Annotated in this window: 45 protein-coding genes; 16 read left to right on the top strand and 29 right to left on the bottom strand. The window is 26.7% G+C overall.

Going from position 1 to position 53247, the window contains the following annotated elements; translation table 11 throughout:
* Positions 1-133: 133 nt before the first annotated feature.
* A complete protein-coding gene (gene hydF, locus R4K56_RS05440; protein WP_335772088.1) occupies positions 134-1318 on the bottom strand; it encodes a [FeFe] hydrogenase H-cluster maturation GTPase HydF in 1185 nt (394 codons plus the stop codon).
* A gap of 427 nt (positions 1319-1745) precedes the next feature.
* Here hydF and R4K56_RS05445 point away from each other — a divergent pair, with 427 nt between their 5' ends.
* Positions 1746-3605 (top strand): tetratricopeptide repeat protein, encoded by a 1860-nt coding sequence (locus R4K56_RS05445; protein ID WP_335772087.1) that lies wholly within the window; start codon positions 1746-1748, stop codon positions 3603-3605.
* A 579-nt stretch (positions 3606-4184) separates the two neighbouring features.
* Here the strand turns inward: R4K56_RS05445 and hydG are convergent.
* The 7 genes from hydG to R4K56_RS05480 form a co-directional block, all read right to left on the bottom strand.
* Positions 4185-5609 carry a [FeFe] hydrogenase H-cluster radical SAM maturase HydG gene (hydG, locus tag R4K56_RS05450; protein WP_335772086.1) on the bottom strand — a complete coding sequence of 475 codons (1425 nt, stop codon included), beginning with the start codon at positions 5607-5609 and terminating at the stop codon, positions 4185-4187.
* A 37-nt stretch (positions 5610-5646) separates the two neighbouring features.
* Positions 5647-5898, bottom strand: coding sequence for a TM1266 family iron-only hydrogenase system putative regulator (locus R4K56_RS05455; protein WP_335759384.1), 252 nt, complete (start codon positions 5896-5898; stop codon positions 5647-5649).
* 126 nt (positions 5899-6024) lie between these two features.
* Positions 6025-7866, bottom strand: a complete 1842-nt coding sequence (locus tag R4K56_RS05460) for a methyl-accepting chemotaxis protein (RefSeq protein WP_335772085.1) — start codon at positions 7864-7866, stop codon at positions 6025-6027.
* A 206-nt stretch (positions 7867-8072) separates the two neighbouring features.
* Positions 8073-9914 carry a methyl-accepting chemotaxis protein gene (locus R4K56_RS05465; protein WP_335769825.1) on the bottom strand — a complete coding sequence of 614 codons (1842 nt, stop codon included), beginning with the start codon at positions 9912-9914 and terminating at the stop codon, positions 8073-8075.
* A gap of 177 nt (positions 9915-10091) precedes the next feature.
* Complete coding sequence (locus R4K56_RS05470) at positions 10092-11930, bottom strand: methyl-accepting chemotaxis protein (RefSeq protein WP_335772084.1); 1839 nt, start codon at positions 11928-11930, stop codon at positions 10092-10094.
* Between the two features lie 226 nt (positions 11931-12156).
* Positions 12157-13032 carry a methyl-accepting chemotaxis protein gene (locus R4K56_RS05475; RefSeq protein WP_335772083.1) on the bottom strand — a complete coding sequence of 292 codons (876 nt, stop codon included), beginning with the start codon at positions 13030-13032 and terminating at the stop codon, positions 12157-12159.
* Positions 13033-13274: 242 nt separating this feature from the next.
* Positions 13275-13961 (bottom strand): cache domain-containing protein, encoded by a 687-nt coding sequence (locus tag R4K56_RS05480; protein WP_335772082.1) that lies wholly within the window; start codon positions 13959-13961, stop codon positions 13275-13277.
* Between the two features lie 255 nt (positions 13962-14216).
* Between R4K56_RS05480 and pbpC the strand changes: the two genes are divergently transcribed.
* The 4 genes from pbpC (at position 14217) to R4K56_RS14750 (ending at position 19873) form a co-directional block, all read left to right on the top strand.
* A complete protein-coding gene (gene pbpC / locus R4K56_RS05485) occupies positions 14217-16760 on the top strand; it encodes a penicillin-binding protein 1C (protein ID WP_335769827.1) in 2544 nt (847 codons plus the stop codon).
* A 75-nt stretch (positions 16761-16835) separates the two neighbouring features.
* Complete coding sequence (locus R4K56_RS05490) at positions 16836-17603, top strand: FecR domain-containing protein (protein WP_335772081.1); 768 nt, start codon at positions 16836-16838, stop codon at positions 17601-17603.
* 104 nt (positions 17604-17707) lie between these two features.
* Positions 17708-18277 (top strand): TetR/AcrR family transcriptional regulator, encoded by a 570-nt coding sequence (locus R4K56_RS05495; RefSeq protein WP_297299187.1) that lies wholly within the window; start codon positions 17708-17710, stop codon positions 18275-18277.
* Positions 18278-18289: 12 nt separating this feature from the next.
* A complete protein-coding gene (locus tag R4K56_RS14750) occupies positions 18290-19873 on the top strand; it encodes a ComEC/Rec2 family competence protein (RefSeq protein ID WP_335772080.1) in 1584 nt (527 codons plus the stop codon).
* A 50-nt stretch (positions 19874-19923) separates the two neighbouring features.
* Here R4K56_RS14750 and R4K56_RS05505 read toward each other — a convergent pair whose 3' ends face one another.
* A complete protein-coding gene (locus R4K56_RS05505) occupies positions 19924-20280 on the bottom strand; it encodes an FMN-binding protein (RefSeq protein WP_297299183.1) in 357 nt (118 codons plus the stop codon).
* 68 nt (positions 20281-20348) lie between these two features.
* On the bottom strand, positions 20349-20771 hold the full coding sequence (locus R4K56_RS05510; protein WP_297299182.1) for a hypothetical protein: 423 nt from the start codon (positions 20769-20771) through the stop codon (positions 20349-20351).
* A 146-nt stretch (positions 20772-20917) separates the two neighbouring features.
* Here R4K56_RS05510 and R4K56_RS05515 point away from each other — a divergent pair, with 146 nt between their 5' ends.
* The 5 genes from R4K56_RS05515 to R4K56_RS05535 all read left to right on the top strand — a co-directional run bounded on the left by R4K56_RS05515 (position 20918) and on the right by R4K56_RS05535 (position 27495).
* Positions 20918-22519 (top strand): TolB-like translocation protein, encoded by a 1602-nt coding sequence (locus R4K56_RS05515; RefSeq protein WP_335772079.1) that lies wholly within the window; start codon positions 20918-20920, stop codon positions 22517-22519.
* A 265-nt stretch (positions 22520-22784) separates the two neighbouring features.
* Positions 22785-24674 (top strand): ribonuclease J, encoded by a 1890-nt coding sequence (locus R4K56_RS05520; protein WP_335772078.1) that lies wholly within the window; start codon positions 22785-22787, stop codon positions 24672-24674.
* Positions 24569-25675 (top strand): signal peptide peptidase SppA, encoded by a 1107-nt coding sequence (gene sppA / locus R4K56_RS05525; RefSeq protein WP_335772077.1) that lies wholly within the window; start codon positions 24569-24571, stop codon positions 25673-25675. Before R4K56_RS05520 ends, sppA begins: the two co-directional genes overlap by 106 nt.
* Complete coding sequence (locus tag R4K56_RS05530) at positions 25675-26241, top strand: hypothetical protein (protein WP_335757670.1); 567 nt, start codon at positions 25675-25677, stop codon at positions 26239-26241. Before sppA ends, R4K56_RS05530 begins: the two co-directional genes overlap by 1 nt.
* Positions 26242-26244: 3 nt before the next feature.
* Positions 26245-27495, top strand: a complete 1251-nt coding sequence (locus R4K56_RS05535; protein ID WP_335772076.1) for an LptF/LptG family permease — start codon at positions 26245-26247, stop codon at positions 27493-27495.
* Between the two features lie 752 nt (positions 27496-28247).
* Here R4K56_RS05535 and R4K56_RS05540 read toward each other — a convergent pair.
* The 3 genes from R4K56_RS05540 to R4K56_RS05550 are packed head-to-tail and all read right to left on the bottom strand — an operon-like array spanning position 28248 to position 31141.
* Complete coding sequence (locus R4K56_RS05540) at positions 28248-28679, bottom strand: flavodoxin domain-containing protein (RefSeq protein WP_335757551.1); 432 nt, start codon at positions 28677-28679, stop codon at positions 28248-28250.
* 14 nt (positions 28680-28693) lie between these two features.
* Positions 28694-29029 carry a hypothetical protein gene (locus tag R4K56_RS05545; protein ID WP_335759396.1) on the bottom strand — a complete coding sequence of 112 codons (336 nt, stop codon included), beginning with the start codon at positions 29027-29029 and terminating at the stop codon, positions 28694-28696.
* 57 nt (positions 29030-29086) lie between these two features.
* Positions 29087-31141 (bottom strand): tetratricopeptide repeat protein, encoded by a 2055-nt coding sequence (locus R4K56_RS05550; RefSeq protein WP_335772075.1) that lies wholly within the window; start codon positions 31139-31141, stop codon positions 29087-29089.
* Between the two features lie 158 nt (positions 31142-31299).
* Between R4K56_RS05550 and trpB the strand changes: the two genes are divergently transcribed.
* Complete coding sequence (trpB, locus tag R4K56_RS05555; RefSeq protein WP_335772074.1) at positions 31300-32553, top strand: tryptophan synthase subunit beta; 1254 nt, start codon at positions 31300-31302, stop codon at positions 32551-32553.
* Between the two features lie 625 nt (positions 32554-33178).
* On the opposite strand, the gene R4K56_RS05560 is transcribed toward trpB, so the two are convergent.
* The 6 genes from R4K56_RS05560 to R4K56_RS05585 all read right to left on the bottom strand — a co-directional run bounded on the left by R4K56_RS05560 (position 33179) and on the right by R4K56_RS05585 (position 38641).
* Positions 33179-34420, bottom strand: coding sequence for an MFS transporter (locus R4K56_RS05560; protein ID WP_335772073.1), 1242 nt, complete (start codon positions 34418-34420; stop codon positions 33179-33181).
* A 39-nt stretch (positions 34421-34459) separates the two neighbouring features.
* On the bottom strand, positions 34460-35191 hold the full coding sequence (lepB, locus tag R4K56_RS05565; RefSeq protein WP_335757556.1) for a signal peptidase I: 732 nt from the start codon (positions 35189-35191) through the stop codon (positions 34460-34462).
* Between the two features lie 35 nt (positions 35192-35226).
* The gene (gatC, locus tag R4K56_RS05570; RefSeq protein WP_297300144.1) at positions 35227-35550 is read right to left on the bottom strand and encodes an Asp-tRNA(Asn)/Glu-tRNA(Gln) amidotransferase subunit GatC; all 324 of its coding nucleotides are present in this window, start codon (positions 35548-35550) and stop codon (positions 35227-35229) included.
* A 191-nt stretch (positions 35551-35741) separates the two neighbouring features.
* Positions 35742-36191: a hypothetical protein gene (locus R4K56_RS05575; RefSeq protein WP_335770183.1), complete on the bottom strand. Its 450-nt coding sequence runs from the start codon at positions 36189-36191 to the stop codon at positions 35742-35744.
* A 4-nt stretch (positions 36192-36195) separates the two neighbouring features.
* Positions 36196-37599 carry an ABC transporter permease gene (locus tag R4K56_RS05580; protein WP_335772072.1) on the bottom strand — a complete coding sequence of 468 codons (1404 nt, stop codon included), beginning with the start codon at positions 37597-37599 and terminating at the stop codon, positions 36196-36198.
* A gap of 1 nt (position 37600) precedes the next feature.
* Positions 37601-38641 carry an ABC transporter permease gene (locus R4K56_RS05585; protein ID WP_335757559.1) on the bottom strand — a complete coding sequence of 347 codons (1041 nt, stop codon included), beginning with the start codon at positions 38639-38641 and terminating at the stop codon, positions 37601-37603.
* Between the two features lie 367 nt (positions 38642-39008).
* Between R4K56_RS05585 and R4K56_RS05590 the strand changes: the two genes are divergently transcribed.
* The gene (locus tag R4K56_RS05590) at positions 39009-39425 is read left to right on the top strand and encodes a DUF2992 family protein (RefSeq protein WP_335772071.1); all 417 of its coding nucleotides are present in this window, start codon (positions 39009-39011) and stop codon (positions 39423-39425) included.
* A gap of 1 nt (position 39426) precedes the next feature.
* Here R4K56_RS05590 and rnhA read toward each other — a convergent pair whose 3' ends face one another.
* The 4 genes from rnhA to R4K56_RS05610 are packed head-to-tail and all read right to left on the bottom strand — an operon-like array spanning position 39427 to position 41860.
* Positions 39427-39918, bottom strand: a complete 492-nt coding sequence (gene rnhA, locus R4K56_RS05595) for a ribonuclease HI (protein ID WP_335772070.1) — start codon at positions 39916-39918, stop codon at positions 39427-39429.
* A gap of 2 nt (positions 39919-39920) precedes the next feature.
* Positions 39921-40949, bottom strand: a complete 1029-nt coding sequence (locus R4K56_RS05600) for a DHH family phosphoesterase (RefSeq protein ID WP_418233499.1) — start codon at positions 40947-40949, stop codon at positions 39921-39923.
* A gap of 56 nt (positions 40950-41005) precedes the next feature.
* Positions 41006-41377: a 30S ribosome-binding factor RbfA gene (gene rbfA / locus R4K56_RS05605; protein WP_297300156.1), complete on the bottom strand. Its 372-nt coding sequence runs from the start codon at positions 41375-41377 to the stop codon at positions 41006-41008.
* Positions 41378-41380: 3 nt separating this feature from the next.
* The gene (locus R4K56_RS05610; protein ID WP_335770188.1) at positions 41381-41860 is read right to left on the bottom strand and encodes a chemotaxis protein CheW; all 480 of its coding nucleotides are present in this window, start codon (positions 41858-41860) and stop codon (positions 41381-41383) included.
* A 779-nt stretch (positions 41861-42639) separates the two neighbouring features.
* Between R4K56_RS05610 and R4K56_RS05615 the strand changes: the two genes are divergently transcribed.
* Entirely contained in the window at positions 42640-43707 is a 1068-nt protein-coding gene (locus R4K56_RS05615; protein ID WP_335772068.1) for a M42 family metallopeptidase, read from the top strand.
* 87 nt (positions 43708-43794) lie between these two features.
* On the opposite strand, the gene R4K56_RS05620 is transcribed toward R4K56_RS05615, so the two are convergent.
* The 4 genes from R4K56_RS05620 to trxA all read right to left on the bottom strand — a co-directional run bounded on the left by R4K56_RS05620 (position 43795) and on the right by trxA (position 48038).
* Complete coding sequence (locus R4K56_RS05620) at positions 43795-44343, bottom strand: hypothetical protein (protein WP_335772067.1); 549 nt, start codon at positions 44341-44343, stop codon at positions 43795-43797.
* 5 nt (positions 44344-44348) lie between these two features.
* The gene (locus R4K56_RS05625; RefSeq protein ID WP_335770190.1) at positions 44349-45890 is read right to left on the bottom strand and encodes an NAD(P)H-hydrate dehydratase; all 1542 of its coding nucleotides are present in this window, start codon (positions 45888-45890) and stop codon (positions 44349-44351) included.
* Positions 45887-47605, bottom strand: coding sequence for a hypothetical protein (locus tag R4K56_RS05630; protein ID WP_335757566.1), 1719 nt, complete (start codon positions 47603-47605; stop codon positions 45887-45889). The genes R4K56_RS05625 and R4K56_RS05630 overlap by 4 nt, the downstream gene beginning before the upstream one ends.
* A gap of 115 nt (positions 47606-47720) precedes the next feature.
* Complete coding sequence (gene trxA / locus R4K56_RS05635) at positions 47721-48038, bottom strand: thioredoxin (protein ID WP_297299752.1); 318 nt, start codon at positions 48036-48038, stop codon at positions 47721-47723.
* Positions 48039-48242: 204 nt separating this feature from the next.
* Here trxA and R4K56_RS05640 point away from each other — a divergent pair, with 204 nt between their 5' ends.
* Together R4K56_RS05640 and R4K56_RS05645 are read left to right on the top strand one after the other, a co-directional pair.
* The gene (locus R4K56_RS05640) at positions 48243-48635 is read left to right on the top strand and encodes a MarR family winged helix-turn-helix transcriptional regulator (RefSeq protein WP_335770191.1); all 393 of its coding nucleotides are present in this window, start codon (positions 48243-48245) and stop codon (positions 48633-48635) included.
* A gap of 14 nt (positions 48636-48649) precedes the next feature.
* Positions 48650-49315 carry a YczE/YyaS/YitT family protein gene (locus R4K56_RS05645; RefSeq protein ID WP_335772066.1) on the top strand — a complete coding sequence of 222 codons (666 nt, stop codon included), beginning with the start codon at positions 48650-48652 and terminating at the stop codon, positions 49313-49315.
* A 511-nt stretch (positions 49316-49826) separates the two neighbouring features.
* Here R4K56_RS05645 and R4K56_RS05650 read toward each other — a convergent pair.
* Complete coding sequence (locus R4K56_RS05650) at positions 49827-50801, bottom strand: ABC transporter substrate-binding protein (protein ID WP_335772065.1); 975 nt, start codon at positions 50799-50801, stop codon at positions 49827-49829.
* A 149-nt stretch (positions 50802-50950) separates the two neighbouring features.
* On the opposite strand from R4K56_RS05650, the gene R4K56_RS05655 reads away from it, so the two are divergent.
* Positions 50951-52003 (top strand): glycosyltransferase family 9 protein, encoded by a 1053-nt coding sequence (locus tag R4K56_RS05655; RefSeq protein ID WP_335772064.1) that lies wholly within the window; start codon positions 50951-50953, stop codon positions 52001-52003.
* A 2-nt stretch (positions 52004-52005) separates the two neighbouring features.
* Here the strand turns inward: R4K56_RS05655 and R4K56_RS05660 are convergent, their stop codons facing one another.
* Positions 52006-53073, bottom strand: coding sequence for a metallophosphoesterase family protein (locus R4K56_RS05660; protein ID WP_335772063.1), 1068 nt, complete (start codon positions 53071-53073; stop codon positions 52006-52008).
* Between the last annotated feature and the right edge of the window lie 174 nt (positions 53074-53247).

The raw sequence follows: 53247 nt of genomic DNA on the forward strand, positions 1-53247 counted from the left end.
TCTGTTTGAAAATTGACAAAATATATTTGTTTAGGTATATACTAAAATAATTATAAATGTAAAGTTATAATAAAAATACAATTATATAAAATATATTATTAATAATTTATTTGTAATACTAAAAAATTATTTTTTATATATATTGTACTCCATTAATCTTTGCTATAGTCATGCCGTAATTAGTTATAGGTACATTCTGTTCTTTGCATATTCTTATTCTATTTAAAATATGTTTCCTAGTACCCATGCAGCCGCCGCAATGTATAACCAAATCATATTTTGACAAATCATCTGGAAAATCATTACCTGCAACATAATCTATATCAAACTCAAAACCGAATTTCTTTTTTAATAAGTTTGGAATTTTTACTCTGCCTATATCTCCTTCCAAAGGAACATGAGTACAGCTTTCTGCTATTAATATTTTACTGTCCTTTGTTAAATTATCTATAAAATCAGCACCTTTTTTGTATACTTCTTCATCTCCTTTATAACGGGCAAAAAGAACAGAGAAAGAAGTTAATAAACTTTCTTTAGGTTTTAATTTTTCTACCTCTTTAAAAACTTGAGAATCTGTTATTATTACTTTAGGAGGATTACTTAATGCTTTCAATGCATTTTCAAATTTATCAAATGTTGAAGCAATAATTATAGCTTTATTGTCCAAAATATCCCTTATAGTTTGAACTTGAGGAAGAATCAATCTGCCTTTAGGAGCTTGAATATCCTGAGGCATAACAAGTATTACTATATCATCTTCTTTTATTATATGCCCTGTTATACTTATTTCTTCTGTTTTTGGAATTGTTAATTTTATAGTTTCTATTAATGAATCTATATTAATATTATTAGAAGCACTTATTGAAACAGTTTCTAAATTAAAAATTTCTTTTATATTTTCTTTTGTTTTTTTATAATCAGTATTTAAATCTATTTTATTTAAAACTGCTATAATAGGTATCTCTAAACTTTCAAGTTCATTTTTCCATTTCAACTCTAATGAATAATCATTATCTTTAAAAGAAGCATCAAAAACAAGCAAAGCTATATCAGAAGATTCCATTATTTTTTTAGTTCTTTCTATTCTTAATGCTCCAAGTTCTCCCTCATCATCAAATCCTGCAGTATCTACTATAACACATGCCCCTATAGTATTTATTTCTATAGCTTTTTTAACTGGATCCGTTGTTGTTCCTGCTATATTGGAAACTATTGCTATATTCTGATTTGAAATAGCATTTATAATACTTGATTTACCTGCATTTCTTCTTCCAAATATTGCAATATGAGTTCTATTTGAATTCGGTGTATTATTCATTTTTATTTCATAATTTCGTAATTTAATTTTTTAATATATTAATAATAACTAACATCTATATTTTATCAAAAACAAATTTTCATTTTTGAATATTTAATTTATATAAATACTTCGTTTAATTATACCAATTCCTAGTACTTTTTCAATATATTTAAATGAAATTATCTGATGTTAAAAAATTTTATTATTATATTGATATTATTGTTTTTAATAAAAAATCCATAATACTGCTTTAGTATTTAATCCTAAATACTAATAACAATTTATATCCTATATTTAAATAGTATTAATATGAATTAATTACATAACTTATCATATCTTATATTGTATATAAATAAAATATTAAAAAAAATAATATTTATAATTGACATATAGTATTAAATTTACTATAATAGTAAATATCAAAATAATATTTAATGGATAAAATATGTATCATAATCTTAGTAAAAATAATAAAAAAATATATGATGATTTATATGCAGCATTATCAGAAAACAATTTATATAAAAAAACAGAAGAAGAAATATTCCAAAATGTTAAAGATAAATATGATATAGATCATACAGAACTAAAAAAAATTATTAATTTAGTCAAAGATTTATTAATTTGTAATATAAAATCTGGTGAATTAGAAGCTAATAAAAGAAATGACTTAGCTATAGAACTATATAAAGAAATGCTAAAAAAGAATGATGATTTTAGAATATATACTAGTTTAGCTTATTTATATAGAGATATGGGTGACAAAGACAAAGCATTTAATATTCTTAACGAATTATTGAAATTGGACCCAGATAATGTTACATATATTAATAAAATAGGTTCTTTTTTTCTAGAAAATGAAGAATATAAAAAAGCAGTAGAAACATTTGAGAAATCTTTAAAAATAGATAATCAATATTTATCTACATATTATGAGATGGCAGATTGTTTTTATAAAATGAAAGAATATGATAAAGTGCTAGAGTATTATAATAAAGCTTTAGAAATAGATGATAAATATTTGAATACTTATTATAATATAGCAAAATATTTTAAGAAGATAGAAGAATATGATAAAGTATTAGAATATTATAATAAAGCTCTAGAAATAGATGATAAAAATATTAATACATATATAGAGATTTCGAAATTTTATACAGATATGGAAGATTATGATAAAGCTTTAGAATATTATGAGAAAGCTTTTGAAATAGATGATACCAATACAGATATTTACTCTAATATGTATGATCTTTTTAATGATAAATTAAAAGATTATGAAACAGCAGAAGAATTATTAAAAAAGATACTTAAATTAAAACCTTATGATGAATATTCATATATCAGAATATCTAATTTCAATCATGATAGAAATAATTATAGAAAAAATGTTAAATTATTTGAAAAAGCAGTAAAAATGATGCCTGATAATGATTATATGTGGAGTTCTTTATCTTCAAGTTATAATATAATAAAAGATTATGATAATGGCCTTATAGCAGCAAAAAAAGCAGTGGAGCTTGATAATACTTCTAGTTATAATTGGACTCAATTGGCTAATAGTTATAAATATAATTATGATTATGAGAATGCTTTAGAAGCTATAAAAAAAGCTTATCAATTAAATCCATATGATTGGCTAGCTATACAATCATTAGCTGAAATATTAACAAAATTAGGTAACTATGAAGAAGCAATAAAAGCGTATGAAGAATGTTATAACATTACTAATGAAACTTATTTTTTATCAGATATCTCTAATATTTATGTTCAGTTAAAAGATTTTAAGAATGCTCTTGAAATAGATCTTAAAATTGCCTCTATTGATCCAGAAGATGGAATATATTCAAGATGTGCATTTTTATTCTCTAAATTATCAAAATATGATGAAGCAGAAGATTATGCTCTTAAAGCATTGAACTTAAATAACAGTAATCCTATGGCATGGTCTTGTTTGGGAAGAGTATATTATTATTTATATAAAGATTATAAAAAATCATTAGATGCTTACAGGTTATCTTTTAAAAATAATTCTCAATCTTTTTTCGATTGGGGTAACTTTGCAAGATTAATTTATAAAATTGAAGAAAACTTTGAGGATGCAGATTTTTGTTTTAAACAAGCTATAAAATTTAAATCAGAACCTTTAGATATTCTATGGAACGATTATGGAATTTTTTTGATAGACTTTGGAAAAAAATATGATGCACTTAATGCTTTTTCAAATGCGGTAAATATTAACCCTAATAATTTGAATGCTAAAAAGAATTTAAATATAGTTATGAAAGAGATATATAATAGATAACATTTTAACAAAACGAAATTTATATCTAAACAACTATATTTTGTCAAAAATAAATTTATATTTTTGTTTTTATATATGGGGCTTTGCCCCATACTCAACTTCTTTTGCCGATTAAGGCACCTACTCGGTGGGCCCCAAAGAGCTTATATCCTCGATAAACTCGGATACGTTTCGCGAAAGGCTTGCATTTAGGCTTTAATTTAATAAATTATCTTACATATAAAATAATTTTAGTATTATTTAGTACTAATTTTATACCTTGCACTTTCACGAAGCGTGCCTGCGGCAGCAACTTTGGCGAAGCCCACCTGCGGTGTGCGGCGGGAAAAGTTGACTAAAAAATGACAAAGTTAAAAATTTTCAGTATATCATAAATAAACTATAGAATTATAAATTACATAGTTAGGTTTTAAATACATTTTTTACTTCAGTCATCTACCTGCTTCTTATACAAAATATCATATGTGAAGAGCATACAAAAGAAGCAGGTTTTATGCTATTATAAGTTGCTAAAGTCTATATATTAAATTTTAATAAATATAATTGTTTAGATACATTCAAAACGAATATAGAATAAGATTAAAACTTAAAATCTCTCCTCCCTTCATCTATGCCTTTTAAAGAATCTACTAATTTTGATTTTACCTTTTCATTAGGCACTTTCTCTATTTCATTTATTATAACTTTATCTATAGATTTTTTTGTTTCTTCTTTGGCATAATCATTCTCATATTCTTTTAAAGTTATTATAGCATTAGCCTGACAGAAGTTTTTTATTTGTCCGCTTTTAGCAAATGACATGAATCTGTCGCCTGTTCTTCCTTCTCTATAGCAAGCAGTACAGAAACTTGGAAGATAATCTATATCAGCAAGCCATTTTATAATATCATCAAGAGAACGGTTATCAGAAATTTCAAACTGTTTAGAATTTTCTTCTTCCTCCTCAACATATCCTCCAACGCTTGTTCTTGATCCTCCGCTTATTTGAGAAACACCAACTTCTAAAGCTTCCTCCCTTGATTTCTGGCTTTCTCTTGTAGAAACGATAATACCAGTATAAGGAACGGCAATTCTTAAAACAGCAACTATTTTTTTGAATAAACTATCAACTATAGCATTAGGGAAACTTTTAACATCAACATCATCGGCAGGTCTTATTCTTGGTACGCTTATAGTATGAGGGCCGCATCCAAAAGTATCTTCTAAATGTTTAGCATGATAAAGCATAGCTGTAAAATCGTATTTATAATCATAAAGTCCGAATAATACACCTATACCAACATCATCAATTCCGCCTTCCATAGCTCTGTCCATTGCCTCTGTATGATATTCATAATTACTTTTTGGGCCGCTTGGGTGAACTTTTTCATAAGTTGGTTTATGATATGTTTCTTGGAATAATACATAAGTACCAATTCCGGCATCTTTTAATTTTTTATAATTTTCTACTGTAGTTGCTGCAATATTAACATTTACTCTTCTAATTGCTCCGTTTTTATGCTTAATGCTGTATATTGTTTTTATTGATTCAAGTAAATATTCCATACTAGCATAATCAGGATCTTCTCCTGTTTCTAATGCCAGTCTTTTATGTCCCATATCTTGTAATGCTATAACTTCAGCTCTAATTTCGTCTTGAGTTAATTGTTTTCTAGCTATATGTTTATTTTTAGCATGATAAGGACAATAAACACAGCCATTAACACAATAATTTGATAAATAAAGAGGAGCAAATAAAACTATTCTTTTACCATATATTTCTAATTTTATTTTCTTTGCTATTGCAAACATTTCATTCTCTACATCTTTGTCATTGCAAAGAAGCAAAGCCAATGCCTCATTAGGTTCAAGACCTTTCATTTCATTAGCTTTATTAAGTATATCTCTTATATTATAATTACCGCTTTCAACTTGAAATATAGTTTTTAAAATTTCTTCATTATTGATAAATTCGTTTGCATTTCTTGATTTTGAATCATATTTAAATAAAGTTTCAGATGACATGAAATAAACTCCTAATAATTAAACTGATATTGATATATTATTTTTTATTGGCGTATAATGCTTTGGCAGAAACACCTTTTAACATACCAAGTTTACCTGTTAAACTATTAATTACATCATTAGGAGCATTTAAGACTATACTGATTATATTTATATTTTCTTCTCTATAAGGAATTCCCATTCTTCCTATAATAAAATTACTGTTATCATGCAAAATTTCATTAACTTTTGCTATACTGTCATTGTCTTCGATTATTATACCTATAAGAGCAATTCTATTATTTTCCATAAATCAGATAAAATATAAAAATTAAAATATTCCTTCATGATAAACATTAACAGTTATTCACTTAGGTAATAATATTATAAAATCATAAATATTTTTGTAAATAGTATTTTATAATTTTTTTAATTTTTATTTTTCTATTTTAAAGAAACTCATAACAGACTGAAGTTCTTTAGCATCATCATATAAAGCAAGCGAAGAAGCTGTGGACTGTTCTACTAAAGCAGCATTCTCTTGAGTTATAGTATCCATTTCCATAACAGCTTTATTTATTTGAGATACTCCTGACTGCTGTTCTAAAGCTGCTGAACTTATATCTCTTATAATATTTGCTGTTTCATCTATTTCAGTTTTGATACTCATAAATAATTCTTCCTGACTGCCTACTATATTATTAGCTTGATTTATTTTTTCATACACTTTATTTACTAATTCTGTTATATCCTTAGCTGAAGCCTGACTGCTCTGTGCTAAACTTCTAACCTCTGAAGCTACTACCGCAAATCCTTTACCTTGATCTCCTGCTCTAGCCGCTTCTACTGCCGCATTTAAAGCTAATATATTAGTTTGAAATGATATGCCTTCTATAACTTTTATTATATCTTTAATCTTTTCACTGTCAGCATTAACTTTATTCATACTTCTAACTGTTTCTGATACTACAGATGTGGCATTATCTATAGACTCTTTACAATGATTCATCATTTCATTGCCTTTTACAGAATTATTTGTAGCCATTGATATTGCTGAAGAAATTTCCTCCATAGATGATGCTGTTTCTTCAAGGTTGGCTGCTGTATCTTCTGATCTTTTTGATAAGTCTTTATTGCCTGCTGCTAAATTATTCGCTGCTAATGACATTTTATTTGCATTATTCAAAGTTGTTTCTATTATTTCTATAAGTTTATATTTCATATCATGAAAAGAAAGTGATAATTGTCCAAGTTCATCTTTTCTATTTAATTTTCTTCTATGCATAATGAGTCTTCCAGATGCTATTTCCTTAGCCTCATCAACTATAATATTAAGAGGTTTTATTATGCTTCTAGTAAATAAGAATACTACTAATGTCATAAAAACCATAGATATTATGCCTATTATTATACTGATAACTATAATAGATTTATTAATTTCATAAATTTCGTCCTCATCCATAGCATAAGCTACCACCCAAGGATGAATTTTCATTTTTTTATAATATCCTAATCTTTTATGATTATTAAAACTATATTCCAAATTACCTTCTACACTTCCGGACTTAAATATATTATCATATTCATTAGGAGCGTCTTCACCTATTTCATTTGGATCAGTATCCATTACAACTTTAAGCTGATCATTAACCGCTACTATTCTTCCGCTTCTTCCCAATTTTATATTGCTGAAATAATTTTCATAGATAATAGAAGATCTAACTATCAATATCAAATAACCTATAACATTATTCTCAAAGTCTAATATTTGAGTACCAATAGATACAGTATATTCTCCAGTATCTGCTGACTTTCTCATATTATTTCCAATGGCATATTCTGATCCGGATTTTAATTTATTCCACATACCGGGTCTAAATTCTGACATATTCTTGCCTGTTAATTCATTTTTTTTATCTAATAATATATTACCATCAACACCTAAAACATAAATATTTTCTAAATACTCATTTCTTTTTATGAATAAATTTAAATCCATTAATCCTAATCTTCTGGAATTTTCATCTCTATTTATAAGATAATTTCTGATATTAGCACTGCTGGAATAGGCAACTGAAACCATAACTTGAGAATTTAATATAGAATTGAATAAATTAGCATATCCTTCTACGGTGTTCTTAAAACCTGTATCCGTACTTTGTGTTATTCCTTTATTTGAAAAAAATACTGATGCAGTTAATAAAAAAGCCAGCATTAATATAGACATTAAACTAATGGTAATAGGCATTTTAAAAGACAGGCTGCTAAATTTACTCATACTTTAAGCTCCTTAGGCATTTAGAATTTGTTTAAGATCAGTACGAAAAAATATAGTAGAATTTACTATATAATATATAGTATAGTAAATTATATTAACACTGTCAATTAAATACCCTACACATGTATATGAAAATTAAATAATAATATTGTTGTATAGAAAAAATGTTAATGTAAAGTTATTCTATACAACAATATCATATAAGATTATTTTTCTATTTTGAAGAAACTTACGAGAGATTGTAATTCTTTTGCATCATTAAACAAAGCAATAGAAGAAGCTGTTGACTCCTCTACTAAAGCAGCATTCTCTTGAGTTATAGAATCCATTTCCATAACTGCTTTATTTACTTGAGATACTCCTGACTGCTGTTCTAAGGCAGCTGAACTAATATCTCTTATAATATTTGCTGTTTCGTCTATCTGATTTTTTATATCTACAAATAATTGTTCCTGACTTTCAACATCTTTATTAGCTTTATTGATTTTTTCATATACCTGATTAATCAACTCTGTAATATCTTTAGCTGAAGTTTGACTGCTCTGTGCTAAACTTCTAACCTCTGAAGCTACTACTGCAAATCCTTTACCTTGATCTCCTGCTCTGGCTGCCTCAACTGCGGCATTTAATGCTAATATATTAGTTTGGAATGCTATTCCTTCTATAACTTTAATAATATCCTTAATTTTTTCACTATCATTATTAACATCATTTATACTTTTTACTGTTTCCGCTACAACAGTAGTAGCATTATCTATAGCCTCTTTACAACTATTCATCATCTCATTACCTTTTACAGAATTATTAGCCGCCATAGTAATTGCTGAAGCTATTTCTTCCATAGATGAAGCTGTTTCTTCAAGATTGGCTGCTGTATTTTCTGCTTTATGAGCCAAATCTTTATTACCTGCTGCAAGACTATTGGCAGAATTAGCCATTTTATCAGTATTATGTAAAGTTGTTTCTATTACCTCTATAAGTTTATATTTCATATCATGGAATGAATGAGATAATTGTCCAAGTTCATCTTTTCTGTCTAATTTTCTTCTGTGCATGATAAGTCTTCCAGATGCAATTTCTTTAGCCTCATCAACTATAATATTAAGAGGTTTTATTATGCTTCTAGTAAATAGGAAAACTACCAATGTCATAAAGATTATGGATATTATACCAATAATAATGCTTGTTATGACTATTGATCGATTAATCTCATAAATTTCCTCAGAATCCATAGCATAAGCAACTATCCAAGGCTGTACTGTCATCTTTTTATAAAAACCTTCTCTTACATGATTGTTAGCACTATAACTAATCTCTCCTGATAGAGAATTGCTTTTTATTATATTATTATATTCACTAGGTGCTTGCTTGTTTATTTCTTTGGGGTCAGTATCCATTAAAACAACCGCATTATTATTTACAATCGCTATTCTTCCGCTTCTTCCTAGTTGTATATTACTGAAATAACTATCATATATAACCATTACCTTTATAATAGAAACTAAATATCCTATTAAAGTATTATCATAATCAAGAATTCTTACTCCTAAAGATATTGTAAGTTCGCCTGTAGCAGCTGATTCTTTAATTTCATTTCCAAAAGCTATATCTTCTCCAGCCAACAATTTCTGCATCATATCCGGTCTTAAATCCATAAAATTTCTGCCTATTAATTTGGCATTTTTATCAAAAACTATAACCCCATTAGTATTCATTATAGAAATATTTTCAATAAAATTATTATTTTCTACAAATGAAGTTATATCCAAAAATACATTATTACTATAAGCATTATTCATATCTCTAAGAAAATTCTTAATATTTGCACTGCTAGTATAAGCCTTATTTACCATTACTTGAGCATCTAATATAGAATCAAATAAATTTGCGTATCCTTCTACTGTATTTTTGAAACCGGTATCAGTACTTTGTGTTATACCTTTATTGGCAAAAAATATGGATGCACTTAATAGAAAACTTAACATTAAAACAGACATTAAAATAATAATAACAGGTAGTTTAAAAGACAGACTATAAATTTTTCTCATACAAAATCTCCCTTAATTTATAATTTCATAGTTAATAATGAAAACAGTGACGGGGTATGTATGAAGTATAGTACAAAAAAATTTGATTGTCAATAAAAAAAAATAACATTTCAACTAAGCTAAAATATTTTATAGCTTAATTGAAATGTTATTTTATACAAATATTACAACAGATAATTATTTTTCTATTTTAAAGAAACTAATAATATCCTGTAAATGTCTAGCATCATCATATAAAGACATAGAAGAAGCTGTAGATTCCTCTACTAAAGCAGCATTTTCCTGAGTTAAGTTATCCATTTCTTCTACAGCTCTATTTACTTGAGATACACCTTCTTTTTGTTCAACTGCAGCCTCAGTTATAGCTCTTATTGTATCAGCAGTTTCTTCTATTTGCTCTTTGATACCAACAAATAACTGTTCCTGACTTCCTACTATATTATTGGCTTTATTAATTTTTTCATATACCTGATTAATTAACTCTGTAATATCTTTAGCTGAATCCTGGCTGCTTTGTGCCAAACTTCTAACCTCAGAAGCTACTACAGCAAAACCTTTACCTTGATCTCCTGCTCTAGCTGCTTCAACTGCTGCGTTAAGTGCTAATATATTAGTTTGAAATGCTATTCCTTCTATAACTTTAATAATATTCTTTATTTTCTCACTATCAGCATTAACTTCGCTTATGCTTTTTACTGTATCTTCTACTACAGAAGCGGCATTTTCTATAGCTACTTTACAATCTTTCATCATATCATTTCCTTTTACAGAATTATTGATAGATATTGTAATTGCAGCTGCTATTTCTTCCATAAATGAACCTGTTTCTTCAAGGTTTCCAGCTGTACTTTCTGCTTTTTCCGCTAAATCTTTATTACCTACTGCCAAATTATTAGCTGCCTGAGACATTCTATCTGCTTGACTTAAAGAAGCTTCCATTATTTCAATAAGTTTATATTTCATATTATGGAAAGAAAGTGATAATTGTCCTATTTCATCTTTTCTATTTACCTTTCTTCCATGCATAACAAGTCTTCCAGACTCTATTTCTTTAGCCTCATCAACTATAATATTAAGAGGTTTAGTGATGCTTTTTGCAAATAAGAACATCATTATTACCAAAGCTATAATAGATAAAAATGCCACAATAATGCTTACAGTAATTGTCATCCTAATCTGGGAATAAATTTCATCTTCATTCATAGCATAAGTTACAATCCAAGGCTTAATATCCATTTTCTTATAACGTCCGACTCTAACAACATTTCCTTTCTTATAAGAATAAGGGCCTGTTTTTGAAGCATCTCTAAATATTTCTTTATATTCTTGAGGTGCCTCTTTATTTATATTGGCAGTATCCATATCCATAGTAACAATATTACTATCATTAACAGCAACTATTCTTCCAGTCTTTCCCAATTTTACATCTTTAAAAAAATTATCATGTATTACTGAACCTTTAACTGTAGTAACTAAATAGCCTATAGTATTATTAGTAAAATCTGTTATTCTTACTCCCATACCCATAGTAATTTCTTTACTTACTGGTGATTCTCTTGTAAGTCCTAAAGCTGCTGTTTCTCCTTCTTTAAATTTTTGCCATAATACTGGTCTTATATCAGCTAAAGTTCTTCCTATTAATCCAGTATCCAAAGTTAAAAGCACATCTCCATTTATATCCGTAAGATAAATATTTTCTACATAAGGGTTCCTATCCATAAAATTTTTTATATCAACTACACAATATCCCCTGTAAGTTTCATCTCTAAATAAAAGATAATTTCTTATATTAGCATCACTAGCATAAGAAGCTGCAAGCATAAATTGTGCTTCTATAACAGAATCCAATAAAGATGCATATCCATCTACTGTATTTTGGAATCCTACATCTATAGCTTCTCTTATACCTCTGCTTGAAAAATATAAAGAAATTGATAAAAGAACTACTATTATAATAACACTTATAAAACTAATAACTAAAGGAAGTTTAAATGCTAAGCTATTTAATTTCTTCATAAAAAGTCCTCTAAAATAATTATTTATGCTACATTTTATAATTATAGTAAAATTTATTATTCTTGTCAAATAATATTAAATAATTAGATTTCTAAAATACATAATCTCGAAATTACGTTAAATATTATAGATTTTTTTTATAAAAATAATATAACTCAAATTACTAATATTGAAATAATTAATAAATATATTTTAACATAAAAAAATAATTTTATCTAATATAAAATCACACATTTTTAAATTTAAAATAGGAAATATTCTCGGCTATATGTTCCGTTTTATTTAATATTTCTTTACTAGATACAGCACTATCATTTGCAAGAGAACTATTTCTTTGAGTAATATCATTAATAGAAGCAACACTTATATTAATTTGTTCAATATTATCTTTTTCTTCTTCGGCTGCATTTGCTATACTTACCAATGAATTGGAAACATCTATTACTAAATTATTTATTTCATTTAATAGTGATGAAGATTCAGCAACAGTTTCATATCCGGAATTTATTTTTTGAATAGTACTTTCTACTATTGCTGTTATATCATCTGCTGCCTTAGAAGAAGTTTGTGCCAAATTCCTTACCTCACTAGCTACAACTGCAAAACCTTTACCTTGATCACCTGCACGTGCTGCTTCAACTGCTGCATTAAGTGCTAATATATTAGTTTGAAATGCTATAGACTGTATCATTTTAATAATTTCTGATATTTGTTTACTAGCATCTGATATTTCATTCATATTTGATGAAGTTTTAGATACCATTTCTACACCTTTAATAGTACATTCCAATGCTTTTTTACTCACTTCTTTAGCATTACTTGTATTATTACAAGTATCTGAAATAGAAGATGAAAGAAATTGTATTGCACTTGCTAATTCATTAATAGATGATGACTGTGAAAGAGTTCTCATTGACAAATCATCATTACCTAAAGATATTTTATCCATTTCACTATTAATAGAATCTATATCCACTTTTAAATTATAAATTACTGAACTAACATTTTTCTGCATTTCATCTATAGAAGATGATAAAGCATTAGCTATATTACGCTGTTTTTTTGAATCCTTTTCTTTAATGTCAAAATTACCTAAAGCCATATTATCTATATGACTTATAGCTTCATTTAAAGTATTGGTAATAGGTATAGTAATAAAAGTTACTAAAATTGTTTCTAAAGCAAGAGATAATAGTATTATAAATACTAAATAAAAAGTTAATGCATTTGTTCTATCTCTTAATTCATTAATATTTCCTTTAGCTACTATATACCAAGGAAAACCTGTTATTTCTTTTATTCCATACCACTGACCTTTTATTATAGAAACAGCACTTCCATTATTTATATTATTTTTATATCTAAAAACTGCGGTATATCAAATGCACTATACTTTTCATTCAATAAATAATCAGCATTACTATGATTGAGATATCTTCCATCTGAAAGAACTACATAAAACTCATAACCTTTATCATTTTTTATTTCATTCATTATACTGTCTATCTTTGAAAAATAAACATCTAATGCCGCAACTCCTTTAATATAAGATGCATTTCTAACAGCTATTGCTAAAGTTATAACTGTAGAAGATGTTGAAACATCGGTATACGGTTCGCTTACATAAACATCATTTGTATTTACAGAATTAATATACCAATCTCTAGTAGTCTGGTCATAATCGCTTGGTATAGTATCTGGAATAGCACTTACAAAAACACCTCCATCAGCATAAGGAATATTGCCCCCAAAATAAATATCAACTAATTCCTTATCTAATGTTTTCATTTTATAAACTGCTGACATCATATCATTTACCGACATATCTGTTTCAAAGAAATTATTAACTGTTTTTAATTGGGTTTTATATTCAGATATCCACCTTGATATATCCAATGAAACATTATCCATTATATCATCTATATTATATAAGAAATTTTCCTTATACTGTTTGTAATAAGTTATATATATTGGAACACAAATCAATACAAAAAATATAAAGTATGGAATAACAAATTTTAATATAATCATGCTTCTGCTGATTCTTTTTTTGTCTTAACCATATTAAGACTCCTAAAACATTTAAAATTGATATACATGATATAAAAGAAAATATTATTGTCAATAAAAATTTGTTTATTATATAATGATATTACTACTTTTTTAATTAATTAATTAATAATTATTATATATATGTTTTTATGTAAAAAAATGACTAACATCATTTAAACACAATAAATTTAATATAATTTGACTAATTCTTTTTTTATTATAGAATACTATAAAATGGAAAAAATCATTAGAAGAACTGCATTAACTATAATATATATAATATTAGCCTCTTTAATAACTGCCTCAGTAATTATTATACCTAAAGCATATAATTTTTATAAATCATGCAAAGAATACGTAAATAAACCATTTTCAAATAATGAATTAAAAATAAACGAAGACCGTGCTTTAAAAATATATGATAGAAACTCAATATTAATATCAACCATATTTCCAAAGCATGGCGGTTTCTTTGAAGAAGTTAAATATGAAGACTTATCAACAAATTTAATAAATGCTGTTGTAAGTGCTGAGGATAAAAATTTCTTTAATCATAATGGAATAGATTATAAAGCAATAATAAGAGCGTTTTTATCAAATCTTATAAGCGGCAGGGTGGTATCCGGAGGAAGTACAATAACTCAGCAATTAGCGAAAAATATTATTCCACGTGAAAGAACATATATAAATAAATTCTATGAAGCATTAGATGCAATAAGATTAGAAAGAAATCTTACAAAAGAACAAATAATAACAGAATATTTAAATAGAGTATTCTTTGGAAATAACTGTTATGGTGTAGGTGCTGCAAGTGATTTATACTTTCATAAAAAAGCAAAAGATTTAAACAACAATGAATCTGCAATGCTTGCTTCTATAATAAAATCAGGTACAAAATTTAATCCATATAAACATGAAGAAAGATTAAAATCAAGAAGAATATATGTACTTGGAGAAATGAAGAATAATAATTTTATAACAGAAGAAAATTATAATATATATACAAATGAAAAATTAAAAATTTATAATGATAAAGATAAATACACTTTTAAAGCCCCTCACTTTACAATGTATGCCAAAGAATCATTAGAGCAATTAAAATATACCGGAGTAACAGAATTAAGAACAACATTAGATTATAATATGCAAAAAGAAGCAGTATTAGTTATAAGCAATTCCAGTCAGTCGCTTCATACATTCAATGTAAGAAATATATCATGCGTAATACTTAATGCTAAAACTGGAGAAGTACTTTCAATGATAGGTTCTATGGATTATTTTGATGCTGAAACTCATGGTGCTGTTAATGGAGCTACAGCATTAAGACAAGCAGGAAGTACTTTAAAACCATTTATGTATGCATATCTATTCGATAAAGGAGAATCTCCTGCTTCAGTTATAGCTGATATAAAAACTCATATCAATTCACCTGGCGGAGATTATATACCAGAAAATTTCGATCATAAATACAGAGGCCCAGTTACTATAAGGGACGCATTAGCTAATTCATTAAATATACCTGCAGTTAAATGGCTTGCAAGATACAGTATAAGAGATTTTCAGAATATACTTTTAAAATCCGGATTAAGTTCTATAGATAAAAATCCTGATCATTATGGATATTCTTTGGTGCTTGGAAGTGCTGAAGTGCGTTTAGTTGATTTAGCTTCAGCATATACTATATTCCCAAATTCCGGAACTTTTATAAATCATTATTCTATAAAATCATTAAAAAAAGCCAATGGAGAAGTTATTACACTTCCTAAGAAAACTACAAGAAAAGTAATATCAGAAGAAAGTGCATATTTAATAACAAGCATATTATCCGATAGAAATGCAAGAATGGGTTCATTCAGAAGTTATAAAGGAATAGTTTATCCATTTTCTGTAGCTATAAAAACTGGAACTTCAAAAGGTTCAAGAGATGCTTGGGCTATAGGATATACAAAAGATTATATAGTTGGAATTTGGCTTGGTGATTTTGCAGGAAGCGAAATGATAAATATAACCGGCGGTAATGGTGCTGTTCCTATACTTTATGATTTATTTACTATGCTTAATAAAAGTCAGAAGGAAACTAAATGGGATAAGCCTGATACTATAGTAAAAAGAGAAATTTGTCTTATAAGCGGAAAACTTAGAAATGAATTCTGTAAAGAAACTAGAATGGAAGTTTTCTCTCATATAAATGTACCTACTGAAGAATGCGATGTTCATAATCTTTATATAAGAAACAACAGTGATGGTTCTGTAAGTGAAAAAGTTTTTGTAAATTTACCAAGTGAATATAATGGCTGGATTAGAGAACAGCAATTAGAACGCCCTACCCCAGAATGGACAAAAGTTAATAATATTTATGCATATAACATGGCTAAACAAAATAATATTAATAATACAGTAAATAGAATGGATAATACTATAAACACTGAAAATAATATAGCTTACAATACAGTTCAGACAACTTCAGAAAATATAATTCAAGTTCCAAGAATAAAAGAAAGACTATCAATAAAAGAACCTACTGATAATTCTGTATATAAAATAGATTCCACATTGCCTTTGGAATATCAAAATATATTCATATCTTCATACATTCCTAAAAATATTGTATCAGCAAAATTATATTGTGATAATGATATAATAGGAAATATTGATGATTTAAAAAAAGATTATATAAGATGGAATTTAAAACAAGGAAGTCATACTTTTTATATAGAAGCTGAAACAGAAAATGGAGAAATTATAAAAAGTTCTACTGTAAAAATATACGTACAGTAAAAAAAAATCGTATTGCCAATTTTTATTAATGTCGATAATATTAATAGTAAGTTATCTATTTTATGGAGTTTATCTATGAATAAAAAAATTATTTTCATACTACTAATGCTTTCTATGGCTTTAACTTTGCAGTCTGCTTATAAAACTAATCAGTATATGAAAGTTGTTGATGTTAAAGGAAAAGTAAAAATATCATCTCAAAAAGCTATAGTAAAACCAGCACAGAATGGAGATTTATTATTTTCAAAAGATAATATATCAACTGAAAAAAATTCTTCCCTAACTTCATATTTAGAAAGCAACAACATATTTAAAGTAAAAGAAAACTCATCATTAAATATAGAAGAATCTTATGATAAAACAGGAAATACTAAATTGCATTTGGATAATGGAGATTTTTTAATCGTAGCTTCATCAAATGCTAAACCTGACAGTATTAGAATATCAACTTCTAATGCTGATGTAAAAGTATCTGGTGCTGCTTTAATATCATATACTAATGGAAATACAAAAGCTCAATTCTTATATGGAGACGGCGAAGTAAATGGTACTAAAGTTGATCAATATATGGAAGCTAATATTGATAATTCAAATAAAGTATCTATAAAAAATATAGAAGTTAATGAATCTTTAACTAATACTATTAATGAAATATCTTCTATGCCTTATGTAAAAACAATGGTTGCTGATATATCAAATGTTGTTGATGTTAAAAACTATTATGAAAATAAAGCCAGCAGCGAAACTAATACTGTAGCTGAAATTACATCTGAAACTTATACAGAAACAAATACAAATGAAAATATCACTACTTTTATAATAACTAATGAAATAAAACAATAATAATAAATAAAATTATATAAATCTCTCTTTATCTTTCATAAACTTTGACAAATAAAAAATAGAGTATATAATATACTTAAATATGGGTAAAAAGGTAAAGAGAGATGACTCCTCGAGAACAAATAGTAAATGCTGGAAAGAGGCTATTTAAACAATATGGTTTCAAAAAAGCATCTATGAGTGATATAGCCTTAATGGTACATAAATCAAAAAGCAGTATTTATCATTATTTTAAAAGTAAAGAGGAAATATTTTTTGCTATAGCAGAAAATGAAGCCAATGATCTTAAAAAAGATTTATATGAAGCTATAAAAAAAGAAGATACTGCTGAGGCAAAATTAAGAGCTTATATTCTAACAAGACAAAAAGGTTATATAAAATTAGCTAATCTATATGAAGCATTACATAGCGAAATATTTGAAGATTTTACTCTTATAGAACATATGAGAGCACAATATCATAAAGAAGAATACGATACAATAAAAATGATACTTAGAAATGGTGTTAAAAAAGGCTTATTCAATATAGATTTGAGACTTGCTACAGAATCAATTTTAGCAATCATAAAAGGATTTGAAATAGAATGGGCTAAAAATAAAAACACTGAAAACTATGAAAAAGATTTAGATACAATAATAAATATCATCTTTTATGGAATTGTTAAAAGAGATTAATTTGAATAAAAAATGAAAAAACTTTTTATATACCCATTAACCTATATAATATACATTACAATATTTTTCGCTTTAGGAATATCAATAGCTTTCTTAAAAAAAAATTTCGATATTATATATACTTCTTCAATAACAGCATTTGCATTAATAATGATATCTGTAATATTAGCATTAATTCGTAAATATAATATATCAATATTAATTCTAGCTTTATCAACTGCATTTATTGGATATAATTATACAATGTTAAGGTATTATGATATATTCAGAAATCCGCTTAATAAATTCAATGGCAATATAGAAGCATATAATGCAAAAATACTATCTTATGACGGAGTTGTAGGATTTAAAAATAGATATGTAGCTCAAGTCAATAAAGTTTATGACGGAACTAATTGGCATAATTATGCAGGAAATATAAGACTTTATACAACATCTGTAAAACCAATATTTATCAATGATGAAATAACAGTATCTTCTAAACTTAATTTATATAAAGACATATTAACCAATGATACATTGTATGACCCTGAATTAATAGTAGAAATACTTGAAGATAAAATGCTGTACGGCGTTGCAAATATCTATCAGTATAATAATTTTGTTGTACAAAAGGAAGGAACATCTTTTATAAACTATATAGACAATTATGCTACTGATATAAGAAACATGGTAAAAAGAGCATTATCAAAAAATATTGAAGCTATACCATATACAATAATTAAAGGAATACTAGTAGGCGATAAAAATATTATACCATATCATATAAAGCAATATTTTATTGACTCTGGAATATCTCATATACTTTCAATATCAGGGCTTCATATTACAATGGTGCTTACAATTTTAATTTTATTGTTATCATTCTTCCCTATAAACTTTTATAAAAAAATATTAATAGCAACAACAATAACAGTTATTGTGTACCCTCCTATTACATTTTTCTCAGTATCAATACTAAGAGCAAGTATAATGGCATTATGTTTGATGATATCATATTATTTTGATAGAAATAGAAATTCAATAAATGCATTATTTCTTGCAGGGTTAATAATACTTTTATTCAATCCAAGTGCAATTAAAGATATTAGCTTTCAATTTTCTTTTTTAGCGACATTAGGAATAATAATTTACTACCCTGTATTTAATTTTTATATAATAAAAAATATTAGAAATATTAAAACAAATAACAAAGCAGTAAATATAATAAAAAGTATTGCAATAAAATCTTTATCATTTATGGCTATAAATATATTTGCCCTTATAACAGTAATACCATTAAGTATATATCATTTTTCATTATTAAATTTAACTTCAATAGTATCTAATATATTTGCTGTTCCTCTGGCTTTTATAATACTTTCATCTTCGTTGCTTACAATTGCAACTTATCAAATTTATGAACCATTATCAATATATCCAGCCAAAACTGCAGAATTCTGTTCAAATTTACTTATAGATCTTGCGGAGAAATTTAGTAATATATCTTTTTTAAAATATGAATTGTCATGCAATTTATATTTAGCAATATTTATAACATTTATAATAATATTGATTGGAATGATTTTAAGAATTAATGTTAGTAAGTTAAAATAAAAAAGCGTACCTAAAATTATTTAGATACGCCGAGAAGATTTTTTAATTAATTACTTAGCAGGAGTTAATTTTGTTAATGCATCTTCTACTAATGCAGTCCAAGTAGCACCGCTTACACCGTCAACATAAATGTTATTAGCTTTGATCATTTTGTCATAAGCAGCTTTTCCTCTAGCAGGACCAGAACTGTGTGCACATTTTGTTAATACAACTTTTGTTAATTTACCACCAGCAACAGTTACTTTAGCTTGATAATCACCCTGTTTAGTCTTATAAGTAGCTTTATAATTACCTAAGTATGTGCCGTCTGGTACTTTAGCTAAATCAACTTTAGCTTGAGCAAATAAGAACATACTAGCAGCAAAAACAACTGCTACAACTAAAATAAACATTTTTTTAAGGCTCATATTTTTCCCCTTTTTATATAGTTTTTTTAAAAAACTTTTCATACATAAAAAAGTAAAATATATGTAAATTAATTCATTATTTTTTTTATATTACCCTGTCTAAGTAAAGAAAGTAAATTCTCATATTCTACAGTTGTTTTTAACTGATAATATCTTCCGTCCACAAAACTGGAATATTCTACCTTTATATATTTTTCTACAACATCTCTCAATTCTCTATTATCATCTCTTTTATTAGGAAGTTCTTTTATGAAAGCATTTTCTATTTTTACTTTTGATAAAGCTAAAGCAGCATTAAAAGCACTTGTTTTCATATCTTCTTTTGTTGCGGCATAGCCATTCGGATAACCTATAGATGTAGCTATAAATTTATTCTCGTTCACCCAGCCTTCATTAAAATTAATATTTACAGCCTGAGCAGTATTCTTTTCAACGGATTTGCATGATATTAATAAAGTAAAAATTAATATAAATATATAGCTGTATTTCATATACCCTCCCAATATAAAAAAATGCTTCTACAATAATCGTCAAATTTTAATTTTTTTTAAGCATATAATTTTACATAATAATTAATTTTAGAGTACAATTGTTCCGATTATATAAAAAAATATTTATAATATTATTGGGAATTATTATGAAAAGATTATATATTGTAACAACCATATTTTTATTATTATATACAAAAGCTTTTACCCAAATATATACTTTTCAAAATGGGGAAAAGTTAAATAACTCATATATATTATCAGAAACTAATTATGCTATTATAATAGAAAAAAATACGGCAAATGAAGGAAAAACTTTTGATATAGTTTATAAAAATTCCAGATTATCCGGATATAAGGATGCCGGTATCATAAAAATACTTCCAAATGAAACTTTAGTTGCTACTATGTTAAAAAGTTCGCTTGGAAAAGATATGTGGGTTGTTATATATGGAAATATTGAACAAGAATTTGATTCTATAGAGAGAACAATATTTTCCGGAAATAACTCCATAATATTTACAAGATTAATGGATTATGGTATAGCCGTTATAAACGGAGAAGCTAAAGTACAATATTCTGAATTATTCGACAGTGTTATTAATGATAATTCCTATGCCTTTTCATATTCAAGAGACGGACAGTATTTTATAAATATTAATGGAGAAGAAAAGAGCTTACCTGCTAAAGCCGACAGAGTTAAATTTTCAAATGACGGAAATAATATAGTATATGTAATAGAAAATGAAGGAAATGTTACTATATTTACTGGTAGTGCTGACAGTGAAGGATTCAATTTAGTAGATGATGTTGTTTCTTATAATAATAACAGTATAGCTTATGCTGTTAAACTATTGCCTCAAACTAATATAAACACAAATGATATGACCAACCTCACTCTTACAAATAATTTTACAAATGAAATGACCAATGAAATAGTAACAAACACAACTACTATTACAAACTATAATCTTTCAAATATAAGCGTATACACTAATGAAGTAGGCGTAACTGTTAAAGGTCAGTCAAATACAATAGCATTAATAACTGTAACTAATGTTATTACTAATATAGTATATAATGAAATACCTTCATTACCTCCAGCTGCTGAATCTACAAATAATATAGTAACAAATGAATTTATTATGACAAGTGTTATAGCAAATGGAAGAAATTATGGAGAATTTAATTTAGTAACTAATATGTCATTCTCACCTAATGGAAAAACTTTGGTATTTGTAAGCATCAATTCAAATGATACTATGCAATTATATGTAGGCGGAAATATGACCACTAACTATGACATGATACATAATTATAAATATTCTGATGACAGCAGCATATTAGCTTATGGTGCTCAAACTAATGGAGTATCTTTTATAGTAGTTAATGGAAAAAGAATACCTAAAAATTATGATCAAATAAATGATATATATTTCTCTACAAATAATAATTTAGTTTATAATGCTACTAAAAACGAAAGAGAATATATCATAGCAAATAATTTTGAAAGCCCTGCTTATAATAATATAAAATCATTCAAGTTTTTAGGAGATTCATTCGCATTCACTGCTGAAAGACTTGGAAAACAATATTATTTCATATTGAACAAAGATGCTTCTTTAAGAAGAGAATTTGGCGGATATGAATATGTATCAGATTTAGATAATAATCAAAACGAAGCTATATCAATAGTTTCCGACGGAAAAAATATATTTATCATAAAAAATGGTGTTATATTAAATAATTAAAAATAAATATAATACTATCATATATAAAAAATGCGTAATTTATTATTTTCATAATAATAGATTACGCATTACAATTTTAAATAATTAATATCAATTTATTTTATATTCACTAAATATACATATATCTGGTTTTATATAGTAAAATCAAATCAATATATTTCAGCATATTTTTATAACTTGACTTAATATTTTTTTATAGTTAAAATAAAAAATATGGTTTGAAATGTGATTATTAATTGAAAATAAAAAATAAAGTAGTTGTTTAATGAATAGTAATGATAAAATAAGAATAATACCACTTGGCGGCGTACAAGAAATTGGTATGAATATGACAGTTATTGAATACGGAAATGAAGTTTTAGTAGTTGATTGCGGTTTTATGTTCCCTAGATACCATATGTTGGGAATAGATTATGTTATACCTGATACTTCATATTTAGAAGATAAAAATGTAATGGGACTTATTCTTACTCATGGTCATGAAGATCATATAGGAGCTATACCGCATTTTTTAAGAAAATTTCCAGACATACCAATATACGGCTCAAGATTAACAATAGCTTTTGTACAAGCTAAACTCAATGATTATAAAAACGAATATAAAAATGCCAAACTATACGAAGTTGAGCCTAGAAATAAAATACAATTAGGTATGAATTTCGATATAGAATTTATAAGGGTTAATCATAGTATACCAGATGGTGTGGGAATTGCTATAACTACACCTCTTGGAGTTATAATACATACTGGTGATTTTAAAATAGACTTAAATCCTAGCACCGATAAATTTATAGACCTTTATAAATTTGCTGAATACGGTGAGAATGGTGTTCTTTTAATGCTTGCCGACTCAACAAACTGTCAGAGAGAAGGTTTCTCTATGAGTGAAAGTGTAGTTCAAAATAATATGACTCCCCTATTCGCTTATGAAGACGGAATGATAATTGTAGCAGTATTTGCAAGCAGTATAGAAAGAATACAGGATTTAGTAACTGCAGCAAAAGTTAATAATAAATATGTAGCATTCTCTGGAAGAAGTTTAATAAAGTTTACTAAAATAGCTCAGGATATGGGATACTTAAATCTTTATGATATAGTGATTCCTATAGATAAAATAAACAGATATCCAAGAGAAAAAATAGTATGCATAACTACTGGTACACAAGGGGAACCTTATTCATCATTATCACTTATAGCAGCTGAAGCACATAAACATATTAAAGTAGAAGATGGTGATATGGTAATATTCTCATCAAGCGTTATACCAGGCAATGAAATGGCTGTTACTAGAATGATTAATAATTTATTCGATCTAGGTGCAAAAATGGTTGGAGAGGATAAAAAATTACTTCATGTATCCGGACATGCTTCAAGCGAAGATTTAAAATTGATGTATAGATTAGTGAAACCAAAATATTTTATTCCTATACATGGAGAAAAAAGACATTTAATAACTCATATAAAATTAGTTGAAAATTTAAATGGTTTAGATACTAAAGGTTTCTTACTATATAATGGCGATGTACTTGAAATAGATGAAACCTTAGAAGCAAAAATGGCTGAACCAATAGAAATCAGAAATATATATGTTGATGGAAAAGGCGTTGGAGATTTAGAAGAAAGCATTTTTTATGACAGAGAACAATTATCTCTTAATGGTGTAGTTGTTGCTAATGTAGTAGCGAAGAAAAATAATACTGGGCAGTATGATATAAAAGTAGATCTTGAAAGTAAAGGATTTACATATAATGGCGGAGAAAAAGACGGAATAATAAACAAAACTGAGCAATTAAGAGAAGAAGGAATAAATTCAGCAACAGAAGCTGTAAGAAAATTATTAAATAGAAATAAAAGAACACCATCTACAATAAAATATGAAGTAAGAGAAGCATTAAGAAAAAAATTCATACAGATTATAGGCAGAGAACCTGTAATATTTGTATGCTTATATATGGATCATGTATATATAGAAAAACAAGAAGATGGTACTGAAGATAGTATTAATAATGAACAAACAAATGGCATAATAGTAAATGAGGAGGAAGTAAAATGTCATACGAAGAAGAAAAAGAGAATCAAGAAAACAATAATGAAGAAAACGGCTCAGATAAAAAGAACAAAATCAAAAAAGAAAAAAGCGGTAAAAGAGAGCTAATATTCACAGCACTTATTTTAGCATCAGTAATTATAGGAATATTAGGAATTTTCTCTAATAATGAAAATAAAACATCACCTATACAAATAACAAGCAGTTTTAATTCAGCAATATCCGGAAATTCTATAATGAAAGAAGGAATTGCCATTATAGATTTAACTGGAGTAATCACTCATTCAAAAAGAAAAAGCAGTATAGGTTTTGAATATCCATCTGTAACTGAAGCACTTATGGAAGATTTTAAATATTATATGGAAAATCCTAATGTAAAAGCGATAGTTTTACAAGTAGATAGTCCAGGAGGAGCTTTAACTTCTTGTGAGGAAGCATTAAAATATTTACAAAATTTAAAAGAAAAATATAAAAAACCTGTAGTAGCTTCATTCAGAAGTATGGCGGCAAGCGGAGGATATTATATATCAATGATAGCTGACAAAATATATGCTAATGAATCTACGCTTACTGGAAGTATCGGAGTTATATCTCAATTTCTTAATGTTTCAGAATTGATGGATAAATACGGCGTAAAAATGTACACAATCAAAAGCGGAAGAAACAAGGATTCTTTATCACCTTTCAGAGAACCAAGAGAAGATGAATTAGCTTATTGGCAGGATATGACCGATGAATTTGTTGCTCAATTTACTAATGTTGTAGAACAATCAAGAGGAGATAAAATAAAAGGAAATAGAAAAGATATATTTGACGGCAGAGTATTCAGCGGTAAAAAAGCATTAGAAATAGGATTAATAGATTCTATAGGAACATTACAAGATGCTATAAAAGATGCTGCTAAAATGGGCGGCATAGAAGATGAAGAACCTTTTATAGTAAAAAAACCTGAAAAAAATGTTAATATATTAAATATGTTTATTTCTGGAATATCAGATTCAATAAAGCCTAAATCTTCACTTCCTATACCTTATGAAGAGATAATGAATAGTAAATATATTGGTGTTCCTATGTATATTTATATTCCAAATTATATTGGAGAAAACTAATGAAAATATCAAGAGCTATATATTTATACATAATGCGTCCAAAATATGCTATAAGAAAATCAATTAATTTTGAATCATCATTTTTAATATATTTGCTTTCTGTATTGAGTATTGCAACAGCAATGTTATATATTTCACCTTCAAAAAGCAATATATTAGATTTATTTATATTGTCTTTTGGACTGGCTGCTTATATAACTGTTACTAATATAGTAAAAATAGCAATAATTAATCTTACAGCATCAGTATTTTTTAAAAATAATGACAAAAAAAATATAACAACTTTTATTAATAACTGTTTTGGTATATATGGAATATTTATTTTTATACTTCCTATAACATTAATATTTGGCAAATTTTCTACTGTTTATTTTATACAAACAGCAGCATTAATAATATTACAATTATATTATATAATTTTGCTTTATAATAATATTAAATATTCATATAATATAAAAAGCTCATTTAAAGCTATTTTAGTTTTATTAGCACCAGTGATATGTGATTACTTAACTTATTTATCATTAGCAATATTAATATTTGGAAGTATTATAAGCGTTATATAAGATATGAATAAAATTACAAAATATATTATAACTGAAACTATAGGCCCATTTCTAGCTGGGATTTTATTTTTTACATTTATATTTGTAATACAGCTTTTACCTGAATTAATAAGGCTTATAATGAATAATGGGGCACCTTTATGGATGTCTCTTGAAACATTTCTTTATATGCTTCCTTTTAATATTGGTATCACAATACCTATGTCAATTTTAATGGCAAGTATTATAGGATATGGAAGGCTTTCTTCTGATAATGAAATAATAGTAATGCGTGCATTGGGCTTTCCACATATGAGAATATATATGCCTATAATAATACTTGGAGTAATTACATTTGTATTCTCATTATTCTTTAATAATGTTATTATGTCAGAATCAAATTACAGATACAGAGCTTTAATATCATATATGGTAAATATTAGACCTTCTATTGCAGTTGGTAAATTAGAATTCTCAAGAATAGATGATTTAGGATTATCAATAGGAGCAAAATATGCTGATGATAAAAGTATATCAAATGTTGTTATATATGATGCTTCTAAGACAAAAAGAGTTATAACTGCTAAATATGGATTATGGAGAAATAATGAAGCTAATTCCCAAGTTGTTACTTTAACATTATATGATGGTATAGTACAAGAAATGCCTGATTATGGTTTTGTATCAAATGATTATACAGTATTTGATTCTATGGATATAAATATTATCAGAAATGTAAGTACATTGACATCACATGAAAGAGGCTTAAGGGAAATGCCTTCTTGGAAAATAAGAGAAAAAATTAATGATGCAAAATTGAATGCAAATAAATCTGTAGATGAACAAATAAGCGGAATGATAAATAACTCATATAAAGGTCTTAAGAATAAAACAGACTTAACAACTTTTTCTAATGAATATATAAAAACCAATGCTGCAGAATTAACGGCAATAAGAGAAAAAGCTATTAATGAAGCTGTTCCATATTTCTATTACATAGAGTTTCATAAATTTATTTCAATACCTGCTGCTTGTTTATTCATGGTATTGATAGGTGCTCCTTTAGGTATAGTTGGTAAAAGAAGCGGTAAAGGATTTGGATTCGGAATATCTGTAATAGTAGTTGTAATATATTATTTACTTATAACAGCAGCAGAACTTATAGCTGGAGGTAAAAAAGTTCCTCCTATGCTGGCTATGTGGTTCCCTAATATAGTTTTGGCTATGATGGGAGCATTCTTCATGATTAGATCTTTCTTCAGCAGAGGAAAATAATATATACTTAAGCAACTATATTTTGTCAATTTTTACTTTTTTGTAAATCTAATTTTTGTTTATTAACAGTATAAAATATTATTTAATATTGATCAAATATGTTTTATATGTAATATAAATTACTTATTATTGTACAATAATAAGTAATCAACCGCACGTATAGTGGGCATTTGATAAGATGAAACAGTGCCGTGCGGGAAGGTGCCGCAGCTCGCGGTTGACAAGCTTAAAAATTTTTAGTATATACTGAAACGATTTCATTTTGCCGACTACTGCACATTATGTAATATTATCAACTTTTTTGCCGCACACGCTCTGCGGGCTTCGCCAAAGTTGCTTATATCCTCGACAAGCTCGGATACGCTTTGCGAAAACGCAATTACTAGAACTTTATATTAAAAATATGTGTATTAAATGTAGGGTATAACCTAGATTTGGAGTAAAAATGCAGTTTTTTTGGTTCTTTTATACCAATACCGAAAGGTACCTACTCGGTAAAAGAACTGGGGTATGGGGCAAAGCCCCAGATATAAAAACAAAAATATAAATTTATTTTTGACAAAATATAGTTGTTTAGGTATATACTATTCCATTATAAATAGTTTTAATAACTTATTTATGTTTTTCATTGATTACAATAAGAATAACAATATAATTTATCCCACTATAAATTTAATCTATAGTAGGATAAATTTATGATTTATAGATTGATAATAACAATATTTATTAATTTAATACTGAATATAGATAATTTATGAAAGAGCTAAATCCTCGCCTACTTTTCTAAGTTCTTCCAATATATCATCAGTTGGTTTTTCTCTAGCTATAATAGGTTCTCTAAATAAAGTAACTCCATTTTTCAAAATATCTTCTTTCCAATCACGCATCCACTTTCCATCGCCCCAACTATAAGAACCGAATATGAATATCTTTTTATCTTTTAAATAAGGTTTAACCATTTCATACATTGGAAGAAATTCTGTATCTTCTAAAATTTCAGCACCCATAGCAGGACAGCCTAAAGCTATACAATCATAACTTTTAGCAGCATCTATATCGAAATTATAAGCTTTAAAAACTTCTACTTCTGCCCCTTTACTCTCAGCACCTTCTTTTATAGCTTTAGACATTAACCTAGTATTGCCTGTTTTGCTCCATACTACCATAGCAATTTTTTTTGACATAAAAACTTCTCTTATTAATTATTTTTAACTGCATTAGATAATTCTTCTGCAGCTTTATCTATACCTTCATTAGCTTTTTTTAATCCGTCTTCTAAAGCCTTAGAAGCATTATTTAAAATTTTATCAGTATCAATGTTTTCCATTCCGTCTTCAACTGCCTTAGACGCTTCATCTAAAGCTTTTTCTGTAACCTTTCCAGCTTTTTTAACTCCGTCTTGTGCTGCTTTTGAAGCTTCATCTATTTTTTCATTTATTTTATCTGTTAAACTATCAATAGACTTTTTATCTTTTTCACAAGAAACTGCAAATATAGAAAAAATTACACATAAAATAAGAATTATTTTTTTCATAACAAAATCCCAAAATATATATTTTTTAATGAAATTATAATTATTAATATATATTTGTCAAGATATAGGTGCATTTGAAATATAAACATTTATTTTATATTTATGCTTCATATTTTTTGAATTGTATATATTAGTAGCCTTCGCAAGTCTATCATTAAACTTTTCCAATAGAAAATCTGCATCTTCAACTTTAGGAGCTAATATCACTTCTTTCAAAGCCTTATTATCAAATATATAAAGATAATTTTTATAAGAACGCTTCATATTATCATCAATATGCAAAGGATTGCTTCCATATTCAACAAGCTGTATAATACGCATTTCCTGTTCCTCTATAAATGAAGAATCTTTTATTAGGTATTGCATATTCATAAGCAACTGATATGCTAATGAAAGTTCATCAGAATTGAATTCTTTTATTACTCTAAACATAGAATAAAATACATACCCTATATTATTTTTTAATTTATCATAAAATCTGCTTCCTTCATTCCAAACAGTATATTCTTTATTTAAATCAATAATAAGATTATCATAATCCGATTCGCATGGATTAAATATTATTTCATTTTTTTTCAAGTTATAATACAAAACAAAATATAAAGGCAAGGTTTGTTCCTCATAAAATTCTATATTAGAATAATTATTTTTATCATAAGAAAATGAGAATAAAATACCAGATCCGCAATTATTGAAAGAAATATCAAAGAAGGATTTATCAAATACTAAACAGCAGCCCGTACCTTCTTTATTATCATATTTACCATATAATCTATACATAGTAAGAGAATCTTTACATCTGCTGAATGATGTTTGCAATGCTATAAAATTATTAATATTGCCGTATTTTGAATTGATATTATTATTCCTAAGAAGCTGCATTAATATCTTACCCTCTTTAGGATCATTCGCATTTTTTATGCTTGTCATTCTTAATTTATTTTTCTTTATATAAGTTTTATATTTTGTATTATCTAATTTATCATATCTTTTATCAAAAGCCATTTCATTAAAAACTTCTATGCTTGTGTAATGTGATATCTCATTAATTTTATCATTATCTTTTACTGATATTAAATATAAAAACAAATATTGCAATATCCACAATATTTTTACTTTATGTCTTTTTTTATACTCTATATCTCTAACTATAAAATTAAAATATTCCTCTTTTTCTTCAGTCCAAAAACTTCCTTCTTCCAATATTATATCTATTAATTTTTCTATTTTTATATGCTCTATAAATCTTGATATTATATTAAATATATTAAAACTTCTTGATCCTTTTATATCAAATAAAATTTTTAAAGCATAATCATATTGTTCTAAGCCTATCAATGCTTCTGATTTAAAAAAATATATTCTGTCGTATATCGTATCATCTCCGATAACATCAATTTCTATATACTCAACATGTTCTTTATTTTTTATAATAGTATCGCCTTTGGAATTCTTCTCATTCAAAATAGTAAGTGCATTATCCAAACACTCTATAGCTTCTTTATATCTCTTTATATTAATAAGCAAACTAGCCTTATTTAAATAAACAATCTCTAAAGATTTATTTATTTCCATAGCCTTATTATATAGTTTGAATGCTTCATCTATTTTTCCAAGCTTCTCCAAAACTATTGCAATATTTAAATAAGCATAATCATATCCAAGTTCTGAAGCCTTATTAAAATAAAATAAAGCATCTTCATAGCGTTCTAATTTTGAATATATGATACCAATATTAAAATAACATATTTCTGATTTATCATTTATTTCTAATGCCATATTGAATGAATATAAAGCCTCATCAAATGCCATTAATTTAGCAAGTATTATACCTTTATTAATAAAAGCTTTTTCATATATAGGATTAACTTCTATTGCTTTGCTGTAATACTCAATAGATTCCTCATATCTATTCAAATAATATAATGTTAATGCTGTTTTATAATAACTGCGTGAAAAATATCTGTCTTTATAATTGCTGTCTAATTCAGAAGAATAATTTTCAAAATAGTTTATTATTTTTAAATATATTCTAAGTGCCGAAGAATATTTTTCCAAATTAAAATAATATCTGGCTTGTCCAAATAAACTCTCTATTCTATCTTTTACCACGAAATTACTCCCAATTAGAACATATTATACTTAATTATAAACTATTTTCTAATAATATAAATAAAAAACTAAAAAATATATTGACAATTTTTAAGTATATGATATTATTACTGTATAAAGTAATATTTCTAATAAAAAGGATATAAGGAATTATAAAAATGAAAAATAGCCAAAAAGGTTTCTTTGGAAAATTTGGGGGAAGATTTGTTCCAGAAGCACTAGAAAAATTATTAATAGAATTAGAAGAAGCATTTAATCATTATATTAACGACAAAGAATTTTTAAGCGAACTTGAAGAATTAAGAGCTGATTTTGTAGGAAGACCTACGCCATTAATGTATGCTAAAAATTTATCAGAAAAAATAGGCGGAGCAAAAATATACGTAAAATTAGAAGGACTAGCAAATACAGGAGCTCATAAGATTAACAATTCCATAGGACAGGCTTTATTAGCAAAGAAAATGGGAAAGAAGAAGATTATTGCAGAAACTGGTGCTGGTCAGCATGGAATAGCCACTGCTGCTGCTTGTGCTAAATTAGGACTTGAATGTTCTATTTATATGGGTGAAATAGATGTAAAAAGACAACAGCCTAATGTAGCATCTATGGAATTATACGGTGCCAATGTAGTATCAGTAACAAGAGGCGGACGCGGACTTAAAGATGCAGTTGATATGGCATTAGAAGATTGGGTTAAAGATTTAAAAGATACGCACTATTTACTTGGAAGTGCCGTAGGCCCTAGCCCTTATCCTGATATAGTGAGGACTTTCCAATCAGTAATAGGAAGGGAATTAGAAAAACAAATACAAGAAAAGAACTTAAATGTAAAAGCTATGATAGCATGTGTAGGCGGCGGTTCTAATGCTATAGGATTCTTTGAACCATTTATAGAAAAAGAAAATCCAAAATTAATAGCAGTTGAAGCCGGCGGAATAAGTATGAATCTTGGAGAGAATGCTATTAGAATGCAAAATCCTTATGCTAAAGATATTGCTGCTCAAGGTTATATGAGTAAATTCATATTAAAAGAAAATGGAGAAATATCAGAAACAATGTCTATATCTGCAGGATTAGATTATCCAGGAGTTGGCCCTCAGCTTGCTTATTTAGGAGAATCCGGAAGAATAGAATTTACTTATGCTACAGACCAAGAAGCAATAAATGCTGTAAAAGAGTTTGCTAAAAATGAAGGTGTTATATTTGCCTTAGAAAGTGCCCATGCCGGGGCAAAAGCAATGGAGTATGCAAAGCAATATACAAAAGATGATGTAATTATAGTTAATATGTCAGGCAGAGGAGATAAAGATATATTCATAACCTCTCCTATTTTTAGAGCAGAAAAATGGAAAGAGTTCCTAAAAAGTGAATTAGACAGATTAGAAAAGAACATAGATGTTCACAAATTTTAGCCTCCGATATATATATTTTTTATTATAGGTTTTTGTATATTATTTATTAATATCAAAAACCTATTTTTATATATACTTAAACAAATATACTTTGTCAATTTTCACATTTTTATAAATGTAAATTATAATTTTTTATGAGTCAAAATATTTCTAATATTTATGATATATGTTTTACTTTCAAGATATATTATTGATTTTGTATAATAATAAGTAATCAACCGCACATATAGAGTACTTTCGTTAAGAATAAGTGATACCGTGCGGAAAGGTGCCGCAGCTCGCGGTTGACAAACTTAAAAATTTTAGGTATATACTGAAAATTTTTAAGTTTGTCAATTTTTTTATTGTTCTTTTTCCCGCCGCAAAAAGAACCAAAAAGTGCAAGGTATAAAATTAGTACTAAATCATACTAAAATTGTATTATATGTAAGATAATTTATTAAATTAAAGCTCAAATGTAACCTTTTTGCTTCTTTGTGGCACGCCAAAGGCACTCCTTTCAGTCGCAAAAGAAGTAGGGTCTTACCCTACGGGTACGCTTCGCGGTGGGCAAAGCCCCAGATATAAAATCAAAAATATAAATTTATTTTTGACAAAATATAGTTGTTTAGGTATATACTGAAAATTAAGCTCTTTTTCTATTTTTAAATAAAACCAAAACTACAAACATAATCACAGGAAAGATTATAGCAAATAATATACCTATTTTTAATCCTATTTGTATAGAATCTGAATTTACTATAATAGCACTAAATTTATCAGAAATATTTTTATTATTTGAAACAATACCTACAATACCGGGCCCTATAGAACAGCCTATATCCCCAGCTAAGGCAAGCATAGCAAACATGGCAGTTCCGCCTTTATTATAAGTCTTTGATGCAAGAGAAAATACTGAAGGCCACATTATAGCAACTGATAAACCTGATATTCCGCAGCCTATTAATGATAAAAAAGGATATGGACTGAATACTGTTACAATATAACCAAAAACACAGAATAAAGATGATATTATCAATGCTTTTTCTATATTGATACTTTCAGATTTCATTCCATAAATTAATCTTACTATACCCATACAGAATGCAAACATACAAGCACCAAATATATCACCTACAGTTTTATTAACATTAAGACCTACTTCTGCAAATAATGATACCCATTGTGCAATAGATTGTTCACTAGCACCAGCACATATCATAAGTATAACAAATAGTAAAACTATTTTTACAGATAATAACTTTCTTATAGATACAGTGTTATCACTTTTCATATTATCTTCATGAGTTTTCAAAACATTAAGAGGTACATTGGCAAAAAGAAATATATTACAAAATGGTATAATAGCCCAAATCATTGACATATATCTCCAATTTTCAATACCGAATATATTAAAATACAATGTTGAAACTATAACTACTAGCATTGAACCCCAGCAGTAAAATGAATGAAGTATATTCACAGCTTTAGTTTTTTGTTTATCTGGAAGTGCCTCTACAATAGGACTAACTAAAACCTCTATCAATCCTCCGCTTATAGCATTAATAAAAAAACATATTAATATACCTAAATAAGGCTCTATATAAAAAGGAAGTATGCCAAGTAAAAATAATCCTAAAGCAGAAAATATATGTGCTGAAACTATTGGTATTCTATAACCTATTTTATCTATAAATTTAATTGCCAAAAAATCTATAAGCATTTGAATGCCAAAATTAAAAGATGAAAGCAGTCCTATTTGAGTTAATGATATATTAAAATCTTTTTGAAACATTATAAAGACTAAAGGAGGAAAAATATTAATTATAGCCTGAGTTATATATCCTATATAACTAGCATATAATGTATGAGTATAATTAAGTTTCATAAAAAAACTCTGTATAATAATTTATTTTTTATATTTAATTTATTTAGAAATGACTTTTCCGTCTATATTAGCAAAAGGAACATTGCCAAAATCTCTGCTGTCATATCCATAATCTCTGTTATCTGATAATACAAAATACTCATTATAACCTATAATATGAGGGCCAAAATTATCCCTTGTTGAAATTTCAGCATCTAATATCCTGCCGTCAGAATCTATATTAGCCCAAGGTTCATTAAGCATTTCTCCATTAATATAAACAGCTTTATCTCTTATTTCTATCGTTTCTCCAGGAAGACCTACAACCCTTTTTATTAAGTATCTAGTCTTCGATATATTAGCATTTCCAAAAGAAGCAAAATAAACAAAATAAGAAACAAATCTTTTAAGAAAAAATTCTCTTTTCGTTCTTGGATCTATCATAAATACTATATCACCCCTTTTAGGTCTTGAAAAAACTATAGTCTTTCCTGTAAGAGATGAAACAAATGGTCTTAAGGCAATAGCATATCTTAATTTAGAAGTAATTAATACATCATTTTGTTCAATGGTATTCATCATTGTAGAACTTTTCATTCTGTCAATTCTAATAAATAAAGTAAAAATACCAAATATAATAAATGCTATAATAAAACCTAAAATAAGTCTTGCAACAGCTCTATATAATAAACTATTGCTTCTATAATAAATAAATATAAAAGGTTTTAATATAGCTTTAATAGCATTACGCTTTTCTTTTTTTAATTCTTCTCTATCATAAGAATAATTCATCTATAATTGATGACCTCTATAAAACAAAATAATTTTTAAGATTTTTTAGCGTGGTGTTCGCTGTTTTCTAAAGCGGCAGGAACAGCAGGAACTACTATATAACCATATTCACCGCTGCGGCATAAATCCATTATAACTTCATTATTCAAAGTTTCACCTGGTACATCTTCTCTTAAATATTCAGGTAAGTCAATAACATGGTATAAAGGATCTATATTATCAACATTAACTTCAAATAATCCTTCTATAAACTCTAAGTCTTTATTTAATCTATTTAACATTTCATCTTTTTGATTATCTTCTATTCTTAATCTTGTTTGATATAAAAGTGCTTCTAATTCTTCTCTATCTGTAGTCATTATTATATCCTTAAAATTATAATTACAAATATAATATATTATAATCAATATTTTTTCAATAGTTTGTAATTTTTTAATATATAATTATTTATCAAAAAATTTATGAACTTTTAATATATTTTTTATTAAATATTGATATATAAATATACATGATAAAAATACTAATTTATTATTAAAATAATAGACTTATATTATTCTAAAGCTTTACTCATCATAAGATCTAAAGATAATTCTTCTATATCATCTTTAGCAAATAAAGAATAATATATTCCATCAACATTCCAATATGCAATATATTCTTCTCTGTCATTCGTTTGTATTGTTATTTCTATGTCGGTTTCTTCATCTACCAATTTTTTATAATCATATAGAACATCATAAAAATATAAAAGCTCTTCTAAATTTTTTGAAGCTCTGTAAGTATAATTCATATTATTATAATCAAAATTAGACTCAGCTATAGTTCTATTAACAATAGCATATTTAACATTAAAAGCATATTGAGGAGCTGGTACGCAATAACCTAATATAGAAAAAGATTTAGTTGAATCAACAGGTACAAACTCAATAACTTTATAATGACTATCATAACATGACACAATAAACAGCATCAATAAACAAACTATAAACTTATTTTTCATGTTTTTATCTACTCCTAAGTTTAGGGTGAAGTATTTTATCTAAAGCAAAACCTAAAAATGCAAATGACATACCTAAAATTGCAATTAAAATTCCTGGAGGTATTATCCACCACCAAAGACCAGACAATACTGCTGAACCTTTCATAGCATCATGCAGAATCTGTCCCCAAGTAACTATAGTAGCATCGCCAAGACCAAGCAATGATAATGAAGATTCATAAACTATAGCCGAAGGCACAGCCAAAGCCATAGAAGCAAATGAAAAAGGTAAAAGCAATGGTGCTAAATGATTAAATATTATTCTGAAATGTCCTGCCCCAATAGTTCTTGCTGCCTCAATATATGTTTCTTCTTTAAGCTGCATAGCCATTGAACGTACAGTCATAACAGAACCAGTCCAAGAAAAAAATATCATCATAGTAATCATAGTCCATATACTAGGCTTAAATATTGCACTCATAACTATCATTACCGGAAGTACAGGAATTCCTATAAATATTTGATAAATAAACTGCATAACATTATCAACAAATCCTCCGAAATACGCTGATACTATTCCATACATTACACCGATTATAACTGATATAAAACTTGTTGCTATACCAATAAATAATGCCCATTTAAGACCCGATATAAGTCCGGAAAATATATCACGCTTCATATTATCCGTTCCCATTATACCAGACATAGAACCAACCAACACTATATAAGGATTTTCAAAACTTGAATTAGGGTATGAAAATTTACCGCTTATTTCAAATTTATAAACTCCTTTTAAAGCTTTAAAATCTTTAGCCATATCATCTTTTTTTGTGTTAAAAAGTATTTTCATTGGATTGGTCGTAAGAGTATCTATTTGTCTTGCTAATATTCTTGGAACGGACTCTCTGTAAAATCTAAATATTCTATTCTTTGAATCATTAAAAGCTGATATTCTTAAATCGCCGTTTATATTATGTAAACTATCAGAAAGTGTTATTACTGCTCCATCTGGTCTTGTTACATTCCATATTAAGCCGGTAGAACCATTAACATTAGCATGGAAAATTAAATCTACTGGAGACTTATCAAATTTATAATCATATTCAAATACTGCTTTATAAGTTAATTGATTATCTACATAATTAGTTTCAACACTTAATGGTTTTATATCTGTTGTAATAGATGATTTTTCCTTTTGAAAAAAATTAAGCCATTCAGGAGGTGCTGAAGCTGGATTGTCCTGCCAATAAGTTATATCTCTCCAACGTTTAGGTGCTTCTTTATAAGTTAAAAGCAAAGGTTCTAATAATGAAACCAATATTGCTAGAATCAATATACATAAACCTACTACGCCCGCTTTATCTTTTTTAAATTCATTAAAGAATTCTATTATTGGAGAAAGTTTTTTATTAATATTACTTTGCATTTTATAACTTACCTCCAACTTTTATTCTAGGATCTAAGAATCCATAAGATATATCAAGAACCACTAATCCGAATTGATAAAGTGCAGTTGTTATAGCCAAATTTCCCATTAACACTGGTATATCATTTTGCTGAACTGATATCCAATACAAATTACCTAAACCAGGCCAAGAGAATATACCTTCAAATATAATTGATCCTGCAATAGAACCAAGTAATCCCAATAAAGTTATAGTTACTATTGGAGGAGCTGAACTTCTTAAAGTATGTCCGAGTAAAACAGATTTTTCTGATATACCTCTTGCACGTGCTGCCATAATATAATCTTCCTGCAATGTTGACAATACTATATTTCTTACAACAAATGAAAGTCCCCAGAAACCTATTAAAGTTAATGTAATAAGAGGTAATGACATATGCCATAACATATCCAAATAATACATTATGCCTGTAGGAATTGGTATTGAATGAACACCTCCGGAAGGAAACAAATTAAATTTATAAACTAATACCATTATCAATATCATAGAAAGCCACCAAGTAGGCATACCATAAACTATCATTGTTATAATGCTTGTGGTTCTGTCAAATAATCCTCCAGCCTTTCTAGCTTTTATAAGTCCTATGATTAAACCTATTATCATTTGTATAACTGACGCCGTTGTAAAAAGTATTATTGAACGAGGTAATGCCTCTCCTATTATTTTTATAACTTCCCTATTTCCATTTGAATCCATCATAATAGTAGATTTTCCAAATTGAAATGTTATTGTATTAATAGCTCGTATAAATATCCTTTCTCCTATACTTCTATTAAGCCAATATATATCATAATAGTACGCTCTTCTCTCTTTTATAAAATTAGCAACATCCTCAGTACGCATATTGCTTAAGCCTCTAACTTCAGCATTAATATTTTCTTCTATTTGTGCCTTTAGAGTTTTTTCACTAACTGTATTGAATATAGCAGAAGACATAAACATTAATATTACAAACATGACTATGCCTTTTAATATGCGTTTAATCACAAAATAAGTAAACATAATATAATCCTTTCAAAATATTATACTAAAAAGAGTAAAAATTGTAAAGACTTATTATGTTAATTAAATTATGATAACTATTTCACCGCACGGTAAACGGCACTAAATATATAGATAAATTATAATTCAAAATAAGATTAATTATAAAAAATCATTAACCGTGCGTAAAATAGATTATAAATTTAATACAAACTTGGGTGGGCATGCTTTTTTATTTCGCTATTTAAGAATAATAAATTCGTAATTACTATTCAAATAATAAAGCATAAAGGGCGGGGTATGTAAATACACTCTAAAGAAAAACAAAGTAAAATAAATGTCTATTGTATATTTTTATAATTTCGATAAATATAATAAGAGATTAATAATGAGTAAGATTAAGATAAGTATAAAAATAAATATTACTGTTTTATTTGAAAATCCATTCTGGATATGTTTATATGAACGCATTGGAGATAATAAACATGAAACATGTAAAATTATTTTTATAACAGAGCCTTCAGACAAAGAAATACATAATTATCTTTTAAAAAATTTAGATAAATTAAAATTTCATACTTCTATCATTGAAAAGCCGGCTGAAAAACCTAAAAGACAGAGAAAGAAAAAAGAAACTATAATATCTTCAGAAAAGAAAACTTCTCTAAAAAAATCTGTTAAATCATCAAAACCTAAAACAGAAAGAAAAACTACAATAGTAAAAACTAAAAAGTCTCAAAAAGAACGTCCTCTTGTTATAAAGCAGGAAAAGAAAAAGACTGCTAAACAAAAAATAAAAGCTTGAATCAATTATATGCTGTTTTTTCACTATAAGAAGCTGTTTTTCCGGTTTCTATATGCTTATCCATCAAAATATTAACTATTTCATCTGCACGATTATTTTCTTTATTAGTTGAATGACCTTTAACTTTTATAAATTCTATGTTATGTTTACTTGATAATTCTATTAATCTAAGCCAATATTCTTTATTTTCAACAGGCTTCTTATCACTTTTTATCCAATTATTTTTCTGCCATGAATATATCCATTTAGTCATTCCGTTAATTAAATAAGCACTGTCACTGTAAAGTTTTATATTATGAGAATTTTTTAACCTTTCAAGGGCTTTTATGGCAGCTTTCATCTCCATTTTATTATTAGTAACATTATCTTCGCTTTCTCCTATTTCAAGACGCAAATTATGTTTTTCACTTATGAGTATAGCTCCCCAAGCTCCAAGACCGGGATTTCCTCTGCAGCCGCCGTCTGTATATATTATAATATTATCCATTGCCATAATTATGAATCTAATAAGTTAATCAATTTATCTTTTAATTCCTGAATGAGTTTTTCTTTTGTATAATCTTTCTTTGATACTGTAAAACCGGATGCTTTAGGGTGACCGCCGCCGCCGAAACTTTCAGCAACTTCTCTAATATCTTTTACAGATCTGCTTCTCATACTAACTCTGAAACTGTCTTCATTTTCATGAACTATAAAACCAATTAATACATCGTCCATTTGTATTAATGTATCAGAAGCACTTACTCCAAGTTCTTTAGTGTTTATTCCGCAAATAGTATCACCCAAGCATATATAGCCTATTTTCTTATCATAGTCTATTATCATTCTTCTATATATTTCCATTAGAGCAGAAACATCATTTCTAGTATATCTCTTTCTTACAACATTACCAATATTCTCTTGCATAACTCCTATTTTCATCAATTTAGAGCCGAAAAGTAATGTTCTTTCTGTTGTATTGCTGAATATAAAACTGCCTGTATCTGTACAAATGCCGGAATATAACAATGTAGCTATAGTAGAATCCATTTTTTCTGTATAATCTTGGAATATATCAAATATTATTTCACAAGTTGCACCTGCAGTAGTATCATCATAAAACATAGTAACACCTTTAAGGTTTCTAACTTTATGATGGTCTATAAATATAACTTCATTATATTCATTTGTAATATCTGCAATCCAGCCTATTCTGTCTATATCTCCTGAATCAAGTACAACTAAAACATCTTTTTTAGGCAATGTTTCCGGAGTAACTTCAAATATTACATTATCAATCAATAAAACATTCTGCAAATCTCTTTGCATTTTATCTGTATTAACAACTACAGCATTTTTATTAAAAACATTTTTTATAAGTAAAGATAAACCCAAACCAGAACATACACAATCACAATCAGGATTTCTATGTCCTGTTATAGTAATATCAGATGCTTTTGATAATCTATCTAATATTTGTTTTTTTGTAGTATTTATTTTCTCATCATTCTCAATTTTTGATACAGTTTTATTATCTTCTTTCATAGTTTTTTTAAAAAACATTAAAATACCTCTTAATAAATTAATAATAAATAGAAATATTAATTATCAAAATCGTTAGATACTTCAGGAATATCCAAATTTTTTATATCAGTTAATACTTTATTGGTTTCTATTAGATTCTTATCATAATAAAATGTTAAATTAGGAACATATCTAATAGTAAGCTGTTTTCTAAGATATGAAAATATTACACCTTTAGCACTATTAAGACCATTAAGAACCTCATTTTGCTTATCTTCATTAAGACATACAAAATAAACCTTTGCTGTTTTTAAATCTTTAGCAGTATCTACCCTAGTAATAGTTACAAGATTATTCTTAATTCTTGGGTCTTCTATCTCTCTCATTATAATCATAGAGAGAGTCTGTTTAATATTTTCGTTTACTCTAAGTATTCTATGTGATGACATATATTATTTTACTATAGAATTATTGATAGCTGTGCTTAAATCATCAAGTTCATCTTTTATAAATACTTTATCTATATCAACTAAGATGATCATTTGTTCATTAGCTTTTACCAATCCCATAATATATCTGCTGTCTATACCTACATGCATGTCTATATCTTCTTGTATATTTTCATTGCTTATAGTAAGTACGTCAGATACAGAGTCAACAACTAAACCGTATTTTTTATCACCTATTGCTACAACTACAATAACGCAGTTTTCTGGGTTCATAGGCTCATCAAAATGGAATCTAGCTCTTAAATCTATAACAAGAATAATAGTACCTCTCAAATTAATAATACCTTTCAAATAATCTGGGCAGTTTGGAATTGGAGATGGCTGCATAAAATTCAATATTTCTTGAACTTTGAGAATATCTATTCCGTATAATTCATTATTTATCTTAAATACAAGTATTTGATTTGATATGGCACTACTCATGTTAACTCCTTTAAATTGTACTATAAATTATAATATATAATGTACATAAGTCAAGTGAATTTCTTATTTCTTTTGATAACATTTTATATCATATTAAATAAAAAAACAATAAATTTCAAAAATTAATTGTATAAAAAACAATAAAAATTAATTAACATAATATTTACAACTATAATAATTAGTAAAAATTAATATATACCTAAACAATTACTTCTTGCAAGTTCCTGTACATTATAAAGAACTGGAGTTCTGCACTATATGTACTTCATAAGTGGCTAGTCTCAAAAAATAATAACAATATAAAAATAATTTTACAAACTAAAATCATTTGAGTATATACTAAAAATTTTAGAGTTTGTCAATTTTTTTGTTGTTCTTTTTCCCGCCGCATACGCTCTGCGGACTTCGTCAAAGTTGCAAAAAGTGCAAGGATAGAATTAGTACTAAATCATACTAAAATTGTCTTACATATAAAATAATTTATTAATTAAAGCCCAAATGTAGCCTTTCGCGAAGCGTATCCGAGTTTATCGAGGATATAAGCTTCTTTGTGGCAACACCACCCTAAAGGACTTCCTATGGTCGCAGGCACTCCTTTCAGTCGCAAAAGAAGTGGGGGTTTGGGGCAAAGCCCCAAATATAAAACCAAAACATAAATTTATTTTTGACAAAGTATATTTGTTTAGGTATATATAACTCCAATTTTATAAATACTTAATTGATATTTTATACAAATAATTTATTATATTTGCAAATAAATTTTATACTAAGGATTTTTTATGAATGACATTTTAAACTTAATGAAAGATTTGAGCAATGCATTTGGCCCTTCTGGTTTTGAAGATGATGTTATAAATGTTATAAAAAATAATACTTCATTTATAGATAATGAAAGAGATTCTATAAATAATCTATATTTAGGATTACAAAAAATAGATAAAAACAAACCTATTGTAGGACTAGACTGTCATATAGATGAAATAGGATTTATGGTAGAACATATCAATAATAATGGTACTTTATCATTTATAACATTAGGAGGCTGGCATATACCTAATATAGTATCAAATTCCGTTGTGATAAAATCTTCTTCTGGAGAATATGTTAAAGGAGTTATAGGTTCAAAACCTCCTCATTTTATGACTGATGAAGAAAGAAGACGCTTACCTACCCTACAGGATATGTATATCGATGTTGGAACTAGAAGCAAAGAAGAAACTGAAAAAGTATTCGGAATAGAAATAGGCGATCCTATTGTACCTGATGTTGATTTCAGATATGATGAAAGAACTAAAAGTATATGTGCAAAAGCAATAGATAATAGAGTTGGTGCTTTATGTGTCATAGAAACTTTAAAAGCATTAAAAGATGAAAAATTAGATGTTAATTTAGTTGGAATGATGACATCACAAGAGGAAGTAGGAGCCAGAGGTGCTGCAGTTGCTGCAAATAAAGTAAAACCTGATTTAGTTATAGTATTTGAAGGTTCTCCTGCTGATGATACTTTCTATTATGGTGACAGAGCACATGGAGCAATTGGAAAAGGTTCTCAGCTTAGAGTAATTGATGGAGGCATGATCACTAATCCTAGATTAAATAAATATACTATAGAAATAGCAAAGAAAAATAATTTAGCTCATCAAGTTATAGTACGTGAAAAAGGTTCTACTAATGGTGCTGTTTATCATAAAACTAATTTAGGCTCTCCAAGCGTTGTTTTAGGTGTTGCTACAAGATATGCTCATAGTCATTATTGTTATGCTTCTTATGATGATATAATTGCTTCTATAGAGATAGCCAAAGCATTGATAAAAACTCTAAATAAAGAAAAAATAAAAGAATTTTAATTTATAAAAAATTACATAATAAAAAACGGCATTATATTTCTTTATGAAATTTAATGCCGTTTTACTATTTATTACTAAAAATATATTCTATTTTTTTAAATGCCTTATATCTATATTATTAGTTGTAGTCAAATTCGTATCAAAATTTAATATAACTTCCAATTTATTAGCCTCATGCCAATAATTTTGATCAAAACTCATTTTAAATCCGATTCTTTGCCCCAATGGAAATTTAACATCATAAAAAGAATCATCACCGGTAAATATTAATTTCTTATTTTTATATAATGATAAAGAAGCTTTTAAATTTTCTACATTAATAGAATTTGTATAATTATTATTTTCCACTTCTATTGTAACAAGCACTGCCTCATCATCATAATATTCAAGATTATTAATCTTTACTTCTATAGGTACGCTTGTTTTTAAAGCACTAAAATATGGTATATTATTAAAAAAACCTCTTTTATAAAGAAGCAGAGCTATTACTAATAAAGTAAGAAAAGTTCCGTATAAAAACATAAACCATTTTCTTGCAAAAATGCTTACTTCTCTCTTAGGCGCAGGCGGCTTTGTTTCTCTATTATTGTAAAACTCTAATTCTGGTTTTTTAGGGTCATAAACTTCTCTTGGCAAATTACTTATATCCTTTTTAATATTTTATATGATATATTAGCTAAATCCTTAGGCTGTATATAGTCATTTCCAAATTTCTTTGATAAAATATTGAAAGCTCTTGCCTGTATTATTAATGCTAATTTTGAAGCATCTAATACATTTATTTTTCTAGCTAGCAACGCCCCTATAAAGCCTGCAAATACATCTCCCATTCCGGCTTTACCCATAGAAGATCTAGGATTATAATTTATATATATATCATTATTATGCATTAAAAAACTTACAGCATCTTTTAATATTATAGTTGCATTAGTTTTTTGTCTATATCTCAATAATGAAGCATAAGGGTTTTCTAATGTTTCTATATGATTTATTTGAGTTAATTTTTCAAATTCATATATATGAGGAGTCAATATAAAATTATTTGAAAGTTCATTTAATGTACTTTCAAACATCAAATATAAAGCATCAGCATCTATAACAGTAGGAACAGTTATTTGCTTTAAAATACTATTTATAAATACTTCAGTATCCATATTTCTTCCTAATCCTGAACCTATTATACAAGCACTGCTTCTGTTTATATAGTTTACTATTTCTATATCATTTTCAGTGAAATATCTCTGATTTTCTTCACCAACACCTATAATAACTACTTCAGGCATAGAAGGAGTAATAGCATCTCTTATATTTTTAACTATTCCATTAGGTACATATAATCTTATATATCCTACTCCAAGTCTATAAGCAGCATGTACTGATAATACAGCAGCTCCTATATAATCATCGCTTCCTGCTACTATAGATAACATTCCTTGTTCTCTTTTACTGAAGAATGCATTTCTATTTATATTGATTTTCTCATTATAATCTATTAATTTAGCCTTATATCCCCAACTATCCAATATACTTTCCGGAAATATAGACTTTATCATAAATAATTTTCCTATATATTCTCTAGTTCTATATAAGAAAAATATATCCTTTGCAAAACATACAGTATAAGTTTCATCAGCTTTAAAACAGCTGTTTACATTGTCATAATCATTTATTTTAGAAGCAAGTCCTGAAGGTATATCTATAGCTATTCTCAAAACATCTATTTCGTTTAAATTATCAATTAATGCTTTTTGTATGCCTTCTAATGGTCTGTTTCCTCCAGTTCCGAATAATGAATCTAGTACTATAGATTTTCTTTCAATATTTTCTACAGCATTATAAACATCTTCTTCACTTCCTAAATAGCTTATATCTACATTCATAGATTTTAATATATTAAAATTAGCATAAGTATCTTTATTTACTCTATCAAGATTGCCTGTTATATATATTTTTACATCATATCCATTTTGTATAAGATATCTTCCTATAGCAAGACCATCTCCTCCGTTTCCGCCAACAGATGAAAAAATATACACAGTTTTTGTATACAATAATTTTCTATGTCTTTTCAATAATAAATAAAAAATCTCGCTAGCCACATGTTCCATTAATAATATGGAAGGAATCTTTTCTGTGGTTTTTTTATCTATATTAATTAAATCTTCTGTAGTTACAACTTTCATTTTGACATTCCCAATTTTTCTTTTATTGTTTCCACAAATGATAATAAAGTATTTTCATCTAATTGTCCATATTTTATAATATCACTATATGCACTTTTTGTAGAACTATTCTCTTTTAAGATATTAGAATATGTTTTTTGAGGTATCATATTAGAATTATTTTTAAATACATTCAAATCATAATATGCTGATAATTTTAAAGCCCATAAAGCATGATTAAACTTTTTATCATTTACCAATATAGGATAAATTGCCATATAACATTTTGACAATGTATTATCCAAATACTTAACATCTTTTACTGCATAAAAGCTAGGCATATTTCTATATGATATACTGCTTCCCTTCTTTATAATATTGCTTATTTTATATTTATCATTGTTATAACTGTATATTAATGGCCAATAAGTAGCATCTCCATACAATGATTTTGCTATATCCCAATAATACATATCTTTAGATGTTATATATGATAGATTAACAGAATCCATATCATTAAAGAATGTATCTACTATGTCATAAAGTTTCTGATTTTCTATATTATTTTCTGCTACCTGCTTATTACTGCCATAATAAACAGACACTACAGCCCCAATTATTAGTATAAATATTATTATACAAGCTACTTTAAATATTCCCCCAATTAATGATGATTTAGATTTTTTACTTTCTGAATTGTTCATATTATCCATATTTTTCCTATTGATTTCCTTAAACTGTTTTTTATTTGTACTTAATAATTCTGATTCCACTTTTTCATTTATTTCTCTATTATATTCTGCAGTATTATGCTCATCATCTGCATCAATATTATTAGGATCCAAAAGTTCTTCTTTTGTATACTCCTTCATTACAGGATAATCAATTGACTTATCATCTTCTTTATTTTCATCTTTTAAATCATCACTGTCGAAATTATTAATATCCAAAAGCTCCTCTTCTGTATACTCTTTCATTACTGTAGAATAATTTGAGTTTTCATTATCAGTCTTTTGTGATTCAGAATTATCTTCCAAATTACTATTATTATCGACATTTAAAACTTCTTCTTTTTCTTCTATATTGTTATTTATTTCATTATTATTTACTTCTTCTTTAGTATCATTTTTTTCATTAAGATTTTTTATCATACTATTTAAATCTATATTATTATAAGATTTATTCTTCCATATATCGCTTATTATATTATTATCTTCTTCTACAATTTCTTCTAAATTTTCATCATTTTTGTTTTCTGCTCTTTTACTGATTATTTGATTGTCCAATTCCTCTAAAATATCCTCAACAACTTCTTCATTATTATAGTTATTAATTATATCTTTCAAATGTTTATCAGCTTCAAAAGTTATTTTATTTCCTAAAAATGTACCAAAATTCTCTATATGTACTTTTTCTTCTTTTGAAATATCTTTTATATTTTTAAATATGCTTTTATAAATAGATTTTTCTAAAAATATGTCTTTTATATCTTTACTTGTTATACTTATAGACTCTAATGAATCATCAAAACTTCCATCTTCTTCATTTGAAAATAGTATTTCTTTATTTTCATTCAAACTTATAATACCCAACTTATCCATATAGAATCTATTTCCATTTAATATCGAAAAAGTTACTTTTTGAAAAAGTTTATTTATAATTTGATTTGATTCTTCATCATTTATATGAAATTCATTTGATATATTTTCTATTAATTTATTGCTTGTACTAAACATATTTTACCTTAAAAATTTATATAGTGTTTTCAGAATTATATATCAATTTAGAATAAAAAAAAGCCTAATTTACAAGAAAATTAGGCTAAAAATAAAATTAGTGTATACTTTTATCTTATAGATAATCTTTCAACCACTCTTTTAATTGAGCTTCATTTTTCATACCTTCAGCTCTTTTAATTAGTTGACCGCCTTTAAATACTATCAAAGTAGGTATAGATTGAACACCGTATTCAGCAGCGATTTCTTCAGCTTCATCAACATTAACAGCTCCAAAATTCATCTTATCTGAATATTGATCTGCTACTTTATGCAATACAGGAGTTTGCATCTTACAAGGTCCGCACCATTCAGCAAAAAAATCAACTAATGTAGCTTTATCTTCAGAGATAACAGTTTTAAAATTATCTGCTTTTAATTCTTGTACTGACATATTTGTTTTCCTCTCTTATTTTTTATTTATTTTATTAGTATACTCTAACTTAATCAAAAGTCAATATCTTTTTATATTTTTTTTATATACTTATACTAGGTATATAAAATTTGACTTTTTTATTATTAATTTATAATAAGTTTTCTTATTATAACAATACTTACTATAAGGATACTTACTTTGGAGAATCTGCATTTTTTACTAATGAAAGCAAATTCTATATTTGCACATAAAATAATAAATGAAGCAAATAAAATAGGTCTCACATCTGGTCAGCCAAAAGTATTGTATTTTTTACATCAATTTAAGGAAGCTCATCAAAAAACTATAGCTAATTATTTAGAAATAGAACAAGCAACTGTCGGAAGCATACTTTTAGGAATGGAGAATTCAGGGCTCATTATAAGAAAACAAAAAGATGGAAACAGACGATCTCTATATGTTTCTTTAACAGATAAAGGTATTGAAGCTGCTGAAAACATGCAAGTCATTTTCAAAAATACTGAAGACATTGCAACCGCAGGATTATCTGATGAGGAACAGGAAGAATTAAAAAGATTATTAACGAATATATGTGATTCACTCAAAAAAAATTAAAAAAGGAATTGAATATGAACAAAGAAATTTTCAAATCTCATTTTATTGAAAGATGTATTATATTAATAGTAGGACTTGCTATTATGGCTTTAGGTATAGCATTTTCTATTAAAGCAGCATTAGGCATATCACCTATTTCAAGTGTACCTTATGTAACAAGCCATATATCCGGCTTATCTGTTGGACAAACAACTATAATTATAAATATTATTTTTATATTATTACAAATACTTCTTCTTAGAAAAAATTATGATTTATTTCAGCTTTTTCAAATACCAGCACTTGTTTTATTCGGTATTATGATAGACTTCTCTCAATATCTAATAAGAAATATAACTTATTCAAATTATTTTCAGCAATGGGGATTATGCATATTAGGCATACTTTTACTTGGCTTAGGTGTTAGTTTAGAGATTATGGCAAAATTAGTTACTACCCCTGGAGAAGGTGTTGTACTAGCTATTTGTAAAGTATTTTCTGTTAAATTCGGAAATATAAAAATAGCATTCGATGTTGTATTGGTATTGATATCAATTACTACAGTTATGTTATTTGTAGGACATTTGGAAGGGGTGAGAGAAGGCATTATTGCTGGAGCTATTTTTGTTGGATTTACAGCAAAACAATTAAGCAAGCCATTAAAAGTATTGGAGGAGAAATATTTACTATCAGAAAATTAATTTATACTGAAAATTTTTAAGTTTGTCAATTTTTTTATTGTTCTTTTTCCCGCCGCAAAAAGAACCAAAAAGTGCAAGGATAGAATTAGTACTAAATCATACTAATTTTGTCTTACATGTAAGATAATTTTTAAATTAAAGCCTATATGTAGCCTTTCGCGAAGCGTATCCGAGCTTGTCGAGGATATAGCTTCTTTGTGGCATACCTAAAGGTACTCCCTTCGGTCGCAAAAGAAGTGGGGTGCTTGCGAAGCACACAAAGTGGGTGGGCAAAGCCCTGCAGATATTTAAAATTTAAAAAAATTATTTTTGACAAAATATAGTTGTTTAGGTATATACTAAAAATTTTTAAGTTTGTTAAAAAATATTTTTCATTTTATTATTTAAAATTTGAAGCATTCAAAAATTAATAAATAAAACTTTTTTCAACTAATAAATATATCCTTTTTTGTACAAAATAATAAGCTTACAATAAAATAAATATTGTAAGCTTGTTATTTCTTCTATTAATCTATTTCATTATATCTTCTGGTATAGTAAGTCCCAATGTTTTTATCATATTTGTATTAACTACAAAATTATAACTATCAACTGTTTCTAAAGGTATATTTTTTATATCTTTTATTCCTTCCAAAACTTCTATAGCTTTTTTAGCTGTAAGTATTCCCATATCATAATAATCAACAGAGTATGTAACTGTTCCTCCTATTTTTGTCATTCCTGCATCAGCACATACTACAGGAAGTTTTTCACTTTCTTCTATCATTGCCACATTAGCCATGCTATTAGCTATTATATTATCAGTTGGAGAAAATATTGCATCAACTTTATTAACAGCACTTAACATCATTTGATTTATTTCATTAGCATTAGCAACAGTTAAATCCACATATTCCAATCCTAAAGAATCTAATTTTTCTTTTGCTAATTTTATTTGATATATAGAATTAATTTCACTTGAACAATATAAAAGTCCTATTTTCTTGGCATTAGGTAATAATTTATGCATTAAATCTATTTGTTTTTCTATAGGAGGAAGATTTATAGTTCCAGTTACATTTACATTAGGTTTATTTAAATTAGTTACCAATCTTGCCCCTATTGGATCGCCTATTCCTGAAACTATTACTGGTATGTCTTTGGTAAGATTTACAACCGATTGTGCTGAAGGTGTTCCTATTGCTATTATTATATCATTTTTATCATTTACAAATTTCTGTGCTATGGTATTACAATTCGCCTGTTCGCCTTGTGCATTCTGATAATCTATAACTATCTTCTTATTACTGGACTTATAATATTTATTTAATTCATCTACTATTCCTTTATAAATTAAATCTAAAGCATCATGTTCTATCATCTGACTTATGCCTATATTGATGATATTTTCATTTTTTATTTTACTAACATTATTAGCTTTGCTTATGCTGAATGTTGTAATAAATACTAATAAAATTACTAATATTATTATAATATTCCTTTTCATTGTTAATTCCTTATATAATTACTTTGTATAGTAATATTACTATACAAAGTAATTATTGTCAATACTATTTATAGTATTTTTTATTTTTTTCTTGATTATTATTAAAATATATGTATCATTATTATATTATTATTTATAAGGTTATTATTATGAAAATACTTTTAATAAAACAGACATCTTTAGGTGATGTTTTACATATGACTCCTGTTATAAGAGCATTAAAAAAATGGAATAAAGACTGCACTATTGATGTTGTAACGGATAAAAGAGCATTAGGAATATTAGAAAATAATCCTTATATAAATAAATTATATGTTTTAGATATATATAAATATGAAAATGAAATATTTAAATCTCCTCTATTATTTTTCTCTACAATAAGAGATTTCTTTTCACATATAAAGGAAGTAAGAAAAGAGCATTATGATATAGCTATGGATTTACAAGGACTTGAAAGGAGTGTTATATTTTTATATTTATGTCATGCAAAAAAGAAATACGCAAAAGGAAAATGGTTCGGACTAAAAAGCAATTATTATAAAGATATAAATGCTATAGTAGGATTATTATCATTTTTAAAATTTATAGACTGTCCAGATGACGGTACTGATTTGGACTATTTTTTACCAGACAATATAGCTGATGAATTCAATAAAAAAGTAGAACATATAAAATATTCTATTAACAGCAATTTTAATATTAATAAAGAATATATAGTTTTTTCTCCATTCTCAAGATGGGATACTAAAGATTTATCCGTAAAAAAATCAAGAGAGATAATAGAAGAAATACAAAAACTAAAAGATATACAAATAGTATTATCAGCTACTTCAGATTATGAGAAAGAATGTGCAGATATATCAGAAGGTTTTAATAATGTATTAAATTCTGCAGGACTTTTTAATTTACCGGAATTAGCTTATTTAATAAAAAATTCAAAAGGAATGGTAACAGTAGATTCATTTCCAATGCATACAGGCTGTGCATTCCAAAAACCTCTTATAGCAATATTCGGCCCTACCAGTGAAGTGCGTGTCGGCCCTATAGCAAAAAATTCTGAAACTATGAGAGTTGAAAATTTAGAATGTGCAAGATGCTACAAAAGGAAAAATTGTCCTAATAATCATATATGCATAGAAAATATTGATGCAAAAATTTTAGCAAAAAGATTCATTGAAAAAATTGAGAAAATAGAATCATAAAATTATTTTTTACTCTGTAAAGCAGCATATATTTTTTCTATGCCTATACGTTTAGCAAGTTCAACTATCTCTAAATCTTCATCATTAAGTGTATCCAATTCATATCCTTCAGCTATGGACAAAAATTCTTTTATAATGCTTTCATTGTAGGCATTTTCTAATAAAAATAATTTTGTAGTTTTTACATTAATTTCTCTTACGTATTTTGAGTATTTATTTCTTACTACATTTATTTTTTCTTCAACTTCATTTTCATCTTCTGCTATGCCGTAAACATTTATATCTATAATATCATTAATATTCCATTCTTCTGCTTTTTTATCCAAACTAGATAAGCTGTAAATATTAGTTTCATAAACTCTATACTCACCAGCATTTTTTATATTTATAAATGTTTTCTTTATGCTTCCATTTTGAATATCTATAGATAAACATCTTCTTGTACCCATTTCGGATTTACTTCTTCTCCATACTCTGGCAGAACCAGTATATATTATATCTATATTATCAATATTTACTTCCATTTGTTTATGTATATGCCCTACTATTGCAAAGTTAGGATCTATTTTTTTTATTATATCTATAGGTATGCTTGCCGCTTCTTCATTTTCTTCTATAGCCCATAATGTACCTTCAACTATTCCATGAGCTATTAATATTCTATTATTGGCATTTAAACTTTCTATTTTTTTATTCAATTCATTATCTATAATATATTTCTCACTATAAGGCAAAGCTGCAATATCCAAATCATCAATATTAAAAAAAGTTATATCTTCTATCACTATAACATTTTCAGGAAATTTCAATTTACTCAATGTTATGCCCTTAGATTTTAAATTTTCATGATTACCCTTGAGTAAATATACATTTTTTTGATAATCTTCCATCTTTTTTGAAAATATATCTTTTAATCCCTGTAAATCTCCAAAAGTATTGAAAGTATCACCTAAAAGCATTAAGGCATCATAATCCTTTGCATAATCAATTATTTCATCTAATACAGAAAGTGAATATTCTTTTTCCTGCATACTCAAATGCAAATCGCTTGATATTAATAATTTTGGCATAAACTTCTCTTTTATTATAGTTAATAATATTATCGTTAATAATGATTAATAATTTTTATTGAAACTGTATTTTTGTATTATAAATTAAATATATTAATTAATCAATATTATAATCATTATAAATATATCAATGATATTGTTAATATTTAATTCTGAAATATCAAAAATATAAAA

The sequence above is a fragment of the Brachyspira pulli genome, from assembly GCF_036997785.1.
In the GTDB taxonomy this organism is placed as follows: Bacteria; Spirochaetota; Brachyspiria; order Brachyspirales; family Brachyspiraceae; genus Brachyspira; species Brachyspira pulli.

What these genes read in the sequence shown, in the direction of transcription:
- hydF (WP_335772088.1), bottom strand. Translation starts at nt 1,318, where the DNA reads ATGAATAATACACCGAATTCAAATAGAACTCATATTGCAATATTTGGA.
- R4K56_RS05445 (WP_335772087.1), top strand. Translation starts at nt 1,746, where the DNA reads ATGTATCATAATCTTAGTAAAAATAATAAAAAAATATATGATGATTTA.
- hydG (WP_335772086.1), bottom strand. Translation starts at nt 5,609, where the DNA reads ATGTCATCTGAAACTTTATTTAAATATGATTCAAAATCAAGAAATGCA.
- R4K56_RS05455 (WP_335759384.1), bottom strand. Translation starts at nt 5,898, where the DNA reads ATGGAAAATAATAGAATTGCTCTTATAGGTATAATAATCGAAGACAAT.
- R4K56_RS05460 (WP_335772085.1), bottom strand. Translation starts at nt 7,866, where the DNA reads ATGAGTAAATTTAGCAGCCTGTCTTTTAAAATGCCTATTACCATTAGT.
- R4K56_RS05465 (WP_335769825.1), bottom strand. Translation starts at nt 9,914, where the DNA reads ATGAGAAAAATTTATAGTCTGTCTTTTAAACTACCTGTTATTATTATT.
- R4K56_RS05470 (WP_335772084.1), bottom strand. Translation starts at nt 11,930, where the DNA reads ATGAAGAAATTAAATAGCTTAGCATTTAAACTTCCTTTAGTTATTAGT.
- R4K56_RS05475 (WP_335772083.1), bottom strand. Translation starts at nt 13,032, where the DNA reads ATGGCTTTAGGTAATTTTGACATTAAAGAAAAGGATTCAAAAAAACAG.
- R4K56_RS05480 (WP_335772082.1), bottom strand. Translation starts at nt 13,961, where the DNA reads ATGATTATATTAAAATTTGTTATTCCATACTTTATATTTTTTGTATTG.
- pbpC (WP_335769827.1), top strand. Translation starts at nt 14,217, where the DNA reads ATGGAAAAAATCATTAGAAGAACTGCATTAACTATAATATATATAATA.
- R4K56_RS05490 (WP_335772081.1), top strand. Translation starts at nt 16,836, where the DNA reads ATGAATAAAAAAATTATTTTCATACTACTAATGCTTTCTATGGCTTTA.
- R4K56_RS05495 (WP_297299187.1), top strand. Translation starts at nt 17,708, where the DNA reads ATGACTCCTCGAGAACAAATAGTAAATGCTGGAAAGAGGCTATTTAAA.
- R4K56_RS14750 (WP_335772080.1), top strand. Translation starts at nt 18,290, where the DNA reads ATGAAAAAACTTTTTATATACCCATTAACCTATATAATATACATTACA.
- R4K56_RS05505 (WP_297299183.1), bottom strand. Translation starts at nt 20,280, where the DNA reads ATGAGCCTTAAAAAAATGTTTATTTTAGTTGTAGCAGTTGTTTTTGCT.
- R4K56_RS05510 (WP_297299182.1), bottom strand. Translation starts at nt 20,771, where the DNA reads ATGAAATACAGCTATATATTTATATTAATTTTTACTTTATTAATATCA.
- R4K56_RS05515 (WP_335772079.1), top strand. Translation starts at nt 20,918, where the DNA reads ATGAAAAGATTATATATTGTAACAACCATATTTTTATTATTATATACA.
- R4K56_RS05520 (WP_335772078.1), top strand. Translation starts at nt 22,785, where the DNA reads ATGAATAGTAATGATAAAATAAGAATAATACCACTTGGCGGCGTACAA.
- sppA (WP_335772077.1), top strand. Translation starts at nt 24,569, where the DNA reads ATGTCATACGAAGAAGAAAAAGAGAATCAAGAAAACAATAATGAAGAA.
- R4K56_RS05530 (WP_335757670.1), top strand. Translation starts at nt 25,675, where the DNA reads ATGAAAATATCAAGAGCTATATATTTATACATAATGCGTCCAAAATAT.
- R4K56_RS05535 (WP_335772076.1), top strand. Translation starts at nt 26,245, where the DNA reads ATGAATAAAATTACAAAATATATTATAACTGAAACTATAGGCCCATTT.
- R4K56_RS05540 (WP_335757551.1), bottom strand. Translation starts at nt 28,679, where the DNA reads ATGTCAAAAAAAATTGCTATGGTAGTATGGAGCAAAACAGGCAATACT.
- R4K56_RS05545 (WP_335759396.1), bottom strand. Translation starts at nt 29,029, where the DNA reads ATGAAAAAAATAATTCTTATTTTATGTGTAATTTTTTCTATATTTGCA.
- trpB (WP_335772074.1), top strand. Translation starts at nt 31,300, where the DNA reads ATGAAAAATAGCCAAAAAGGTTTCTTTGGAAAATTTGGGGGAAGATTT.
- R4K56_RS05560 (WP_335772073.1), bottom strand. Translation starts at nt 34,420, where the DNA reads ATGAAACTTAATTATACTCATACATTATATGCTAGTTATATAGGATAT.
- lepB (WP_335757556.1), bottom strand. Translation starts at nt 35,191, where the DNA reads ATGAATTATTCTTATGATAGAGAAGAATTAAAAAAAGAAAAGCGTAAT.
- gatC (WP_297300144.1), bottom strand. Translation starts at nt 35,550, where the DNA reads ATGACTACAGATAGAGAAGAATTAGAAGCACTTTTATATCAAACAAGA.
- R4K56_RS05575 (WP_335770183.1), bottom strand. Translation starts at nt 36,191, where the DNA reads ATGAAAAATAAGTTTATAGTTTGTTTATTGATGCTGTTTATTGTGTCA.
- R4K56_RS05580 (WP_335772072.1), bottom strand. Translation starts at nt 37,599, where the DNA reads ATGCAAAGTAATATTAATAAAAAACTTTCTCCAATAATAGAATTCTTT.
- R4K56_RS05585 (WP_335757559.1), bottom strand. Translation starts at nt 38,641, where the DNA reads ATGTTTACTTATTTTGTGATTAAACGCATATTAAAAGGCATAGTCATG.
- R4K56_RS05590 (WP_335772071.1), top strand. Translation starts at nt 39,009, where the DNA reads ATGAGTAAGATTAAGATAAGTATAAAAATAAATATTACTGTTTTATTT.
- rnhA (WP_335772070.1), bottom strand. Translation starts at nt 39,918, where the DNA reads ATGGCAATGGATAATATTATAATATATACAGACGGCGGCTGCAGAGGA.
- R4K56_RS05600 (WP_418233499.1), bottom strand. Translation starts at nt 40,949, where the DNA reads ATGAAAGAAGATAATAAAACTGTATCAAAAATTGAGAATGATGAGAAA.
- rbfA (WP_297300156.1), bottom strand. Translation starts at nt 41,377, where the DNA reads ATGTCATCACATAGAATACTTAGAGTAAACGAAAATATTAAACAGACT.
- R4K56_RS05610 (WP_335770188.1), bottom strand. Translation starts at nt 41,860, where the DNA reads ATGAGTAGTGCCATATCAAATCAAATACTTGTATTTAAGATAAATAAT.
- R4K56_RS05615 (WP_335772068.1), top strand. Translation starts at nt 42,640, where the DNA reads ATGAATGACATTTTAAACTTAATGAAAGATTTGAGCAATGCATTTGGC.
- R4K56_RS05625 (WP_335770190.1), bottom strand. Translation starts at nt 45,890, where the DNA reads ATGAAAGTTGTAACTACAGAAGATTTAATTAATATAGATAAAAAAACC.
- R4K56_RS05630 (WP_335757566.1), bottom strand. Translation starts at nt 47,605, where the DNA reads ATGTTTAGTACAAGCAATAAATTAATAGAAAATATATCAAATGAATTT.
- trxA (WP_297299752.1), bottom strand. Translation starts at nt 48,038, where the DNA reads ATGTCAGTACAAGAATTAAAAGCAGATAATTTTAAAACTGTTATCTCT.
- R4K56_RS05640 (WP_335770191.1), top strand. Translation starts at nt 48,243, where the DNA reads ATGAAAGCAAATTCTATATTTGCACATAAAATAATAAATGAAGCAAAT.
- R4K56_RS05645 (WP_335772066.1), top strand. Translation starts at nt 48,650, where the DNA reads ATGAACAAAGAAATTTTCAAATCTCATTTTATTGAAAGATGTATTATA.
- R4K56_RS05650 (WP_335772065.1), bottom strand. Translation starts at nt 50,801, where the DNA reads ATGAAAAGGAATATTATAATAATATTAGTAATTTTATTAGTATTTATT.
- R4K56_RS05655 (WP_335772064.1), top strand. Translation starts at nt 50,951, where the DNA reads ATGAAAATACTTTTAATAAAACAGACATCTTTAGGTGATGTTTTACAT.
- R4K56_RS05660 (WP_335772063.1), bottom strand. Translation starts at nt 53,073, where the DNA reads ATGCCAAAATTATTAATATCAAGCGATTTGCATTTGAGTATGCAGGAA.